The following is a 55,923-nucleotide window of genomic DNA, read 5'->3' on the forward strand; positions in this document are numbered from 1 at the left end:
CGACGATCACCGGGACGCCGCGGTTCCGCAGGACACTCACCGCCTCCCCCGGCCGGTGGAAGGCCTCCGGCCTGACGTTCAGCTACCGCTGGTACCGCGACGGCAAGCCGATCACCGGGAAGGGGAGCACCAAGCGCACCCGAGAGCTGACCCACCTGGACGTGGGCAAGCGACTGAGCGTGCGGGTGACGGCCTCCAAGGCGGGTCACCGGCCGGCAACCGGCCTGATGTCCCAGCGGACCGGCACCGTGCGACACCTGCGCGACCCGCGCCGCACCGTCACGTACAGCGTCGTGAACGACGGCAGCAGGCTGGACATGGCCTCCGTCCGCCGGCAGGTGGCCGCCATCTACGCCGACGCACGGGGATGGCGCAAGGGCGCCGTGAAGTTCCGTCAGGTGAGTCGCGGCGGTGACTTCACCGTCGTGCTGGCCAAGGCCGAGCGGGTGCCGCGGTACTCCAGCGTCTGCAGCGCGAAGTGGAGCTGTCGCGTCGGTCGCCACGTGATCATCAACGAGTCCCGCTGGCGCTCGAGCACCCGCGCCTGGCGCAAGGCCGGCAAGTCCGTCGCGAGCTACCGGCACATGGTCGTCAACCACGAGACCGGTCACTGGCTCGGTTTCGGTCACCAGGACTGCTCGGGTCGCGGTCGGGCCGCTCCGGTCATGCAGCAGCAGTCGAAGGACCTCCAGGGCTGTCGTGCGAACCCGTTCCCCCTCGACTCCGAGGCACGTCGCCTCGTGCGCTGACCCGAGGTCAGCCGGTCTGCGCGAGCAGGTGGCCGCGCTCGGTCGCTGACAGGCCACCCCACACGCCGTACGGCTCACGGACCTCGAGCGCGTGGTCCAGACACTCCTGGACGACGGGGCACCGGGCGCAGAAGGCCTTGGCCGCCGCCTCACGTCGGCGTCGGACCGGTCCGCGCTCGTCCATCGGGGAGTAGAACACGTCGGGATCGGCGCCGCGGCAGGCGGCGCGGTACTGCCACTCGTAGGACTCCTGCAGGGGCTTGGGGAGTCTGCTCGTGTCTGGCATGAATCCTCCTGGGGGTGCGAGCCGCGGCTCGTGAGGGATTCGGTGCCGACCCCGGTCCGGATGGGTCAGGTGCGCTGCATCTGCAGCTGCTCCACGTCGAGGTACCCGACGGCGAACCCTGCCTCGCAGTACGCGAGGTAGAACGTCCACATGCGGCGGAACGTCTCGTCGAACCCGTGCCCCGAGATGTCCTGCCAGTGGTCCTCGAAGCGCTCGCGCCACAGGCGCAGGGTCCGCGCGTAGTGCAGCCCGAGGGAGCGGGTCTCGGTGACGCGCAGACCGCGGGTGTGCGCGGCGAGCGTCTCGTCGATCGCGCGACGCGACGGGATCAACCCGCCCGGGAAGATGTACTTCTGGATCCAGCCGTAGGAGCGACGCGTCGCCTGGTACCGGTGGTGCTGCATCGTGATGGCCTGGATCGCGACGCGCCCGCCTGGTGCGAGCACGGAGTCGATGGTGGCGAAGTACGTGGGCCAGTACTCCTCACCCACGGCCTCGATCATCTCGCAGCTGACGACGGCGTCGTACTGCCCCGTGACGTCGCGGTAGTCCTGCAGGCGCAGCTCGATGCGGTCGTCGACGCCGGCCTCGACGAAGCGGCGGCGGGCGAGCTCGGCCTGCTCGGTGGAGATCGTGATGGTCGTGACGCGGGCACCGCGCTGCGCGGCACGGATCGCCAGGGACCCCCAGCCGCTGCCGATCTCCAGCAGGCGGGTGCCCTCGGTGACGCCCGCCTGGTCGAGCAGTCCGTCGATCTTGCGGTGCTGGGCGCATTCGAGCTCGTCGAAGCCGGGACGAGATCCGAGGTCCTCGAACCACGCCGCCGAGTACGTCATCGACGGGTCCAGGAACCGCAGGAAGAGATCGTTGGACAGGTCGTAGTGACGCTCGATGTTCGACCTCGACCCCGACACGGTGTTGCGCTCCTCCTCCGGCAGATCACGGTCGACCAGACGGCGCAGCTTCTGCAGCGACGGGGGCACGAGGGTCGCCATCTGCGCGGCGAACGGGGAGAGCAGGTCGGCGAGGTCCGTGCCCTCGCCGGTGGTCCAGTCGCCGGCCATGAAGGCCTCGCCGAGCCCGATCTTGGAGTCCTGGCCGAGACGGTTGAAGAAGGCGGCCGGACGACGCACGACCATCTCGGGCGCGTCCGGCCCTCCCGCGCCCCAGTGGCGACCGTCGGGGAAGCTCACGCGCACGGGAGTGCGGGAGACCGCCGGGCGCAGGATCGCTCGGGCGACGCGCGCCTTGAAGGGCGTCCGGGGAGTCTGGTCCAGACCGGACCACGGGGTCGAGAGGACGTCGCTCATCGGGTGCTCTCCTGGGATCGATGGACCGGTCGTGGGACGACCGGGAGGCGGCGCAGCCACAGCCACACGCCGTGGATTCGGATCAGCAGGCTCGTCCGATGGGTCATGAACGGCATGGTGACGAGTAGACGGACCAGGCGCCCCGCGGTGAACGGACGGGGTTCGCCTCGGAAGGTCGCGGTGAAGACGGCCTCCTCGGGTGCCGTCGGCGAGTCCTGGCGCAGCACGACGTCGGTCGAGACGCGGCTCGCGTCGAGGCGGAAGCGCACGTCGTAGCGACCGGCGACGGTGAAGAAGGGAGAGACGTAGAACGCCTTGTCCATGCCCGTCCGCCCCGCGTCGTCGGGACGCAGGAGGTAGGCGTGACGCTCGCCGTAGGTGTTGTGCACCTCCGCGACGATCGCCTCGACCCGCTCGCCGTCGAGCACCCAGAACACGCTCAAGGGATCGAAGACGTATCCGAAGGTCCGTGCGTTGGCGAGCATGAGGATCCGTCGATCCGACACGTCGAGGCCCTCGGCGGCGCAGAACGCCTCGATGTTGGCCCGGATGGTGGCGTCGGCCGCACCGATGTGGTCGGCCGCCCGGAAGGTGGAGAACGGGCGTAGCCACCACCGGGTCCGCGGGAGGTCGTCGAGGTCGACCAGCCACTGGTAGACCCGGTAGGAGAAGCGGTGACGCAGCGGCGTGCGCCGGGTGTGGGCGACGCTGCCGACGACGAGCGCAGGGACCGCGGGCAGGCTCACCAGGGCACCCCGAGGCTGCGGGCTGCCTCGACCCCGGAGCGGCAGCCGTCCTCGTGGAAGCCCCAGCCGTGGTAAGCCCCGGCGAACGCGGTCCGCCCGTCGTTGAGACCGGCCAGCTCGGCCTGGGCAGCGACGGAGTCCGGGGTGTACACCGGGTGGGTGTAGTGCATGGTGGCGAGCACCGTCTCCGGGTCGATGCGGTCCGTGGAGTTGAGACTGACGACGTACGGCCGGGGACTGTCGATCCCCTGGAGCCGGTTCATCCAGTACGTGACCGCGGTCGACTCCTCGCGACGACCGCACGCGTCCATCCGGTAGTTCCACGACGCCCGTGCCCCGGGAGCGTCGGGCAGCAGGGAGGCGTCGGTGTGCAGGACGGTCTCGTTGGCGGAGTAGTCGAACGACGCCAGCACCCGCTTCTCGTCGCCGCTCGGGTCCTCCAGCAGTCCCAGGGCGTCGTCGGCATGGGTGGCGATCACGACCTTGTCGCGATGGTGCTCGGTCCCGTCGGTGTCGGTCAGGACGACGCCGGAGGGTGTGCGCCGCAGCGAACGGATCCCCGTCCCGCTGCGGACGTCGCCGATCCGCTCGACCACCTTCGCGACGTACGTGCCCGACCCGCCCTGGACGGTGAACCACTGGGGCGACCCGGAGATCGACAGGAAGCCGTGGTGGCGCAGGAACGTGAACAGGTACCGCGCGGGGTACTGCAGGGCGACGTCGTGGCCCGAGGACCAGACGCACGAGACGACCGGGATGGCGTAGTGGGAGACGAAGTGCTCCTCGAAGCCGTGGCGTCGCAGGAAGTCACCGTAGGTCTGGGGCTCGGCGGCATCGGGCTCGGCCTCGAGCAGGGCGAGCGCGAGCCGCTGGAACCGCTTCACGCCGAGCAGCAGCCTCAGGTACCGCGGGTCGAGCAGGCGCCGCTTCTGCGCGAAGAGGCCGGGCAGCCTGCGCCCACCGGCGTACTCCAGGCCGCACCCGTCGCAGTGGATGCTCATCGACATCTCGGTCGGGTGCACCGCGACGTCGAGCTCGGCGAAGAGCCGGCGCAGCAGGGGATAGGTGCGGTCGTTGTGCACGATGAACCCGCTGTCGACGCGGTGGGTCACGCCGTCCTGCTCCAGGGTGTGGGTGTGGGCGTGGCCGCCGAAGCGGTCGTCGGCCTCGAACAGCGTGACGTCGTGGGTCTCGCGCAGGACGTACGCCGCCGTGAGTCCGGAGATGCCGGACCCGACGACGGCGACGGACGGTCGCTCGCTGGTCGAGGGGGAATCGGTCATGGAAGGGGTTCGCGTTCGAGGGGGTCGAGGATGGGTCAAACGGACCGATCGCCCGCGACGAGGTCGCGGGCGATCGGGCCGAGCGGTGGCGGGCACGGCCGCCACCGCCCCGGTCGGTCGATGCCATTCAACCCCACCGTCCGGGTGCCGGGGGCCAGGACCGCGCGATCGCGGACCGGCGGGCAGGGCTCAGGCGTCGACCGGCTGCCTCGCTGCCTCGGCCTGTGCAGCCTCTCGGCGCGCCCGACGCAGTGCCTTCGACTCCGGGCTCTTGCCCTGCAGGTACGGGTCGTCGGGCTTCGCCGAGTAGGCCGCGAGCTGACGGGCGACGCTCGCGAGCTGGCGCGACAGGCGACCGGAGTTGTACTGCAGGCCGTGGCGTCGGCAGATCTCGCGGATCTCCGTGGCGATCTCGGGGTAGCGGCGCGCCGGGATGTCCGGGAACAGGTGGTGCTCGATCTGGTGGCTCAGGTTGCCGGACATGACGTGGAACCACGGCCGGCCGCTGATGTTCGCCGAACCGAGCAGCTGGCGCAGGTACCACTGCCCGCGGGTCTCGTTCTCCGCGTCCTCCTCGGCGAACGACTGCACCTCGGCGGGGAAGTGACCGCAGAAGATGATGAGGAAGGTCCAGATGTTGCGGATGAGGTTGGCGGCGAAGTTCGCGCCGAGGACCGCCAGGGGTGCCCACCAACCGACGAACGGCACGAGGGCGAGGCCGAGCAGCGGGTACGCGACGTAGTCCTTGAGCACCTGGCGGCGGGCCTTGCGAGCGGCGCGGCTCTTGCGGTCGCGGAACTCCTTCTTGCTCATCTTGCCGCCGAGGTACTCATCGAGCTCGAGGCCGTGGTACATCACGCCCCACTCGAAGAACAGCATCAGGAAGAACGCGGCCGGCAGGTTGAACCGGTGGCTGGGGTACCAGGGCTGGTCGGTGTCGATGCGCAGCAGCCCGTAGCCGATGTCGCGGTCCTTGCCGTGGATGTTGGTGTAGGTGTGGTGGATGAAGTTGTGCCCGTGCTTCCAGTCCTGGGCGGGGGCGACGTTGTCCCACTCGTAGCGCTTGCCGTCGACGAGCGGATCGTTCATCCAGTCGTACTGACCGTGCATGACGTTGTGCCCGATCTCCATGTTCTCGAGGATCTTGGAGACGCCGAGCAGCACGATGCCTGCGACGAAGGCGGGCCAGAAGAACGGCATGAGGACGCCGACGCGGCCGGCGACCTCGCACGCGCGCTGGACCTTGATGACCCGGCGGATGTAGTCGGCGTCGGCCTGACCCAGGGAGTCGAGGGTGCGCTGGCGCAGGGCGTCGAGCTCCTCGCCGAAGGACTCGAGCTCCTCGTAGGACATGTACTCCAGACCGATGGTCGACCGCTTCGAGCGGTCGGCACCGACCAGGGGCTCGGGCGCGGCGTCGTGGCCGGAGGCGTCGAAGGTCTCGATCGGGGGACGCTTGCGGGACATGGGGGCTCCCTCTCTCACAGGGCGACGGCGACGTCGCCGACGGGGACGGTGACGCAGACCTTCACGGTCTCGTCGGTGCTGGCGTTGATCTCGCCGGAGACGACGTGTCGCACGGCGCCTCCGAGCTTCTTGACGGCGCAGGTGTTGCACACACCCATGCGGCAGCCGTACTCCGGCGTCAGGCCGGCGGCCTCGGCCTGCTCGAGGATCGTCGCGCCGCTGTTGTCGGCGCTCGTGCCCGAGGCGTCGAAGGTCAGGGTCCCGGTGGCCGCGGCGGCGTTCTGCTCCAGCAGCGCCGGGTCCACGGTCGGGACCTTGAAGTACTCCGAGTGCAGCTGGTCGTCGGCGCCGAGGCCGGCGTAGACGTCGCGGACCGTCGCGATGAGCCCGGCCGGGCCGCAGACCCAGGTCGGGGTGGAGGCGGCGTCGACGCCGAGGGTGCGCAGGTGGTCGGCGCGGAACCGGCCCTCGAGGCGGGCGCCCGGCTGGGGCTCGCGCGTGTAGACGCGCTCGACGGTCGCCTGGGGCAGCTCCGCGGCCAGCCGGTCGAGCTCGGGGGTGAACATCTCGTCCTCGCGGGAGCGGGCGTAGTGCACGAACGTCACCCGGCCGTGGTGTCCGCGGTCGCGCAGCGTGCGTGCCATCGACATCACCGGGGTGATCCCGGAGCCGCCGCTGAGCAGCAGGACGTGGTCGGGGACGGTCTCCGGCAGGACGAACTCGCCCTGGGCCTGGGAGAGGTGCACGAGGGTGCCGGGCTGCAGCTCGCGGTGCAGGAACTGCGAGACGTAGCCGTCGGGATGTGCCTTGACGGAGACGGTGAAGCGACGGTCACCGGTGGCGGCGGAGCTGGAGACGGAGAACACGCGCACCTTGCGGGTGCCGTCGACCTCGATGCCGAACTGGACGTGCTGGCCCGGGGCGAAGCCCTTCCAGGCGCCGTTGGGACGCAGCACGACGGTGCTCGCGGCACCGGTCTCGCGGCGGACCTCCACGACGCGGGCGCGGACCGCCTCGACCGTGAGCATCGGGTGGATCTGGTCGAGGTAGTCGTCGACCGTGCGCGGGGAGGTCAGGGCGCGGACCGGCCGCGACCCGAGTGCCGTGCGGACCAGACCCATGGCGCCTCCCTTCGGAGTTCGGTGAACGTTTGTACACCGAAAGTCTGCCTCGTTCCCCTCCGCGACGCAAGGGCCGGCATCCGTGAGCCCGTTCACGTGGTGAATGGGTGTTCACCGAAAGAGTGCCCCGTGCGGCCGAGAACCGCCTCATCGTCACGACCGGCGGCTAGGCTGCTGGCGTGACGGAGGTCGTCGGCATGACCCGACAGGAGCAGAAGGAGCGGACGCGGCAGGCCATCTTGGACGCCGCGCTCGCGCTGAGCGGCGAGCACGGGTTCGCCCAGTTGAGCCTGCGCCAGGTGGCCCGCGAGGCGGGCATCGTCCCCACCGCGTTCTACCGCCACTTCGCCTCGATGGACGACGTCGGCCTCGCCCTCGTCGAGCAGTCGTTCCAGACCTTGCGTCGGATGATCCGCGACGCCCAGCGCGACCCCGACACCTTCGCCGACATCATCGATGCCTCGGCGGAGATCCTGGTGCGGGTGGTCAAGCAGCACAAGGCGCACTTCGGCTTCGTGGCCCGGGAGCGCGCGAGCGGTTCCGACGCCGTGCGCGCAGCCATCCAGCGCGAGCTGGAGCTGTTCATCTCCGAGCTCTCGGTGGTGCTGGCGCGCCTGCCGCACCTGGAGCGCTGGTCGGCCGAGGACGTCAAGCTCGCCGCCGGCATCTTCGTGCGCAACATGGTCTACCGCGCCGAGCAGGTGGTGCACACGCCCGACGGTCGGCCCGACCTGGAGGAGGACATCAAGCGCAAGGCGCGCCGCGAGATGCGCCTGATCGTCCTCGGGTTCGAGAAGTGGGTCAGCGACTGAGCACGCGAGCCGCGTGCTCGTCCTGGGCCGCCGAGGCGAGCCGGTCGAGGGCGAGCTTGAAGACGTCGTCGCCGAGCTGGTCCTCGAGGAGCTGCATGATGCCCGGATCGGTCTCGAACTCCGCGCTCCACTCGGCGTAGCACGTGGTGTCGGTGTCCTCGCTCACGCGCACGGTGGCCCGGTGGTCGGTGATCGGGAAGGGCGGCTCGGGCATCGTGTAGGCCAGCCGACGCTCGGCGTCGTCCTGCTCGAGGACGGTCACGACGAGCTCGGGGGAGGACTCGGGCCCGCCGCTGTAGATGTTCAGGCGGGGGTGCCACCGGGCGAAGTCCTGGGCGAGCTCCCAGACGAGGGAGGCGGGAGCGGCGACGAAGGTGCGACGAACGATGCTGGGCATGATCTTCCGGGGTCGGGGACGAACGATCCGCCCATGAAACCGCGTCGACGGGGTCGGCGTCATCTTTCGGACGTGAGGCATATCTCACGTCCGTCCCGCGGTCCGTCCGGGGCCGGGCGTAGCGTGAGGTCATGCCCCGAGCCGCGCATCCCCTCGTCGCCTACAAGGACCTCTGCATCGACGTGAACGACCTCGGTGCAGGCCTCGACTTCTGGGCGCCGGTCCTCGGGTTGGACGTCGTCCCCGACGAGGACGACCCGACCGGGGTCCACCTGGAGGGGCCCACGCCTCGCCACACGGTGTGGCCGTGCGCGGTCCCCGAGCCCAGGACGGTCAAGAATCGCGTGCACCTCGACGTCCACGCGGCCGACGCCGTCCCGGAGGGCACGGAGCCGCTCAGCGCACCGGGTCAGTTCCCGTGGCAGGTCGTGGCAGGTCCCGAGGGCGACGAGCTCTGCGTCTTCGTCCGCGAGGAGGTGCCGACGTACCGCCTCTACGAGGTGGTCGTCGACTGCGCCGACCACGCCGGGACGAGCGCCTGGTGGCAGGCGCTGTGGGGTGGGCGGCTCGAGCACGACGCGAGGGGCTTCAGCTGGATCGACGACGCCCCGGGGATGCCCTTCGACGCCTTCTCCTTCGTGCCGGTCCCCGAGCCCAAGACCGTCAAGAACCGGGTCCACTGGGACGTCACCCTGGTCCCCGGCGCGACGGTGGCCGACCTCGAGGCCGTCGGTGCGCGCGTCCTTCGGGCTCCGGACGACGAGATCTCCTGGACCGTCATGGCCGACCCCGAGGACAACGAGTTCTGCGTCTTCGAGGAGCCGTGAGCGTGCTGCGCGTCGTCGATCCCGGCGACGCCGAGATCCTCTCCCGCCTGCAGAAGGAGAACCGCGCCCACCTCGCCCCCTGGAGCCCCCTGCGCGACGAGCACTGGCTCTCGGCCGAGGGTCAGCTCGAGCTCATCGAGCGCAGGCTGGTGCAGATGGTCGAGGGGTGCGCGGCCGTGTTCGTGGTCCTCGACGACGGTGAGGTTGTCGGCGAGATCACGCTCGACGGCATCGTGCGGGGTCCGTTCCAGAACGGCCACGTCGGCTACTGGCTGGCCGAGCACGCGACCGGACGCGGGCTGATGACCCGGGCGGTCGAGGAGCTCGCCGCGCACGCCTTCGACGTCATGGGTCTGCACCGGCTGCAGGCCGGCACGCTGGTCCACAACGCCGCGTCCCGGGCGGTGCTGCGCCGGTGCGGGTTCAGCCCGTACGGCACCGCGCCGCGCTACCTGCGGATCCAGGGTCGCTGGCAGGACCACGTCCTGTTCCAACGACTAGCCCACGACGAGTCGCTCGATCCCTGACCCTGCTGGCTCCGCGGTGCCGGTCAGCCGGTCCGGCGGGCCACGCCGAGGACGAAGGCGGCCTGGCCGGCGTGCTGCCAGGCGTCCCCGAGGACGCTGACCAGCCGCATGCCCACCGTCACCGGCGGGTCCCAGTCCTCGTCGACCACGCGCGACAGCTCGGTGGAGTCGAGCGACTCGACGTAGGTCCGCGTGAGGGCGTCGACGTCACGGTGGTAGTCGTCGAGCAGCCGTCCGGACGCGCGTACCTGGCGCACCTGCTCGACGCCGTGGCCGTACCCGATGTCGCGGTGGTCGAACGGCAGACCGAACCGGTCGGCCCACGCGTCCCACGCCTGGTCGACGCCGGCGAGAGCGGCGACGTGGTCGTCCTGCACGCGGGTCAGGTGCCACAACAGCCATGCCGGGGTGTTCGCGCCACGGTCGACCTGGAGGGTCGCCGTCCTGTCGTCCAGCTCGTCGGCGATCTCCTCCACGAGCTCGCGGATCCGGCCGAAGCCGTCGAGGAGCACGTCGATGGTGGTTCGCGCGTCGCTCATCGGACGACCAGTCCTTCCCTGCGGTCCCACGCGACCTCCGTCGCGGAGTCGTCCCGGACGGCATCGAGCACGGCAGCGACCACCTCGGACGCCGCGAGCGGCTCGGGCAGGCGAGGAGGCTCGCCCGCCAGCGCGTGGGCGGCCAGGTCGGTGTCCAGGTGCGGTGGTCGGACGTCGACGATCCTGGTCCGGCGTCGGCTCTCCCGTCGGACCGCCGTCAACCACGCGGTGAGCGCGGCCTTGGCCGCGGAGTAGTCGGCCATGCCGGCCGTGGGCAGGTCGGCCAGGATGGCCGACAGGACCACCGCGACACCGCCGTCGAGGTGTGGCAACGCGGCCCGCACGACGCCGGCCGCACCGAGCGCGTTGACGGCGAAGACCTCCTCGGTGACGGCCGGGTCGGCCTCGACCGCCGGTCCGAAGGCCGGGACTCCCGTGGCCACCACGAGCAGGTCGAGACCGCCCAGGACCTCGACCGCCTCGGCCACGCGCTGGGCCGTCCGCTCGAGGTCGACGACGTCGAGCTCGAAGGTCGGCGCGTCCAGCTCGGCGCCGACGGCAGTCAACCGGTCGGCGTCGCGGCCGGTGACCGCGACGCGCGCCCCGGCGTCGTGCACGGTCCGGGCGATGGCCCCGCCGAGGGCGCCGGTGGCACCGACGACGAGCACCCGTGCCCCGGAGATCTCCATGCGAGGACGGTACCGACGCCGGTCGGCGCCGCAAGGCGAGCGAGCCACCCTAGAGTGGGCCCATGGCCGTCCTGGACCCCACGCGCGACGTCGTCCGGCTCACCGCCGACCTCGTCGACATCGCCTCGGAGAGCTTCCAGGAAGCGGAGATCGCCGACGCGGTGGAGGCGGCGCTGCGCGAGCGGCCGCACCTCGAGGTCACCCGCGTCGGGCACACGATCGTCGCGAGGACCACTCTCGGTCGACCCGAGCGCGTCGTCATCGCCGGCCACCTCGACACCGTGCCGGCGAACGACAACTTCCCGTCGCGGCTGGAGGGTGACACGCTGTGGGGCCTCGGGACCTGCGACATGAAGGGCGGGGTCGCCGTCGCCCTGGCGCTCGCCGCGACCGTGCCCGAGCCCGTGCGCGACGTCACCTACGTCTTCTACGAGGCGGAGGAGGTCGCGGCCGTCCACAACGGTCTCGGCCGGCTCGCGCGGGAGCGCCCCGAGCTCCTCGCCGCGGACTTCGCGATCCTGATGGAGCCGTCCGACGCGGGGGTCGAGGCGGGCTGCCAGGGCACCGTCCGCGTCGACGTCGTGACGCGGGGCGAGCGCGCGCACTCGGCGCGGTCGTGGCGCGGGCACAACGCGATCCACGATGCGGCGCCGATCCTGCAGGTCCTCGCCGACTACGTGCCGCGCCGTGTCGTCATCGACTCCCTGGAGTACCGCGAGGGCCTGAACGCCGTCGGGATCAGCGGGGGCGTGGCCGGCAACGTCGTCCCCGACGAGGCACGGGTCAGCATCAACTACCGCTTCGCTCCCGATCGCTCGGTCGCGCAGGCGCTCGACCACCTCCGCGGACTGTTCGACGGGTTCGAGATCGAGGTCACCGACGAGGCGCCGGGCGCCATGCCCGGGCTCGACCGCCCCGCAGCCGCCGCCTTCGTGGAGGCGATCGGCGCCCCGCCCCGGCCGAAGTTCGGGTGGACCGACGTCGCCCAGTTCACCCAGCTCGGGATCCCCGCCGTCAACTACGGACCGGGTGACCCCGTGTACGCCCACAAGCAGGACGAGCACGTCCCGGTCGCCCAGCTGGTGGCGGTCGAGGACGCTTTGAGGAGATGGCTGAGCCCATGACGTCGTACGACAAGGGACCGGTGCGCCTGCGACGCGGCCGCATCCCGTCCAGCACCACCGACCAGCGGCTGCTGGACTCCCGGGGGCCGACCGACTGGGTGCACACCGACCCGTGGCGGGTCCTGCGGATCCAGTCGGAGTTCGTCGAGGGCTTCGGCGCGCTCTCCGAGCTCGGACCAGCGGTCTCCGTCTTCGGCTCCGCGCGAACCTCGCCCGACGACCCGCTCTACGAGACGGCGCGCGAGATCGCCGCTCGTCTGTGCGACCGCGGCTACGCGGTGATCACGGGGGGAGGCCCGGGTGCGATGGAGGCGGCGAACCGCGGGGCGAGCGAGTGCGGGGGCGTCTCGGTGGGACTCGGCATCGAGCTGCCGCACGAGCAGGGCCTGAACGAGTGGGTCGACCTCGGCATCAACTTCCGCTACTTCTTCGTGCGCAAGACGATGTTCGTCAAGTACTCCCAGGGATTCGTCGTGATGCCCGGCGGGTTCGGGACCCTCGACGAGCTGTTCGAGGCGCTCACGCTGTCCCAGACCGGGAAGGTCACGACCTTCCCGATCGTGCTGTTCGGGACGGACTACTGGCGGGGTCTGGTCGACTGGCTGCGGACGACCATGCTGCCGGACGGCAAGATCGGTCAGGGCGACCTCGACCTGCTGCTGCTGACCGACGACGTCGACGAGGCGGTCGGCTACTTCGACGCCGTCGCCTCGTCCTGAACCTCGGTCCGACCCGCGATCTTTCCCTGTCGTTCGTGGTGTGGCTCCGTCGATGTCACCGCCGCGCGACCTAGAATCAGCGCATGGCTTCCCCCCGTCGCAGCTCCTCCTCCGCCCGTCGCACGGCGCCTCCTTCGGGACGCCGTCGCCTCGCCCTCGGCCTGCTCGTCCTCGCCCTTCCGATCGCCGTCGCGGCGGTGTGGATCGGCTCGCTCGTCGGGCTGCTCGGGATCGCGCTCGCCGTCGTGCTCGTCGCCTCCGGTGCCGGCCTGCTCGTCGAGGAGACGGTCGCGCTGCGACGCGCCGCTGCGCGCGAACGAGCCCGCCTCGCACGCGAGCAGACGCGTGCCGCCACGGCCAAGGCCCGTGAGCACATCGCCTTCGCCGACCACATGGCCTCGCGGGTCAAGGCGGGCCGGGTCGAGATCGAGCGGCTGCTGGGGGACCTCGCCACGTCCGCTGCGGCCCTGGCCGAGGCCGAGCGCGCCTGCGCCGAGGCGGTGCGTCGCGAGCGCGACCTCGCCGCCGAGCTGTCCGAGACCAAGCGGGTCCTCGAGCGCACGCGGCGCGAGCTGCGCCACACCCATGACGCGCTCACCGCGAGTCAGGCAGCCGAGCTGCAGACCCGCGCGGAGCTGCTCGCCGCGCAGGAGAGTGACGCGTCGAGGCGCCTGGCGTGACCGGTCCCCGGGGGTACCCGTGAAACGCGTCACGGGATGGGAGATAATGATCTGCGCGTGTCCCGAGCGGGACGCGAAGGACGGAAGGGGAACCCCATGGCGGCGATGAAGCCTCGCACCGGTGACGGACCGATGGAGGTCACCAAGGAGGGTCGGTGCATCGTCATGCGGGTACCGCTCGAGGGCGGCGGCCGGCTGGTCGTGGAGCTCAACAACGACGAGGCCGCCACGCTCGGCGACGCCCTGAAGGCCGTCTGAGCCACTCGATGCACGGGCTCACCATCCGGTGGTCCCTCGCCGATGCCCCGGACGGAGCACTCGAGGCACTGGCGACGTACGTCGAGGACGTCTCGTTCTCGCGGTTCGCGGGTCTGGAGGGGTTGCGCTACAAGGCGTGGCACGCGCGACCCGGGGAGTGGTTCGAGGGCAGCTACGTCTTCGTCAGCGACGAGGCGCGGGCCCGGTTCCAGGAAGCGTTCGAGCAAACCGCCGCCGAGGCGCCCGGTTCGCTGATGATCGGGTCGCCACCGGTCCTCGTGGAGGCCCACGAGGTGCTGGCCGTCGTCCGAGGCCCGTCGGGCTTCCGGTCCGCGCCACGCTTCCACGGGTGAGCGCCGCCCCGCGGCAGGGGCGAGCGCCAGGACCGCTCAGTCGCGGCGAGTGGCCACCAGCAGGCCGTCGCCCACCGGCAGCAGAGCCGGCACCAACCGCTCGTCCGCACCGACCTGCTCGAGCAGGTCGCGGATCGCCTGGGTCTCGGGATCGGTGGCGGCCGGGTCGGCCACCCGGTCGTGCCACAGGCTGTTGTCGACCACGATCGCCCCGCCGGGACGGACGAGACGCAGCGCCTGCTCGAGGTACTCGGTGTACTCCACCTTGTCGGCGTCGATCAGCACGAGGTCGTAGCCCCGGTCGGTGAGTCTCGGCAGCACGTCCAGCGCGGCCCCGGCGATCAACCGGAAGCGGCGGGCGGCGATCCCCGCGGCGGAGAAGACCTCGCGTGCGTGTCTCTGGTGCTCGGCCTCGAGGTCGACGGAGGTGAGGACGCCGTCGTCGACCATGCCTCGCTGCAGCCATAGTCCCGAGACGCCGGTCCCGGTGCCGATCTCGACGACCGCGCGGGCCTCGAGCAGGGAGGCGAGGAGCCGCAGGACGGCTCCGGTGCCGGGACCGACCGGACTGATCCCCACCTGCTCGGCGCGACGACGCGCATCCTGGAGGTGCTCGTCCTCGGTGAGGTAGCGCTCCGCGAACTGGAGGCTGGCTGCGGTGGTGATGGGAGTTCCCTTCTCGCGTGGTGTCCCCAGCATAGTGAGCGGCCGTGCCGCGCGGCCGCACCGACGCGACACGCCGTGCCGGTCCGCCGGGCGACGCGGGCGGCGACGTCTCGCGGGGAACCCCCAGGCTGCTCTGGGCGTTCTCTCAGGCAGGAGCAGCACGATACGGACATGACGAACCAGGACGTGGCGATGCAGACGCAGGCGTGGGAGGACATCGTGGCCGAGCACTCCGGCCGCGTCTACCGCCTCGCCTACCGTCTGACGGGCAACCGGCACGACGCCGAGGACCTCACGCAGGACGTGTTCATCCGCGTCTTCCGCTCACTGGACTCCTACGAGGCGGGCAACTTCAACGGGTGGATCCACCGCATCACCACCAACCTCTTCCTCGACCGGGTGCGTCGCGGCGCGCGGATCCGGATGGACGGGTTCGCCGAGGGAGCCGAGGATCGCCTCGCGAGCGGTGAGGCGGGCCCGGCGGCGATGCTGCACGACACGGAGTTCGACTCCGACATCGAGTCCGCCCTGGCCTCGCTGAGCGAGGAGTTCCGGGTCGCCGTCGTGCTGTGCGACGTCGAGGGACTCTCCTACGAGGAGATCTCCGACGTCCTGGGCGTCAAGATCGGCACCGTGCGCTCACGCATCCACCGAGGCCGCACCCAGCTGCGCGCCGCCCTCTCCCACCGGACGCCCTCGCTGGGTCGCACCCGCGTCCTCGGACCGTCGACGACCTGATGGCACACCTCGACCGGGACGTCGCGGCGTACGTGGACGGGCAGCTCTCGCCCGTGGCCACGGCGGCCGCCGACGCCCACGTCGCGGTCTGTCCGCGCTGCTCGGCCGCGTGTGCACAACAGCGGTTGGTCAAGTCCCGGGTGAGCGTGGGCGGCGTGCCCGCACCGCCGGCGACGCTCCTGGCGAGCCTGAGCTCGCTGCCCGTGACCGTCGGCGAGGAGACTCGTCTCGAGCGCCTGCGTCGTTCACCGATGATCGGTGCAGGAGCGGCGCTGATGGGGGCTTCGCTGCTCGTCGCGGTGCTCGCCTTCGTCGCCGGATCCGCCGAGGACCGGCTGGCGGACCCCGTCGACCCGGCCTTCGCGTCCTACGTCGACGACTTCCACTACGGGTACGGCACGACCGAGGGGACCATGACGATGGCGTCCCTGACCGAGCTGAGGGACCAGGGGTGGTCGTGCCTCGAGAGCCTGGGTGCCGATCTCCGGCTGGTCGACGGCCGTTGGCTCGATCGTGCCGCCGGGGTCGTGTCGTTGACCTACACCGACGGTCGCGAGCGTCTGCGTCTCTACGAGAAGGTCGGGACGTTGGACGAGGCCGACCTGGTGGGCTTCGAGCGGGGGACGGTCGGGGACCGGACGGTGTGGATCCGCGCCGGCGAGCCGACCGTCGCGACGTGGGACGCCCGCGGCAAGGTCTTCGTCGCCGTCACTGACGTCGACGTCTCACGGCTCGCGGCGGCCCTCGCGAGGCTGCCGGAGCCTCGTGAACCCCGGGGCACGGCCGGACGGATGAGCGACGGTCTGGAGCGGATGACCTCGTGGGCGACGCCCTGAGAAACGGTCCGACCGGCCGGTACACCATCCGCCATGACCAGGACCATGGCCCATCCGGGCCATGAACATGGCCCGTAACAGGGCGACGGTGGCCGCGTTGTGACGGGTGCCACTGCGAGCATCCCCGTCAGGAGACCCCGTGCCGTCATCCCCGCAGCCCCGTCCGGACCACTCGTCGGGCAGGAGGTGGAGCTGGGTGCTGCCCGGGGCGCTCGGTCTGGTCCTGCTCGTCGCCGGTGTGCTGGTGGCCAGTCCCGCCTCTGCCGCGATCACCGCCCCGGCGCCCGGGGCGACCGTCTCGGGCTCGGTCACGATCTCCGAGAACCGCGGCTCGACGAACACGTGCCGGTTGCGGGACAACAGCCGGTCCCGCATCGAGGTGCTGTCCTCCACCGGCACCCGCGTCCACGAGGCGACGCGCGACTCCTCCGGAGGGTGGTCGACGACCTGGTCCAGCCTCGGTCGTCCCAACGGTGACTACCGGATCCGCACCTTCGCGCGCGACAGTGTGCGTTCGGGGACGTTGGGGACGGGGTGCACGACGCGTGCGGAGACCCTGATCGACGAACGCGTCGTGACCCTCGACAACCGAGCCGCCGTGACCGTGACGTCACCGGCCACCGTCGTCACCGGCGAGGAGCTGACCGTGCAGGTCAGCACGCGGGTCGACGCCTCGGGCGTCAGCGGTGTCGCCGCCGCGGACCGTGACGTCGTCGTGACCGTCCCCGACGTGGGCGAGCGGACCGTGCGGACCGACGCGGCCGGCAACGGCTCCGTGGTCGTCGACCTCCCGGACCTGCCGGTCGGGATGCTGGAGATCCGTGCTGAGGTGGTGAGTGACGCCCTCCTGCGCGGTCTCTCCTCGACGACGAGCACCCGGCTGCTGCACCGCACGACCACGACCGTCTACGTGGGCGACACGCGGGCCCAGCCAGGGGCACAGGCCGAGCTCTCCGCCCGTCTGGTGGACTCCACCCCGGGCAGCGACCGCGCGGGCGACCCCGTCGCCGGGCAGGACGTGAGCCTGCGCTTCGAGGACAGCGCCGCGACCGCCACCACCGCGCAGGACGGCGTCGCGCGTCGCGACGTGATCGTTCGTGGCGCGAGCCGCACGGCTCCCGTCACGGCGACGTTCGCCGGCACCGAGGTCCACGGTCCCAGCGAGGACGAGATCGTCTTCTACGTCGGCGACGCGGCCGCGGAGCCGGCCGCGAACGAGCACGACCTCCTCGGCGGTGTCGTCCGAGGCCTCAACGGGCTGCTCGGCTCGCTGCTCGCACCCGTGACCGGCCTGCTCGACCAAGCCGCCGCTCAGCAACCGGTGCACTCCCTCCTCCTCGACCCGCTCGACCGCCTCGTGGAGCTGCTCGGCCTGCCGCCGCGCACGGGGTCCGTGTGGGACCTCGCCGACGTGACGGCCATCCTCGACCTCACCCTTGCCACCGTCGCCGACACGCTGGTCGTCCTGGCCGACGACGCCGACGGGCACGTCGAGGACCTGCTGCAGAACGCCAGCCTCGGCCCCGACCTCGACGCACTGGTGGACGTCACGCGGTTCCGCTGGCGCGCGGTGCTCGACCAGGAGGGCCTGCCACGGGCGCGGGAGTTCCGCGCGACCATCGGTGTGCCGCAGCCCCTCGACGTGACCGGCGACGGTCACCCGGACGTGCTGGCCAACCTCACGCTCGCCAGCGACTTCCTGTCCTTGCAGACCGCGGGCGTCGACGGGGCGCTGCGCCTGGACCTCGACACCGGTGCCGACCCTCGCTCCATCGTCCCGCGCCTGGAGGTCGCACGGCTCCCTGGAGCCCCCGACGACCTGCCGCTCAGCCTGCAGGCACTCGTGCAGCTCCCCGGGTCCGGGGACGAGTTCCGCTTCGGCTACGACGCCCGCGACGGATCGGCACCCGCCGGTTTCCTCGCCGACCTGGTCCTCGGTGAGGACGAGGTCGGCGTCGAGCTCGCCACCCGCAGCGACACGGCCCTCACCGTCTCCGGGGCGATCGTGCCGGAGGGTGCGAGCGGCGAGTCGGCGACCCCGGCTCCACGCGAGCAGCGGTTCGCCATCGGCTTCGACACCGCGCCTCCGGCCGCCCGCCTGGGCCTTCGCCTGGACGGCAGCAGCGACGTGGCCGCCGACCTGCAGACCTCGGTGCCGACCGGCGTGGACGTCTCGTTCGTCGACGACTCCGGCGCCGAGCGGGTCACGACCGCCGACGTCGCCCTCGACAGCGTGGACGGTCGTGCCTCGATCGCCGTGAGCGGTGACAGTGCGGAGGGCGCGGGCGTCGGTGCCACCATCGAGAGCGTCACGGGAATGGATCGCGTGGTCGTCGACGGACGACAGCTCGAGTCCGGGCGCATCGACACCGAGGTCCGGCTCGCGCTCACGGACGTACCGACGAGCGTTCGCTTCGGTCTCGGGGCCGACGGCGCCGGCACCCTCGAGGCGAGTGCACCGATCGGCGTCTTCGAGGCGGGCTTCGCCACGGCGGGCCGCATCCTCGACCTGGAGGACGAGGCGTTCCTGCGTCTGTTGCAGGCCGGCGAGCGCAGCTCCCTGTCCGTGCGGCTGCCCGAGTTCGAGCGCATGGATCTCGGCCTCGGAGACGACCTCGGCATCGACCTGACGAAGAAGGCGGGCCCGCTGGCCGTCCGCGCCGACCTCGAGGACCTCGCGGTCGAGGGCCGCGTCGAGGACGCGCCGCGCACGGTCGCCCTGGCGATCGAGTCCTCCGGCGGGGTGACCATCGAGGGCTCCGACGCCATCGAGTCCGTCGACCTGACGGCCTCGACCTCCGATCCGGAGGGGATCTTCCAGGGAGCGAGCCAGGTCGACGTCCGGCTGCGGGACCTGCCGCGGCGCCTCGAGGTGGCTGTCGGCGACGACGGCGTCACCTTCGGCACCGACGACGAGCCCATCGGGCTGCTGGAGCTCGACGCACACTCCGGCACCCCGCTGACGATCCCCGGTGGAGGCGACGGCCTCGTCCTCGACCTCGACGGCGACAGCAGTGCCGTCGCCGCGAGGATCAGCGGCCTGCGGGCGATCGAGGCCGAGCTCGGCGACGCGCCCGAGCTGTTCCTCGACACCGTCGCCCGCCAGGTGTTCTCCGTAGTGCTGACCGGGGACACCCCGGCCGACGACATCACCGCCACCCTCGACCGGCTGGTGCCGCAGACGCGGCTCGCCCTCGTCGACGGTGTCGGCGGGGAGACGTCGCTGACGTACCGCGCATCGGAGTCGACCGAGCGGCTGAGCTTCGGCCTGGCCGGGCTGACCGGGTCCATCGGCGGTCCGCTGCCGGACGCCCTCGACATCTGCATCGCCGACGACGAGGCGTGCCTGCCGGGTGCGGGGATCGCCAACCCGTCCCTGGGCTCGATGAGCCTCGAGGGCAGCGAGTACACGACCCTGAACCTGAGCGACGCGAGCGGCGAGCTGTCCGCGGAGAACCTGCGGCTGCGCCGGATGGACCTCACCGGAAGCATCAGCGACGACGGTGGGCCGCTCTACCTCAACACGACCTCCTTCGACGAGGAGTGCGGGTTCGCCGGATGCGAGTACCCCCTGCGTGGCGGGCGGATCGTCTCCGACCTCGGCAACGCTGAGCTGACCTTCACCCCGGGCGACGGGTTCTCCGCCGTCGACGCGGTGACGGTGCTGGAGACGACGTCGGTCCTGGGGGTCCCGACGGGCTTGCGGGGTCGCAGCGGCACCGGCATCGTGCGGTGCGTGCCGGCCACGGCACTCCGGGCTCGGGTCGAGATCCTCGGCATCCCGCTGACGCTGAACCTGCGGGACGCGATCTGCAACGTCTCGCGTCCGCCACGGACCCCCTGAGCGCGGGCCACGGGCACGGCGGTCCCACGGAGCGAGCACGCTCCGTGGGACCGCCGCGCGGAGTGGTCTCGCTCAGGTGGCCTCGACGTCGAACGGCGGGCGCTCACCGGGGCGCAGCAGCCGGTCCGTCGGCGCCGGCGCCGCGGGGGCCTGTGCCGGGCCGGGGGAGTCGAGGAGGTTGCGCCGGACGATCTCGCGCGGGTCGAGGCTGCGCAGGTCGACGTCGGAGAAGTCCTGACCCATCTCGCGTCCCAGGTCGTTCTTGGCGTTCTCGGCCATCTGCTTCACGGTCCGCACGAACTGACCGGCCTGCTTGGCCATGCCGGGGAGCTTGTCGGGCCCGAACACCAGCATGCCGACGACGCCGATCACGAGGATCTCGGCCCACCCCATGCCGAACACGAACGGGCCTCAGAGACGTCCGGCAGGGGACAGCCCCAGCTGCATGCCCGCGAGCCCGCGCGAACGACCCGAGAGCTCGTCGGCGACCTGCTGCAGCGCCTTGGCGGACTCTGCGTCAGGGTTCGCAGCCACGATCGGCCGGCCGGAATCGCCGCTCTCGCGCAGCCCCTCCTCCAGGGGCACCTGCGCCAGCAGGCGGACGTCGTGACCCAGGCGCTTGCTCAAGGTCTCGGCCACCGCAGCACCGCCGCCGGAGCCGAAGACCTCCATGCGCTCGCCGGCGGGGGTCTGCAGCCACGACATGTTCTCGATGACGCCGACGACGCGCTGGTGCATCATCGAGGCCATCGTGCCGGCGCGCTCGGCCACCTGCGCGGCAGCCTGCTGCGGGGTGGTCACGACCACCACCTCGGCGTTGGCCAGGTGCTGCCCGAGGCTGATCGCCATGTCACCGGTGCCGGGCGGGAGGTCGAGCAGGAGGGCGTCGAGGTCGCCCCAGAAGACGTCGCTGAGCATCTGCACGAGGGCACGGTCGAGCATGGGACCGCGCCACGCGACGACCTGGTCCTTCTTGGGCTTGAGCATGCCGATGCTCATCACCTTGACGTCGGGGTAGCGGCGCTCGTGCTCGGGGACGGATGCGTCCTCCACGGGGGCGGGCACCGGCATGATCATGTCCTCGACCTGTGTGGGTCGACGGTCGCCGACGCCCATCATGTCGGGGATGGAGTGGCCGTAGATGTCGGCGTCGACGATGCCGACCTTCAAGCCGCGTCGTGCCATCGCGACGGCCAGGTTGACGGTGACCGACGACTTGCCGACGCCGCCCTTGCCGGAGGCGATCGCGTAGACCTTCGTCAGCGAGCCGGGCTGGGCGAAGGGGATCTCCTTCTCCGCGCGGCCGCCACGCAGCATCTCCTGCATGCTCTTGCGCTGGTCGTCGCTCATCACGCCCATCTCGACGGTCACCGCGTGCTGGGGGGCGACCTCGGCGACCGCGGCCTTGATGTCGCGATCGAGGGTGTCCTTCAGCGGGCAGCCAGCCACGGTGAGCAGCAGACGCACGGCGATCGTCCCCTCGGCGACGGTGATCGTGTCGACCATCCCGAGCTCGGTGATGGGTCGCTTGATCTCGGGGTCGTTGACGCTCGAGAGCGCCTCGCGGACGGTGTCCTCACTGACGGAAGCCATGGGTTCCATGGTACGGGGGAGCTGCTGGGCCGGTGAGCCAGTGTGACCTCACCGCTGGTGGCGGCTGCCGGACCGAGGTGCCGATCCGACGCGGCGGGACTACCGTGAGCCGGTGCCGTCCCTGCCGATCCACCCGAGCGTCGTGCTCGCCCGCGGTCGCGAGACCGTGGACGCCCTCGCCGGACTCGTGCCGCGCGGCCTCGCGCTCCTGGAGGCCGCCGAGCAGCTGCTGGAGCGTGCCGACGGGCTGATCGCCCGGATCGAGCAGACCCGCAGCGACGCCGACGACGTCGTCCGTCGGACCGACGAGGTGGCGACCTCGGCGAACGCACTCATCGTGCGGACCGCCGGCACGGTCGCCAGCGCCGAACCGACGCTGGAGCAGGCGCAGCAGATGCTCACCGGCCTGGCGCCCGTGCTCGAGCAGCTGCAGCCGACCCTCGAGACCATCGCGTCGACGACCTCACCCGACGAGGTGCAGGCCCTCGTCACCCTCGTCGACCAGCTGCCCGTCGCGGTCGACGCGGTCAAGAACGACGTCATGCCGATCCTCGAGAGCCTCGGCACCATGTCGCCGGACATCCACGAGCTGCTCGAGATCACGCGTGACCTCAACGCGATGGTCTCCCGCGTGCCCGGGATGGGGCTCGTGCGCCGGCGCGCCGAGGAGTCCGACGGCGACCCCGACTTGTCCTGACGAGTTCCCTGCCGGGCCCCGGCGCCGCCGCCTCGGGTCCGGGAGCTGTCAGTCCTGCTCGTCGGCCGTCGCCTGCCGCAGGTCCTGGGTCAGGTCGCGGAGCTCTGAGCGGATGAAGTCGCGGGTCGCGACCTCGCCGAGCCCCAGCCGCAGGCTGGCGACCTCACGGGCGAGGAACTCCATGTCGGCGTGCGACTGCGCGTCCGCCCTGCGGTCCTGCTCCTGCTGCACCCGGTCGCGGGCCTCCTGGCGGTTCTGCGCGAGAAGGATCAGGGGCGCCGCGTAGGAGGCCTGCAACGACAGCATCAAGGTCAAGAAGATGAACGGGTACTCGTCCCAGCGGGGACGGTCCGGCCCGTACGGCACGTTCCACACGACCCACACGATGATGAAGCCCGTCATCCAGGCGAGGAACCGCGCCGTTCCCATGTAGCGCGCGAAGGTCTCGGCGAAGCGCCCGAAGCGGTCGGAGTCGTACCCGACCCGGCGCACCGGCCGCAGGGCACGGCGGGGGTCGCGGGGCTGGTCGAGCCGGTCGCGACGCTCGGTGGGGGAGTCAGCCACGGCTCATCGCCTCCGTCGGGGTGTCGCGCTCTCGCCAACCCTCGGGCAGCAGGTGGTCGAGCACGTCGTCGATCGTGACGACGCCGAGGAGGTGGGCGTTCTCGTCGACCACCGGCAGCGCCACCATGTCGTAGGAGGCGAGCAGCCCCGAGACCGCCTCGAGGGACGCCTCCGCGCGCGGCCACTCGATGTCGTTGAGCACCAGGTGACCGACCTGCGTCGACGGCGGTTCGCGCAGCAGTGCCTGGAAGTGCACGATGCCCATGAAGCGGCCCGTGGGGGTCTCCAGGGGCGGGCGACAGACGTAGACCGTCGCGGCGAGCGCCGGGGGCAGCTCCTGCTCGCGGATGCGGGCGAGGGCCTCGGCGACCGTCGCGTCGGCAGGCAGGATGACGGGCTCGGTGGTCATCATGCCGCCGGCGGTGCGGTCCTCGTAGACCAGGAGCCGGCGCACGTCCTCGGCGTCGTCGGGCTCCATGAGAGCGAGGAGCTCGTCCGACGTGCTGGTCGGGAGCTCCCCGAGCAGGTCGGCCGCGTCGTCGGGATCCATCTCCTCGAGGACGTCCGCGGCGCGGTCGGGGTCGAGGACGCCGAGCACCTCGACCTGCACGGCGTCGGGGAGCTCCTCGAGGACGTCGGCCAGGCGGTCGTCGGTCAGCTCGCCGACGACCTCGCTGCGCCGCTTGGGCGGCAGGTCGACGATGGCGTTCGCGAGGTCGGCCGGACGCATGTCGTCCATCGTGGCGATGAGGTGCGTGGCACCCTGGCCCGCCTCAGGCTCGGTGAGGCCGGTGACCTCGTCCCAGTGCAGGACGTGGCGCGGTCCGCGCCGGCCGAACCGCTTGGAGACCTCCTGCACGGCCACCGAGTCCAGGTACCAGTCACGTCGCGCGTCCTGCTCCATGGAGAGGTCGTACACCGTGGCCGCGCGGGCGTCGGCGAGGGTCACCGTCCGGTCGAACAGCTCGTGCAGCGCGAGCGTCTCGCTCGCGCGCTTCTCGAAGCGGCGCACGTTGAGCACGCCGGTGGTGATGATCTGACCGGCGTCGAGCGAGGTGACCCGACCGATGGGCAGGAAGACCCGACGCCGACCGAGGACCTCGACGACCAGCCCGACGACCCGTGGGCGCTGCCGACCGCGACGCATGGCCACCACGACGTCGCGCAGCTTGCCCACCTGGTCGCCCGCGGGGTCGAAGACCTCCTGCCCGACGATGCGGGACAAGAAGATGCGGCTCGAGCTCGTGGTCACGAGGCGACCCTACCGCCGTGCTCGAGGCCCTCTGCCGGTTCGGAGGCCGCGGTCCGCTCGGCGAGCACCCCTGCCCGAGCGGACCTACGCTGGTCCGAGCCTCGGTCACGGGGGTGGGATCGACCACGGAGGACCGCATGTCGGTGTTGTCACTGCTGGATCGTGAACGGACGATCGCCACGCCGGGCTTCAACCGCTGGCTCATCCCTCCGGCCGCGCTCGCGGTGCACCTGTGCATCGGCCAGGTCTACGCCACGAGCGTCTACAAGACCTCGCTGGTGGAGCACTTCGACTCCAGCCTCACGGCCGTCGGTCTGATCTTCTCCATCGCGATCGTCGTGCTCGGCCTGTCGGCGGCGACCTTCGGCACGTGGGTGGACACCGGTGGTCCTCGTCGCGCCATGGTGGCCTCGGCGGTGTGCTGGTCGACGGGCTTCTTCGTCGGGGCGGCCGGCATCTTCACCGACCAGCTCTGGCTGGTCTACCTCGGATACGGCGTCATCGGCGGCATCGGACTCGGGATCGGGTACATCTCGCCCGTCTCCACGCTCATCAAGTGGTTCCCGGACCGGCCCGGCCTCGCGACGGGGATGGCCATCATGGGCTTCGGTGGCGGCGCGATGGTGGCCAGTCCGCTGTCGACGCGGCTCCTGCAGGTCTTCGACCCGCGCGACGGGAACGAGGCCGCCTCGGGCGACGCGGTCGGCCAGCTCTTCCTCACCTTCGGTGTCGTCTACCTCGTCGTCATGCTCTTCGGGGCCTGGCTCGTGCGGGTCCCGGCCGACGACTGGCGTCCCGCGGGGTTCGACCCCAGCACCGTGAAGCAGAAGGCGATGGTCACGACGGAGAGCGTCTCGGCCAACAACGCCGTGCGCACCCCTCAGTTCTGGCTGTTGTGGATCGTGCTGTTCTGCAACGTGACCGCCGGCATCGGCATCCTCGAGCAGGCCGGCCCGATGATCACCGACTTCTTCCGCGAGGGCGAGACCACCGCCGTGGCGGGGTCGGCGGCGGCGGGCTTCGTCGGTCTGCTGTCGCTGTGCAACATGGCGGGCCGCTTCGTCTGGAGCTCCGCCTCGGACCGCATCGGCCGCAAGAACATCTACGTCCTCTACCTCGGCCTCGGTGCGCTGCTCTACGCCACGCTCGCGCTCGGCGGCTCCGGCTCCGTCGTGCTCTTCGTGGTGCTGGCCGGTGCCATCCTGAGCTTCTACGGCGGCGGCTTCGCCACCATCCCCGCGTACCTGCGGGACCTCTTCGGCACCTACCAGGTCGGCGCGATCCACGGTCGCCTGCTGATGGCCTGGTCGGCCGCCGGTGTGGCCGGCCCGCTGATCATCAACGGGTTCCTCGACGCTCGTGGCGAACCCGGCGCACTGACCGCGGCGGACTACCGGCCGGCGTTGCTGACGATGGTCGGCGTACTCGTCGTCGGCTTCGTGGCGAACCTGCTGGTCCGGCCCGTCTCCGAGCGGTTCCACGAGCCGCACGGGAACGTCAAGGGTGAGCCGACCGCTCATGACTCCCCGGCCGTCGAGCAACCCGCGACCGACGGGGACTCTGCGGACGTGACGGCGGGCTCCTCGGTGCTGCTCGTGGTCGCGTGGCTGGTCGTCAGCGTCCCGTTGCTGTACGGCGTCGTCCAGACCGTGCGGACGGCTTCCGCACTGTTCTGATCCGGCGCGCTGTGGTGATCCGGCGCAGCGTCGTGCGTGCTCGAACCGCACGACCCGTTCTCAGGAGAGCTGGCTCGGCTCCGGGTGCGCCTTGTGGGAGTCGTCGGATCCGGTGCGGTCCTGGCTGCCATCGGCACCCTCGGCGGTGTCCGGCACCGCGTCGGAGGGGACGAGCCGCACGATGACGGCCTTCGACGTCGGCGTGTTGCTGTGCTCGGCGGTCGAGTCGAGCGGGACCAGCGGGTTGGTCTCCGGGTAGTAGGCGGCAGCCGTGCCCAGGGGAGTGTCGTAGTCGACGACCCGGAAGCGGGGAGCGATCCGCTCGACGTCGTCGTCCGGCCAGTACCCGACCAGGTCCACGATCTGATCGGGCCGAAGACCGAGGCGCTTGATGTCACGCCGGTGCACCATGACCACGCGCCGACCGTCCTCGATGCCGCGGTACCGGTCGCTGAGACCGTAGATCGTCGTGTTGAACTGGTCGTGGCTGCGCAAGGACTGCAGGAGCAGGTGGCCCTCGGGCACCTCGATCACCTCCAGCGGCGAGACCGCGATCTCGGCCTTGCCGCTGTCGGTGGTGAACGTGCGCGAGTCGCGCGGCGGGTGCGGCAGCACGAACCCACCGGGTCGATCGACCTTGGCGGTGTAGTCCTCACACCCGGGGACGACGCGCGAGATGTGCTCGCGGATGCGGTCGTAGTCCTCACGCATGCCGGCCCAGTCGATGCCGTGACGTCCCTGCAGGGTCGCCTCGGCGATGCCGGTGACGATCGCGACCTCCGAGCGCAGGTGCGTGCTCGCGGGCTCCAACGGTCCGCGGGAGGCGTGCACGGCCGACATGGAGTCCTCGACGGAGATGAACTGCTCACCGGAGGCCTGCCGATCCTTCTCGGTCCGTCCCAGGGTGGGCAGGATGAGCGCGGTCTCGCCGGTGACGAGGTGGGATCGGTTCAGCTTCGTGGAGATCTGCACCGTCATCGCCGTGCGACGCATCGCGTCGGCCGTCACGGAGGTGTCGGGCGCCGCGTGCAGGAAGTTGCCGCCCAGGCCCATGAAGAAGGAGGCCTTGCCGTCGCGCATCGCACGGATGGAGTCGACGGTGTCGAGGCCGTGCTCGCGGGGGACCTCGAACCCGAACTCGCGCTCCATGTTGTCGAGGAACCAGTCCGGGGAGCGCTCCCAGATGCCCATCGTCCGGTCGCCCTGGACGTTGGAGTGCCCTCGCACGGGACACAGGCCGGCGCCACGCTTGCCGATGTCGCCGCGCACGAGAGCGAGGTTGGCGATCTCCTTGATGGTCGCGACGCCGTTGCGATGCTGGGTGATGCCCATGGCCCAGCACCAGATGGTCGCCGAGGAGTCGCGGATGAGCTCCGCGGCACGCACGATGAGCTCGCGCTCGAGGCCGGTGGCGTGCTCGACGACGGACCAGTCGACGGCGCTCACGTGCTCGGCCCACGCCTCGAACCCGTTCGTGTGCTCGGTGACGAACGCGTGGTCGATCGCGTCCCACTCCACCAGGAGCGAGCCGATGGCCTGGAACAGGGCGAGGTCGCCGTTGATGCGGACGGGCAGGTGCAGGTCGGTGAGGTCGGTGCCCCCGCCGATGACGCCGCGCGGCTTCTGCGGGTTGCGGAAGTTGACGAGGCCGGCCTCGCGCAGCGGGTTGACGTCGATGATGGTGGCGCCGCGACGCTTGGCGGTCTCCAGCGCCGACAGCATGCGGGGGTGGTTGGTGCCGGGGTTCTGTCCGGCGATGATGATGAGGTCGGCGTCGTACATGTCGCGCAGGCTGACGCTGCCCTTGCCGATCCCGATCGACTCCGCCAGGGCCACGCTCGTGGACTCGTGGCACATGTTCGAGCAGTCCGGCAGGTTGTTCGTGCCGAAGGCGCGGATGAAGGTCTGGTAGGTGAAGGCGGCCTCGTTGGAGGCGCGACCGGAGGTGTAGAAGATGGCCTCGTCGGGCGAGTCGAGGGAGCGCAGCTGGTCGCCGATCATCGCGAAGGCGTCGTCCCAGTCGATCGGTTCGTAGTGCGAGGCACCGGGACGCTTGACCATGGGATGGGTGATGCGTCCCTGCTGCCCGAGCCACAGCTCGTCGTGCGCGTCGAGCTCGGCGATCGAGTGATCGGCGAAGAATGCCGGTGTCGCCCGGGCCTTGGTGGCCTCCTCGGCGACCGCCTTGGCACCGTTCTCGCAGAACTCCGCGGTGTGGCGGTTCTCCGGGTCCGGGTCGGGCCACGCGCAGCTCATGCAGTCGAAGCCGTCGGCCTGGTTGAGCTTGAGCAGCGTCTGGGCCGTGCGCTTGGGTCCCATGTGGGACAGGGACCGCTGCATTGCGACCCGCACGCCCGTGATCCCCGCGGCAGCGTCCTTCGGCTCGCCGATGCTGAGATCGGACTCGTCCTGGCGTCCGAAGTCCTCGACCACCGGGTTCTGCTCGTCCATGTCCTACCTCCTGCCTCGACCGTACGCGAGAGGTGGCAGGTGCGCCGTCCGGCGAGGTCAGACGCTGCTGACGGCTCCGTCGGTCGTGGCGACGGCGGGAGCCGAGGAGCGTCGGCGGGACGTGGAGGCGGTGTCGGACCCGGTGCCGACCGTCGACCGCGAGGCAGCAGGTGCGGCGGCGAGCGCGTCCATGAACACGCCGATCTCCTCGATGGCGGCGCGTGCCTCCGGGACCCACGATGCCGCCGCCTGGAAGACGTGCACCTGGCGTTCCCAGACCTGGAGCTCGCACGGCACGCCGGCGGAGACGAGGCGGTTGGCCATCACCTCGGCGTCGGCCATGAGGATCTCCCGCGAACCGATCTGGATGAGGGCCGGCGGGAGGTCGGCGACCGGCATGTTCACCGGACAGACGCGACGTCCGGAGATGCCGCGTCGGGTGTCCATCCGCAGGGTGAGGTCGGTGAAGCGCTCGAGTGCCTCGATCGGGAAGACCTGGCAGCGGTTCGCGTTGCGGTGGGCCCGCTTGGCGGTGGTGTCGACGTCGAGCAGCGGTGAGATGGCGACGACCCCGGCCGGGCGTCCGTGCCCGGCGTCGATGACGGCGCGGGCGACGCTGAAGGCCAGGTAACCGCCGGCGGAGTCGCCGGCGATGGTGATGTTCTCGGCCGCGTAGCCCTGCTCGACGAGCCAGGCGAACGAGGCGACCCCGTCCGCGACGGACTCGGTGATCGGCTCGTAGGGCATCTGGCGGTAGCCGACGTTGAGGACCGGCTGCCCGGACGCGCCGGAGATGCGGGCGACGAGGCGGCGGTGGGTGTTGAGGCCACAGGTCAGGAAGGCGCCTCCATGGAAGTACAGGACCACTCGGTCGTTGCCACCGTGCAGGTCGCTCACACCCGGTGCCCTCACCATCTCGGCACCGCACGGGCCGAGGTCGATCGTGCGCCAGCTGGTGCCCTCGGGCACCGGCAGCAGGCGGGCGACGTGGTCGATCAGGTTCGGGGGGAAGACGTCGAAGGGGAGGCGGGACCAGGCGCCGAGGACGGGCCGGACGGTGTGGCGCAGGGTCGTGCCCAGCACCTTGGACGGCAGGCTCTGGCCGCGGAAGTAGCGGGGCTCGACCGCCAGGGTCAGACGTGGACTCATGGTGCCCCGTCCTTTCGACGTGATCTGGTGTTCACGAATATGTCACATGACGTGACGCATGCCACACGGGACGCTAGCGTACTGCGAGTACGTGTCGGTCGATCGTGTTTCGCGAGAGGATCCCCTCCATGCCGTTCATGCCCCCGACCGACTCGATGTTCCTGCTCGCCGAGACGCGGGAGCACCCGATGCACGTCGGCGGTCTGCAGCTGTTCGAGCTCCCGGAGGGCGCCGGACCGGAGTGGACGCGCGAGACGATCGAGCAGTTCCGGTCCGGCGGGGTGTCCGACCTCTTCCGACGACGACCCAAGGAGCCGGTCGGAGTCCTCGGCAACGCCTGGTGGACCACCGAGGGCTCGGTCGACATGGACTACCACATCCGACACTCCGCAGTGCCCCAGCCGGGGCGGATCCGCGAGCTCCTGCAGCTGACCTCGCGGTGGCACGGCTCGCTGCTGGACCGTCATCGCCCGTTGTGGGAGACGCACCTCGTGGAGGGTCTGCAGGACGGTCGGATCGCCGTCTACAGCAAGGTCCACCACTCGATGGTCGACGGTGTCTCCGCGATCCGCCTGATGCGTCGTTCGCTGTCCGAGGACCCCGACGACCGCGACTGCGTGCCCCCGTGGGCGCTCGCACCGCGGCCCCGCTCGACGGACGTCGAGCGCTCCGGGGGGCTCGACCCGTTGTCCCTGGTGCGCGGTGGAGCGGCCGTCGCCGGTGACGTCGCAGGGCTGCTGCCGGTCTCGCTGAAGATCGCGCGCGACGTCGTGCGCGACGGCGACATCACGCTCCCGCGTGCGCCCAAGACGATCCTCAACGGGCCTGTGGGCGGAGCACGCCGGTTCGCCGCGCAGTCGTGGGAGATCGAGCGGATCAAGCGGGTCGCGAAGTCGTCGGCCACGACGGTCAACGACGTCGTCCTGGCGATGGTCTCGGGAGCGCTGCGCACCTACCTGCTCGAGCAGCACGCCCTGCCGGAGGACCCGATGACGGCGATGGTGCCCGTCTCGCTGTCCCTGCGCGCCGGCGACGACACCAAGACCGGCAACGCGACCGGTGCGATCGTGGTGAACCTGGCCACGGACCGCGAGAGCGGACCCACCCGTCTGGAGGAGATCGCCTACTCCTCGCGCAAGGCCAAGAAGATCCTGCGCGACCTGAGCCCGACGCAGATCCTCGCGCTCTCGGCGCTGCAGATGCTCCCGCTCGCGGCCTCGCCGGTGCCGGGGTTCGTCCGGTACACGCACCCGCCCTTCAACGTCGTCGTCTCCAACGTGCCCGGCCCGGACCGCCAGATGTACTTCAACGGGGCCCGTCTGGACGGGATGTACCCGACGTCGATCGTCCTGGACGGCCAGGCCGTCAACATCACGCTGTGCAGCCGCGACCAGTACCTGGACTTCGGCATCATCGGCTGCCGGCGCTCCGTCCCTCACCTGCAACGACTGCTGTTGCACCTCGAGACCTCGCTGGGTGAGCTCGAGCAGGCGTGGGGCTGATCGTTGCAGCTCGCTCCAACGACTGCTGTTGCACCTCGAGACGTCGCTGGGTGAGCTCGAGCAGGCGTGGGGTCGACGTGACCGTCCGCGTCGATCCTGTTGGCAGGTGTGGCACCGTGCGCGGGTGAATGCTGTCCTGGCGGTCGTGGCGATCCTGGCCGTGAGCGCCTCCGGCCCACTGATGGCTGCCATCGCGGCACCCGCGCTCGCGATCGCGTTCTGGCGCAACGCCGCCGCGACCGCCCTGCTCTCGCCGTGGGTCGCGGTCCGCTGCCGAGCCGAGCTGGGTGCGCTGGGCGCCCGCCACTGGGCGCTGACCCTCGCCGCCGGGGTCCTGCTCGCGGGTCACTTCGCGGCATGGGTGACGTCGCTGCAGCTGACGTCGGTGGCAGCGGCGACGGCGCTCGTCTCGACGCAGGTCGTCTGGGTCGTGGTGCTCGACCGGCTGCTCGGACAACGGGTCCCGCGCGCGGTGCTCCTCGGGTGCGGGCTCGCCCTCGCGGGGGTGCTGGTCGTGACCGGGGTCGATCTGCGCGTGTCGACGGAAGCGGTGGTCGGTGACCTGCTGGCCGTCGTCGGTGGTGCCTGTGCAGCGGGCTACCTGGTGTGCGGTCGTGAGGTCCGCACCCGGCTGTCGACGACGGCCTACACCTTCGTCTGCTACGGCTCCTGCGCCCTGGTCCTGGCCGTCGCGGCGCTCGTGACCGGTGCCCCGCTCACCGGCTTCGACACGCGCGTGTGGGTGCTCCTCGCTGCCGTGACGGTCAGCGCCCAACTGCTCGGGCACTCCCTGCTCAACCACCTGCTGGCCGTCATGAGTCCGACTGTCATCTCCTTGCTGCTCCTGCTCGAGGTGCCCGGTGCCGCGCTGCTCGCCGCCGTCTTCCTCGGCCAGGCCCCCGGGTGGGGCGTCTACGCCGGACTGGTGCTGATCCTCGCGGGTCTGGCGGTCGTCGTCCGGTCGCGCCGCAGCGCGGTGGAGGCGGTCGTCGACCCGCCCGGATGAGGTCCAGGTCACGAGGGTCAGCCCCGCGCACCGCGTTACCGGCCGGTAAAGTCAGCGCGGACCCACCGGACAGAGGAGCACGCTCATGGGACGACTCGCCAGCACCGAAGGCCTCACCGAGGAGCAGACCGCGATCCTCGAGACGATCCGCGACTTCGTCGACGAGAAGATCATCCCGGTCGCCCAGGAGCTCGAGCACGCCGACGAGTACCCCACGGAGATCATCGAGGGTCTGAAGGAGATCGGCGTCTTCGGTCTCATGATCCCCGAGGAGCACGGCGGACTCGGTGAGTCGCTGCTGACCTACGCGCTGGTCGTCGAGGAGATCGCCCGCGGGTGGATGAGCGTCTCCGGCGTCATCAACACCCACTTCATCGTCGCCTACCTGCTGCTGCAGCACGGCACGGAGGAGCAGAAGCAGAAGTACCTGCCGAAGATGGCCACCGGCGAGGTGCGGGGCGCGTTCAGCATGTCCGAGCCGGGCCTGGGCTCGGACGTCTCGGCGGTCTCCACCAAGGCCACCAAGGCCGACGACGGCTCCTACTCGATCACCGGCCAGAAGATGTGGCTCACCAACGGCGGCACCTCGACGCTCGTCGCGGTCCTGTGCAAGACCGACGAGGGCGCCGATTCCGTCTACAAGAACATGACGACCTTCCTCGTCGAGAAGGAGCCGGGCTTCGGCGAGACCGCCCAGGGCGTCACCGTGCCCGGCAAGCTCGAGAAGATGGGCTACAAGGGGGTCGAAACCACCGAGCTGATCCTCGAGGACCACAAGATCGGCGCCGACCAGATCCTCGGCGGCGAGCCGGGCAAGGGCTTCTTCCAGATGATGGACGGCGTCGAGGTCGGTCGCGTGAACGTCGCCGCCCGCGCCTGTGGACTGGCCATCCGTGGCTTCGAGCTCGCCATCGCCTATGCCCAGCAGCGCAAGACCTTCGGCAAGCAGATCGCCGACCACCAAGCCGTGCTCTTCCGCCTCGCCGACATGGCCACCAAGGTCGAGACCGCCCACGCGATGATGGTCCGCTCCGCGCGCCTGAAGGACACCGGCAAGCGGCTCGACGTCGAGGCCGGCATGGCCAAGATGCTCGCCAGCGAGTACGCCAACGAGGTCGTCGAGGACTCCTTCCGGATCCACGGCGGCTACGGCTACTCCAAGGAGTACGAGATCGAGCGCCTCATGCGCGAGGTCAAGTTCATGCTCATCGGCGAGGGCACGTCCGACATCCAGAAGATGATCATCGGCCGTGCCCTGCTGAAGGACTACAAGCTCTGACGTGAGCCCTGTCCGCTGAATCACACGGGTCCGGGTTCGCCCGGCGGGGAGCGGCGTCCTACCGTGAGGGCATGGCCCCACGACCGCACGGCATCTTCGAGCTCGACTACCCCAAGTCCCTCGGCGTCTTCGACGACTACGCGGATGCGCAGGCCGCCGTCGACCACCTCTCCGACCACGAGTTCCCGGTGCAGAAGATCCTCATCGTCGGCACGGACCTGCGGCTCGTCGAGCGGGTGACCGGCCGCCTGACGACGGGTCGGGTCGCCGCGATGGGCGCGGCGTCGGGCGCCTGGCTCGGACTGCTGATCGGTCTGCTCGTGGGGATCTTCGCCGAGCCCGGCCAGTGGGTCGGCTCGGTCCTGACCGGCCTCGCGCTGGGTGTCGTCTTCGGCCTCGTGTGGGCCCTCATCGGCTACGCCGGCACCCGTGGTCAGCGTGACTTCAGCTCCGTGTCCTCGACGGTAGCCACCCGCTACGAGGTGCTCGTGGAGCACTCCCTGCTGGCGCAGGGGCAGGAGCTGCTCGCGCAGCGTCCCGGTCGGCCCGTCGACCTCTGAGCCGAGCCGGACGACCGAGAACCGAGCGGCTCAGCCGGTCGGCTCGAGCGGGCGCTCGCGCGACTCCAGCTGGGGCGCGGTGTGCAGCAGGCGCCCGCGCTGCCACATGGCGTGGATGACCACGGCGGCCACCACGGCACCGAGCGCTCCGAGGCCCATGTCGCCGAGCGTGTCGCGGTAGGCGCCGGTCCGCTCGGAGTGGCTGCTCAAGAAGGCGTAGTACTCGGCGATCTCCCACGCGAGCGCCGCGGTGACGCCGAACGAGAGTGAGCGCTCGAGCGTCGCACCGAACGTGGCGGTGCGGGGCAGGGTCAGCAGGACGAAGGCAGCGGTGAGCAGGCCCGTGTTCATGAAGTGCATCCAGTCGTCGAACCAGACGATGGTGTCGTAGAGGTCCATCCGGTTGCCGAGGATGTCGGTGAAGCAGGTGATGGTGACGAACAGGTCGGCCAGCCACGGGAACGACGACCGGTGTCGCCAGAACAGGAACCAGACGATCGGGATCGTGAACGACAGCAGGGGGTAGGCGACCGCTCGCAGTCCTGCGGCCTTGTCGCGCATGTTCCCGAGGTCGGGGTGGGTGATCGCCAGGGCCAGCAGCAGCAGGAGGCCGACCTTGGCGCCGATGTCCAGGGTGCGGATGATCGGGGGCGTCTCGTGGCGGACGACGACCGGCTGCGGTGGCATCGCGACATCGTAGTCGCTGGCGGGTCCGAGCCCGCCGCGCCGACTCCGGAGGCGGTTGGGATGATGGGCGGGCCCGTCGACCCGAGGAGACCCATGAGCAAGACGAACCCCGGCAACTTCTTCGAGGACTTCTCGGTCGGCCAGGTGATCGAGCACGCGACGCCGCGCACGGTCACCGAGGGTGACCGGGCGCTGTACGGCGCCATCTACCCGACCCGGTTCGCGATCCCGTCGTCGGCGCAGTTCGCGGCGTCCGTCGGGCTCGACCCCCACCCGGTGGAGGACCTCGTGGCCTTCCACGTCGCCTTCGGCAAGACCGTCCCGGACGTCTCGCTCAACGCCGTCGCGAACCTCGGGTACGCCGAGTGCCGCTTCCACCGGCCGGTCGTCCCGGGGGACACGCTGCGGACGCGGTCGGAGGTGATCGGGCTCAAGCAGAACTCGAACGGCCGCACGGGTGTCGTGTACGTGCGGTCGACGGCGACCAACCAGCGCGACGAGGTGGCGCTCGACTGGGTGCGGTGGGTCATGGTCCACAAGGCCGACCCTGACGCGCCGGCGCCGGAAACCGTCGTGCCGGAGGTCGCCGACGCCGTGGCAGCAGCGGACCTCGTCGTACCGGCGGGTCTCGACTTCTCCGCCTACGACGACGTCGCCGCAGGCTCGCCCTACCGGCTCGGCGACTACGCGGTGGGGGAGAGGATCGATCACGTCGACGGCGTGACGATCAGCGAGGCCGAGCACATGATGGCCACCCGGCTGTGGCAGAACACCGCGAAGGTGCACTTCAACACCGAGGCGCGCCCCGACGGCCGACGGCTGGTCTACGGCGGTCACGTCATCTCCCTCGCGCGGGCCCTGTCCTTCAACGGCCTGGCCAACGCCCAGCTCGTCGCGGCGATCAACGCCGGCTCCCACGTGGCCCCGGCCTTCGCCGATGACACGGTCTACGCCTGGTCGGAGGTGCTGGAGACCGCCGAGCTCGACGCTCCCGGGGTGGGAGCCCTGCGCCTGCGCCTCGTGGCCACGAAGGGGCGCGACGAGTCGATGACGCTGCGCGGCGACGACGGGAAGTACGCCCCGGGCGTGCTGCTCGACCTCGACCTGTGGGTCCTGGTCCCGCGCTGACGTGGTCACCTCGACGCTGTACCTCGTCCGGCACGGTGAGACCGAGTGGAGCCGGGCGGGCAAGCACACCGGCACCACCGACCTCCCCCTGACCGACGACGGCGAGGCCACTGCCGCGCGGCTCGCGCCGGTGCTCGCCGAGCTCCGCCCCTCGACCGTCCTGACCAGTCCCCGCCTGCGGGCCCGACGGACGGCCGAGCTGGCGGGGTTCGGGATCGCGGAGGTCGAGCCGGACCTCGCGGAGTGGGACTACGGGGACTACGAGGGGCTCACGACGCCCGAGATCCGCGAGTCGGTGCCGGACTGGTCCATCTGGACCCACCCGGTGCCCGGCGGCGAGAGCGCCGGCGACGTCGCGGAGCGGCTCGACCGCGTCGTGCGGCGCGCGCGGGCGGCCGACGGGGCGACGCTGGTCTTCGCCCACGGTCACTCCCTGCGGGTCCTGGCGGCACGCTGGCTCGACCTCCCGGTCGCCGAGGGTCGCCACCTGTACCTCGACACCGCCACCTTCTCCGTCCTCGGTGACGACCGCGGCCAGAGTGTTGTCGTGCGGTGGAACGTGTCGGCCTAGGCGCCGGCCTGGGGTGGGCGTCCGGTCAGCGGCCCTCGATAGCCTGGCGTCGTGCGCATCGACCTCCACACCCACTCCACGCGCTCGGACGGCACCGACACCCCGGGCGAGCTCGTGCGCAACGCCGCGCAGGTGGCCCGGCTCGACGTCGTCGCCATCACCGACCACGACTCGACGGCCGGCTGGGACGAGGCGCAGGAGGCCGCGGACGAGGTGGGCATCGTGCTGGTACGGGGGATCGAGATCTCCACGACGTACGAGGGCGAGAGCGTCCACCTGCTCGGCTACGGCTTCGACCCCACGCACGGGCCGCTCGTCGCCGAGCTCGAGCGGGTGCTCGGCGGCCGCAACGACCGGTTGCCGCGCATCCTGGCCAAGCTCGCCGAGCACGGCATCGACATCACCGCCGACGACGTCGCCCGCGAGTCGGGCGACGCGGCCGCCTCCGGCCGTCCGCACATCGCCGACGCGATGGTCACCAAGGGGTACATCGCCCACCGTGACGAAGCCTTCGACGGATGGCTCAACTCCCGCGGCCGGGCCCACGTCGAGCGATACTCCGCGCCGCTGCTGGAGGCGGTGGGTCTGGTCAAGGCCGCCGGTGGCAAGGCGGTCGTGGCGCACCCGTGGTCGCGCGGCAGCGACCGCGTGCTGACGTCGGAGGCGTTCGAGCGGCTGGTCGAGGTCGGCCTCGACGGGATCGAGGTCGACCACGTCGACCACACCCCGGCCACGCGCGAGACGCTGCGCCACATCGCCGGCGAGCTGGACCTCGTCGTCACGGGGTCGAGCGACTACCACGGTACCGGCAAGTCCGAGGCGTTCCACCTCGGTGCCAACCTCACCGACCCCGAGCAGTACGTGCGCCTGCTGGGCTGAGCGCGGGGCCGGCCGGTCGGTGGTCCGGGCGGACGAGCGGGGTCGGTCAGCCCGTCACGCCGAACTGCTCCACCCGGATCGTGCTCTCGGGGACCCCCTGCTCGCGCAGCGTGCGCGTGGCCCAGGCGACGAACCCGGTCGAGCCGCACACGAACGCCTGGACGTCGTTCCCCAGGGCGTCGAGCAGGGGCGCGACCTCGTCGGGGTAGGGCGGAGCGGCCACCCGACCGTCGAGGTTCTCCCGGGTCAGGGCGACGAACGCCCCGGCGTCGAGCAGCTCGTCGGCGTAGGGCAGCGCCTCCCACGTCCTGGCGACCGCGACGACGCGCAGGGCGTCGCTCGTCCCGCGGTCGCGCGCGTGTCGCAGCATCGAGACCGCCGGGACCACCCCGGTCCCACCGACGACCGCGATGGCAGGGCTCTCGCCGTCCCACACGAACCAGCGGCCCACGGGTCCGTTCACCTCGACGACGTCGCCGACGCGTGCCTCGTCGTGCAGGTGACCCGAGACCTCGCCGTCGGGCAGCCGCTCTACCAGCATCTCGACCGCAGGCTCGGACGGTGCCGAGGCGATCGAGTACGAGCGCTGCGCGGTGTAGCCGTCCTCGGCGCGCAGGCGGACGACGACGTGCTGTCCGGGACTGTGCCCGGGCCAGTCGTCGACGTCGAGACGGAGCCGGACCAGACCGGTGGAGGGGTGCTCCTGCGACGCGATGCGTGCCGTGCGCCACCGGCTCACGGGTCGCCCTGGTAGCGCTGCTCACGCCACGGGTCGCCGCGGTCGTGGTAGCCGCCGCGCTCCCAGAACCCCGGATCGTCGTGGTCCATCAGCTCGAGACGCGACACCCACTTGACCGACTTCCAGAGGTACAGGTGCGGCACGAGCAGGCGAGCCGGGCCACCGTGCTCCGGCGTCAGGGGTGCGCCCTGCGCCTCCCACACGACCCAGGCGGGGTGGTCCAGGACGTCGGCCAGCGGCAGGTTGGCCGTGTACCCGGTGCTGCTGTGTGCGAGCACGTGGGTGGCGTCGGGGAGCGGACCCGCCTCCGCCAGCAGGTCGGCCACCCGGACCCCGGTGAACCCGGTGTCGAGGCGGCTCCACGCGGTGACGCAGTGCAGGTCGACGGTGAGACGCTCGTGCGGCTCCGCGCGCAGCCCGGCCCAGTCCCAGGTGCGCTCGTGCTCGACCAGCCCGTCGACCGTCAGGCTCCAGCGGTCGGTCGCGACGAGCGGCGTGGGCTCGGCGGCGAGGACCGGCCACTGCTCCCCGGCGTCGTACTGGCCGGGTGGCAGGCGGTCCGGGCGGGCGGGTCGGCGACGTCCGACGAACCCTCGCGTCACGGGCGGCTCGGTCACGGCGCCTCCTCCTCGGCGTCGGCGAGGAACGGCAGCCACGCGTCGACGAGCCCCTCCGGATTCTCCACGGCGGGGGAGTGGGCGGCTCCGGGCACGACGTGCACCCGGGTGCCGAGCCGGGCCGCCATCGCGTCCTGGAGCTCGTGCGGCCACGCGTCGTCGTCGAGCCCGCGCCCCACCCACACAGGGACGCCGGTGGCCGCGACGTCGTCGACGCGGTCAGGGGCGGTGAGCAGGTGCACCGTGATGGCCCGCAGCGACGCGGCGGCGTTGCTCGTGAAGCGGCGACGCACGAACTCGGCGACCTCCGGCGGCGTCGGGACGGCGCGCTCCCGCTCACGCAGCTCGTGGACCTGCTCGAGCGGGAGGTCGTCGATCGCCTCCACCATGCGCGTGAGACCGCGGTCGCCGGCCTCGCCCAGCGCGGCCGGACCGGTGCACAGCAGGCTCAGCGTCCGCCACGCGGCCGGCCCCTCGGCGACCGCGACCTGGGCGACGAGACCGCCGAACGAGTGCCCGAGCAGGTGGGAGGCGGTGCCGTGCACGCTCGAGGCCACCGCGAGGGCGTCCTCGGCGAACGCCTCCAGCGAGTAGTCGTCGTCGGGACGGCCGGGCGTCTCGTGCTGGCCACGCTGGTCGTAGGCGGTCGCGGCGAGACCCGCGTCGCCGAGCAGCGCCACCAAGGGCGTGAAGTCCTCCTTGCTCCCGGTCCACCCGGGCACCAGCAGGACGTGCCCGGTGGGGTCGTGCGGACGGGCGACGTGCGCGGCGAAGGCACCGCGTGGCGTCTCGACCCGCTGCGCGTCGACGCCGGCCGGGAGGTCGAGGGAACGGGGCGTGCTCATCGGCCGCGCTTGGCCACCTTGGCCACAACGCCCGCCGGCACCACGCGCGTCAACGCGGTGAGCACCTTGTAGCGCAGGCTCGGGATCGAGACGGCCTTGCCACGGTCGAGGTCCTTCAGGGAGGCCCTCACCACCGCCGGCGCCTTGAGCCACATCCACCGCGGCACGGTGCCCGGGTCGACGCCCATGCGTTGGTGGAACTCGGTCCGGACGAAGCCGGGACACAGGGCCTGGACCCGCACCCCGACGTCGGCGTAGTGCAGGTGCGCCCACCGGGAGAGGTTGACGATCCACGCCTTGTGGGCGGAGTAGGTGCCGCGCGGGGTGAACGCCGCGACGCTCGCGACGTTGATGACGGCGCCCCCGCGTCGTCCGCTCATCGCCTTCAGCGCGGCGTCCATGAGGTGCATCGGCGCCCGCACCAGCAGGTCCAGCTGCTTCTCCTCGTCGGCGATGTCGGTCGTGCCGAACCACTGCGCCAGCGACGAGCCGGCGTTGTTGACCAGCAGGTCCACCGGGGCGGACGTGCTGGTCAGCGCCTGGGTGACCCGCTGCAGGTCGGCGTCGTCGGTGAGGTCGGCGCGCAGGACCTCGACCTGCACGCCGTCACGACCCCGCAGCGTCTCCGCGACGGAGGAGAGGCGCTGCTCGTCGCGGGCCACCAGCACGAGGTCGTGGCCGCTGGCGGCGAGGGCGTCGGCGAAGGCGTGTCCGATGCCGGCGGTGGCACCGGTGACGAGGGCGCGGGGCATGCTCGCCAGCATGCCACGCCCGACCATGCGCCCACGGCCGGACTCCCGGTGGCATGATGTCGCCTGTGACGACGACGATCTCCGTGGTGAACCAGAAGGGCGGCGTCGGCAAGACGACCACCGTGGCCTCGCTCGGGGCGGCGCTGCTCGAGCGCGACCTGCGCGTCCTGCTCGTCGACCTCGACGCCCAGGGAGGTCTGACGTTCTCCCTCGGCATCGACCCCGAGGACGTCGACGTCACCGTCGGGGAGGTGCTGCTCGGCAAGGCCAAGCCCGCGGACGCGATCGTCGTCACCGAGGACGGCCTGCACGTGCTGCCGTCGAACATCACCGTGACGCAGGCCGAGGAGTCCCTCGTCAGCCGCACGGGGCGCGAGCAGCGCCTGCGCGTCGCCCTCGACAAGGTGGCCGACGACTACGACTGGATCCTCATCGACTGTCCGCCCACCCTCGGTGTCCTCACCGTGGGCGCGCTGTCGGCCTCCCAGGGCGTCCTGATCCCGCTGCAGGCCGAGACGCTGTCGCACCGGGGCGTCGGCCAGCTGCTCGACACGATCCACGACGTCCGCCAGTTCATCAACACCGAGCTCGAGATCATCGGCGTGCTGCCGACGATGTTCGACGGACGCACCAACCACGCCCGTGCGGTCATCTCCTCCATCGAGGAGACCCACGGCCTGCCCGTCGTGAACCCGCCCATCCCCAAGTCGATCCGGTTCGCCGAGGCCCCCGCCATCGGCCGGTCCATCCTCGCGACCCACCACAGCCACAAGGGAGCCGAGGCCTACCGCGAGGTGGCGCGGTTCCTGGTCGAGCGCTGAGACCGCAGCGGTCCGTTCGATGCGGCGATACGATCCCCCCGTGAGTGCCCGTCGAGCCCGTCACCGTGCCGTCCGTGCACGGCGTCTGCGGCACGGCCGGATCGGGGCGGTCGTCGCCGCGCTGTCCCTCACCCTCGTCATCGGTGGGGCCGGCGTCGTGACCCAGCTCCGCTCGGGCCCGGCGGTCGCCGACACCGTCGTGGCCGACGGGCGCGCCCCGGCCCTGTTCTCCGCGGTCGTGCCGGACGTCACCGTCCCCACGCCCACGCCGGAGCAGGGCGCGGCCACGGAGCAGACCGTCGACGCGGTCGCCCCCACCGACCCGCCACCGCCGGCCACGTCGGGAGAAGGTCGACGCGTCGTGTTCTCCCAGGGACAGCAGCGCGTGTGGATCATCGGTGAGTCCGGCGAGGTCGAGCGCACCTACCTTGTCTCCGGCAGCAAGCACGACAACCTCTCGCCGGGCACGTACGAGGTCACGTCCCGCTCGCGCCACGCGACCTCCTACGACTACTCCGGGACGATGGAGTTCTTCGTCGACTTCGCCACCGGCCGGACCGCGCCCATCGGCTTCCACAGCGTCCCGGTCGACAACGACGGCCGCCTCGTGCAGACGAAGGACGAGCTGGGCACCGCGCTGTCGGCCGGCTGCGTGCGACAGTGGCGCGACGACGCCGTCGCGCTGTGGACGTTCGCCGACCTCGGCACTACCGTCGTCGTCACCGCCGACTGAGCACCTTCGGGTCAGCCCCGTCTCACCAGCCCCGTCCTGCCACGGCCGCGGACGACGAACGCCCCCGCTCCCGGGAGGGAGCGAGGGCATGGGACGTCGGTGCGCCTCAGTCGGAGGAGGTCTTGGCCACCGTCTCGCCGCTGCGCGTGCGACGACGCTGACGACGCCGACGATTGCGCTCGGCGTTGGGGCCGGGCTGGTTGTCGCCCTGGGAGCGCGAGGCGCCGTCGCCGCCACCCTGGCCGCGCTGACCGTTCTGGCCACTGCCACCGGAGCGCCGACCGCCCTGGCCGCCGCGACCCTGGCCGCCGCGTCCGCCCTGCTCGCGCGGCTCCTTCGGCGACGGGGGCTTGAGGCGCCCCTTGACGTCGCGCGCGATGCCGAGGTCGTGGAACAGGTGGTCGGACGTGGAGTACGTCTCCTGCGGCTCGTCGAACGGCAGGCCCAGCTCGGCGTTGATGAGCTTCCAGCGCGTGAGGTCGGCCCAGTCGACGAACGTGACCGCGATGCCCGAGGCACCCGCTCGACCGGTGCGACCGATGCGGTGCACGTAGGTCTTGTGGTCCTCGGGGCAGTTGTAGTTGATGACGTGGGTGATGCCGGCGACGTCGATGCCGCGGGCGGCGACGTCGGTGGCGACCAGGGTGTTGATCTTGCCGTCACGGAAGCGCTGCAGCGCCTTCTCGCGGGCGCCCTGGGCCATGTCGCCGTGCAGCGGCGAGGCCGGGAAGCCTCGGTCAGCGAGGTCGTCGGCGACCCGCTGGGCAGTGCGCTTGGTGCGCGTGAAGATGATGACGCGGCCGACGTCGTCGGCCTGCAGGACGCGGGCGAGCACCTCGGCCTTGTCGAGCTCGTGCGCCTGCCAGACGAACTGCGCCGTGGTGGGCACCATCTGGGTGTCCTCGGCGCTCTCGGCGCGGATGTTCATCGGGTGACGCATGTGCTTGCGCGCCAGGCCGACGATGGCGCCCGGCATGGTGGCCGAGAACAGCATCGTCTGACGGGTCTCGGGCGTCTTGGCCAGGATCGACTCGACGTCGGGCAGGAACCCGAGGTCCAGCATCTCGTCGGCCTCGTCGAGGACGAGCGCCTTGACGTGCGAGAGGTCGAGGGCGCGACGGTTGGCGAGGTCGAGGATGCGACCGGGCGTGCCGACGACGATGTCGACACCGGCCTCCAGCGCCTCGAGCTGCGGTTCGTAGGGCACGCCACCGTAGATGGTGATGTTGCGCGTGCCGCGGATCTTCGATGCCGTGGCGACGTCGCCCGCGACCTGGATCGCCAGCTCGCGGGTGGGGCACACGATGAGCGCCTGCGGCTTGCCGGGCGCGGCCAGCTGGTCGTAGTCGGTGTCGTGCGGCGCGACGGTGCGCTGGATGACGGGGATGGAGAACGCGAGCGTCTTGCCGGTGCCCGTGCGGGCCTGGCCGATCAGGTCGGTGCCCATGAGGGCCACCGAGAGCGTCATCTCCTGGATGGGGAACGGGGAGCTGATGCCGACCGCGTCGAGCGCGTCGGCGATCTCGGGCATGACGCCCAGATCTCTGAAGGTAGTCAGGGGTCTCTCGAATCGTCGGGACTCTTCTGTTTCCCGCCCATCGTAACGCGCCGCGAGAGGTGTCCCGGTAGCGCCGTGGGACCGGTACGCTCCACGACATGGCCAGCAAGAGGAGTCGCGCCCGGGAGAAGTCCGAGCAGGAGCGTCCCGACGACAGCCCCGGTGGCGACCGCCCCGGCTCCTCCGCCTTCGACGACGAGGGCTACCGCCGTGGCGTCGTCGAGCTGCTCGGCCTGCTCGCCTACGGCGAGATCAGCGCCTGCGAGCGACTGGTGGCCGACGCCCAGATGGCGCCGGACCTGCGCTCGCAGGTCGCCGTCGCGACGATGGCGGCCTCGGAGTTCCGCCACTTCGAGCAGCTGCGGGGGCGCCTCGAGGAGCTCGGCGAGGACCCGTTCGAGGCGATGGCGCCGTTCGAGGCCACCTTCACCGCCTTCCACGCCAAGACGCGCCCGTCGGACTTCCTCGAAGGTCTCGTGAAGGCCTACGTCGGCGACGGGCTCGCCTCGGACTTCTACCGCGAGGTCGCCGCGTACCTCGACGGCGAGACCCGCGAGATCGTGGTGGAGACGATGAGCGGCACCGGCAGCTCGGAGTTCGTCGTCGACCACGTGCGCGCCGCCATCGAGGCCGACCGACGCGTCGCGGGCCGGCTCGCCCTGTGGGGCCGGCGGCTCATGGGCGAGGCGCTCAGCCAGGCGCAGCGGGTCGTCGCCGAGCGCGACGCGCTCAGCGCCGTGCTCGTGGGCGGGGACGACACCCCGGGCCTCGACCTGGCCGCCATCGGCCGCATGCTCACCCGGATCACCGAGGCGCACACGCAACGCATGGAGAGTCTCGGCCTCTCGGCCTGAGGCTCAGGCGTTGAAGCCGACCTTGCGCTTCGCGTCGTCGGTGAAGTACAGGTAGGCGACCTTCTCGGCCGGCACCGCGACGGTGCGGCCCTTGTCGTCGGTGAGGCTGAAGACCGACTCGTCCTTCAGCGACGCCTCGAGCTGCTGCAGCACGGCGTCGGGGCTGTCCTCGGTCTCGACGGACAGCTCACGGGCGGCGTTCTGCACGCCGATCTTGACCTCCATGGTCACTCTTCTCCTTCGTTGCGGTCTCGGGGGAAGCCGCCGATGCCCCGCCAGGCGAGCTGGCCGAGGAGCTGGACGGCGTCGTCCTTGTCCAGTGTGGACTCGGTGGACAACCAGGTGCGCGCGGCCACGTGGCCCATGCCGACGAGGCTCAGGGCGAGCAGCTTCGCGGCGTCCTCGGGCAACGAGGTGTCCTCGCCGATGACGTCGGCGACCGCCTCGGCCGACTCGATCATCACGCGGTCGACGAGGGAGCGGACGTCGGGATCGTTCGTGAGGTCGGACTCGAAGACGAGCCGGAACGCGGCGCCCTCGTCGGCGACGTAGGTGAACCACAGCTCCATCACCGCCCGCACCCGCTTGCGGTTGTCGCTCGTGGAGGCGAGCGCGTCGCGGACGCCGGCGATCACGGTGTCGCGGGAGGACTCGAGCAGTGCGAGGTAGAGGTCGAGCTTGCCGGGGAAGTGCTGGTAGACGACGGGCTTGGAGACGCCGGCTCGTTCGGCGATCTCGTCCATCGACGCGGCGTGGTAGCCCTGCTCGACGAAGACCTGCAGCGCGACCTCGAGGAGCTGGGCTCGTCGGGCGCTGCGCGGGAGACGTCCGGCGCGGGTGCCGTCGGGGATCTGCTGGGTCACCGGGCCAGCGTAGTGGTCGCGGCCCGATCCGCCGGGAGCGCGTCCGCCGCTTCGGCACGGGACTGCGGCGGTGTCCACCTGGTGGGCAGCAGCGCTCACGTCGTGGGACGGCCAGGAACAATGGGCCGCGAGCCGCTGTTGTGGCCTGTGTCCGGACCTAGCCCCCGTCCGGGCTCCCGTCCCCCGAAGGAGTCACCGTGGTCGCGCCGATCGTGGAACCCGCCGACGAGCTCACCATCGACGAGGTGCGTCGGTACAGCCGTCACCTGATCATCCCCGACGTCGGGATGGATGGCCAGAAGCGGATGAAGAACGCCAAGGTGCTGGTCATCGGCGCCGGCGGTCTCGGCAGCCCGGCGCTGCTGTACCTCGCCGCGGCAGGCGTCGGCACCCTCGGCATCATCGACGACGACGTCGTCGACGAGTCGAACCTGCAGCGCCAGGTCATCCACGGGCAGTCCGACATCGACCGGCCGAAGGCGGTCTCGGCGGCGGAGTCCGTGGCCGAGGTCAACCCCTACGTGCGCACCATCGTGCACCAGGAGCGCCTCGACAACGACAACGTGCTCGACATCTTCTCCCAGTACGACCTCATCGTCGACGGGACCGACAACTTCGCCACGCGCTACCTCGTCAACGACGCCGCCGTGATCCTCGGCAAGCCGTACGTGTGGGGCTCGATCTACCGGTTCGAGGGTCAGGTCTCGGTGTTCTGGGCCCAGGAGGGTCCGCAGTACCGCGACCTCTACCCCGAGCCGCCTCCGCCGGGCATGGTGCCGTCGTGCGCCGAGGGCGGCGTGCTGGGTGTCCTGTGCGCCTCGATCGGCTCGATCATGGTCACCGAGGCGATCAAGCTCATCACCGGCGTCGGCGACCCGCTGATCGGCCGGCTGATGGTCTACGACGCGCTGGAGATGCGGTACACGACGTTGAAGATCCGCCGCGACCCCAACGGCACCCTGCCGACACAGCTGATGGACGACTACGAGGCGTTCTGCGGGGCGATCTCCGACGAGGCCGCCGATGCCGCCGCCGACTCGACGATCTCGGTCGGCACGCTGGACGGCTGGCTGAAGGAGCGCACCGATGGTGGCCGCGACTTCGTCCTGGTCGACGTGCGCGAGTCCGTCGAGCGCGACATCAACCAGATCCCGGGCGCGGTGCACATCCCCAAGGGCGACTTCCTCAACGGCACGGCCCTGGAGCAGCTGCCGAGCGACAAGCAGGTCGTGCTGCACTGCAAGTCCGGCGTCCGGTCCGCCGAGGCGCTCGCGGTCCTGAAGGGCGCGGGCTACTCCGACGCCGTGCACGTCGGTGGCGGTGTCGTGGCGTGGGTCAACCAGATCGACCCGAGCCAGCCCAGCTACTGACCGTCGAGGCCTCGTCCGGCGGGCTCTGATCGGTGCCTGGGCAACCGAATCGGGCAGGGGGTGCCGTGATCGGTGTGTGGGCAACCGGATGAGTTGCTTTGGGGTTGCTGAGACACCGATCGGGGCGCCTGCGCGCCGGCGTCACCGGCGTCACCGGCCGCCACCCAGGATCGGCGATCGACCACGTCGTGCCGACGTGCGCGATGATGACCGCGTGGACGAGGCGTACGTCGAACGGGTGCTCGCGCTGGTCGAGTCGATCCCGCGCGGACGGGTTCTCACGTACGGCGCCGTCGCCGAGCACCTCGCCGCAGGGTACGGACCGCGCTATGTCGGGCGGATCATGTCCCAGTACGGGCACGCCGTCTGCTGGTGGCGGGTCATCCGTGCCGACGGCACGATGGCCCCGCCGCTGATGATCGAGGCCCAGCAGCACTGGCACGAGGAGGACACCCCGGTCCGTCGCGGCCGTGTCGACCTCGCCCGGGCGCTGTGGCCCGTCGACGAGACACCCGCACCCTGACGGGCTCGGCGCCGACGGCCGGCCCCGGGTGTCCGCCCCGCCTGTCCGAGCCCTCTGGTGGGATGGTCCCGTGTCCGTCGAGTACCGCCTGAGCGCGTCCCGCCCCGTCCCGCGGGTCGACGTCCGGCTGGACCCGTCGCAGGCCGCCGTCCTGGAGCACGTGCGCACCGTCGGTGGTCCGCTGCAGGTGCTCGCGGGGCCGGGGTCGGGCAAGACCACGACGGTCGTCGAGCTCGTCGCGGAACGCGTCGAGAGCGGTGCGCTCGGTCTCGAGCAGATCCTGGTGCTCACCTTCAGCCGCCAGGCCGCCCAGGAGCTGCGCACTCGCATCGCCACCCGGCTCGCGCGCACCACGGCCACCAGCACCGCGATGACCTTCCACGGGTTCTGCTACGCGCTGTTGCGGGCCGAGCAGGACACCGAGCAGTTCGGCCGGCCGGTCCGGCTGCTGAGCGCGCCCGAGCAGGACGCCGTGCTCACCGAGCTGCTGTCCGGTGTCGACGCCGCCGAGTGGCCGGCCGCGCTGCGTCCGGCACTCGGCACCCGGGGCATGGCCACCGAGCTCCAGCGTCTGCTCGCCGGTGCCCGCGCCCAGGGCCTCGACAGCGTCGACCTGCTCGAGATCGCTCGATCCGGTGGGCGAGCGGACTGGGAGGCGGCCGCGGCCTTCTTCGACGACGCCACCGCGGTCGCGGCCTTCCAGAACACGATCGACCACACCGACCTGATCTTCCAGGCGGTGCGCGCCCTCGACGACCCGGGCGCCCGGCGCCGTTGGCGCGAACGCTTCGCCCTGGTCGTGGTCGACGAGTACCAGGACACCGACCCCCTGCAGGTGGCGCTCCTGCAGGCCCTGGCCGGCGACGGACGCGACGTCGTGGTCGTCGGCGACCCCTACCAGTCGATCTACGGCTTCCGCGGCGCCGACGTGGGCGGGATCGTCGAGTTCTGCGAGACCTTCCGGCGCGTCGACGGCGGCCCCGCCGCGAGCATCACCCTGGCGCGGACCAACCGGTACGGCGCCGTCATCGCCGATGCCGTCCGCTCGGTCGTCGACGGACGCGGTGCCCTCGGCGCCGTCGACGGCCGCCGGTTCGCGGCGTTGCGCACCCCCAGCACCGACCCCGCGCGGAGCGGGTCGGTGCAGGTGCGTACCTTCTCCTCGGCGGCCGCCGAGGCCGAGCACGTCGCCCTGCTCCTGCGCGAGGCCCACCTGCTGCAGGAGCCACCCGTGCCCTGGGAGCGCATGGCGGTCCTGGTGCGGTCCTCGGCCCACCTGGACCGCCTGCAGCGAGCCCTGCAGGCGGCCGGGGTGCCCATCGACGTCGCCGGTGACGAGCTGCCCCTCGCGATCGAGCCGGCCGTGCGCACCCTCATCGGCGCCCTGCACGTCGCCCACGCCCTCCACGCCGGCGAGGACGTCGACCCCGCGGCCGCGCAGGCCCTGCTCACCGGGCCGCTCGGCGGGCTCGACGCCGGTGGCCTGCGCCGCCTCGGCCGGTTGCTGCGTCGCCTCGACGCCGAGGAGAACGGACGGCCCCGGCCCTCGAGCCGGCTCCTCGCCGACGCACTGACCGACCCCACCTTCCTGGAGGTCCGGGCCCGGCCCGGTCCCGAGGGCGAGGCCGTCGCAGCGGCGGCCGACGTCGCCCGGCTCCTCGCCCGCGCTGCGGACCAGCTCACCGCCGGCGCCTCGGCAGAGGAGGTGCTCTGGACCCTGTGGGACGGCACCGACTGGCCGCGCCGGTTGCGCCAGGAGGCCGAGTCCGGTGGCGAGGGATCGGCTCGAGCCCACCACGACCTCGACGCGCTGTGCGCGCTCTTCGCCGAGGCGGCGCGGGCGGAGGAGCGCGAGGCGCACCGCTCGGTCATCGAGGTCGTGCGGGCCCTCGAGGCCCAGCAGATCCCCGCCGACACCCTCGCGCAGGGCACGGCGGACACCCGCGCCGTCCGGCTGATGACAGCGCACCGTTCCAAGGGCCTGGAGTGGGATCTCGTCGTCGTCGCCGGCGTCCAGGAAGGACAGTGGCCCGACACCCGGCTGCGCAGCAGCCTCCTGCAGCCCGAACGGCTCACCCCCGCCGGCCCCGGACCCGCGCCCACGACTGCCGCGGCGGTGGCCGAGGAGCGTCGGCTCTTCTACGTCGCGTGCAGCCGAGCCCGTGAACGGCTCGTCGTCACCGCCGTGGCCAGCGGGTCCGACGACGGCGACCAGCCGTCTCGCCTGGTCGGTGAGCTGCACGCCCACCTCGGTGGCACCGAGCACCCGTCCAGGCGCAGCCTGCCCGAGACCGAGCACCGTCCACGCCGCGCGCTCTCGCTGCGCTCTGCCGTCGCCGAGCTGCGACGCATCGGCGAGAACACCGGTGACGACACGGTGCGCCGGCGCGTGGCCGAGCAGCTCGCCCGCCTCGCCGACCACCCGGCGGCCCGCGCGGCCGACCCCGACCGCTGGTGGGGACTGCGCGCGCCCACGTCGTCCTCGACCCCGCTGCGACCGGCGACCGAACCCCTGCGGCTGTCCGGCAGCCAGCTCTCCGCCCTCATGACCTGTCCCCTGCAGTGGTTCCTCGACCACGAGGCCAAGGGCGAGCGTGCCACCACCGGGGCGCAGGGCTTCGGGTCAGTGGTCCACGCCATCGCCGCCGAGGTCGTGCGCACGGGTGCGGCGCCGGAGCTGGCCGAGCTCTCCAGCCACCTCGACGACGTCTGGGACCAGCTCGACTACCCGGCGTGGGTCGGCCGACGCGAGAAGCAGGCCGCGGTCGAGGCGCTGGGTCGGTTCCTGACGTGGCACGCCGAGAACCCCCGCCGAGTGGTCGCCGCGGAGCACCCCTTCGACGTCGTGGTCGACGTCGACGGTCGCGACGTGCGGCTCACCGGCTCGATGGACCGCGTGGAGGTCGATGACGACGGGGTCCACGTCGTCGACCTCAAGACCTCCAAGTCCAAGCCCACGGCGGCACAGCTCGCCGAGCATCCCCAGCTGGGCGTCTACCAGGTGGCCGTCGCCCACGGCGCCGCGTCGGACGTCGCCGGCGACGCCCCGTGCGCCGGGGCCGAGCTGGTGCAGCTGCGCGCCGGCGGTGAGCGCCCCACGGTGCAGGCGCAGGCTCCGGCCGGTCCCGACGAGCCGTTCTTCGCCCTCGAGCAGCTGCGCCGCAGCGTCCGGCTCGTCGACTCCGAACAGCTCGTGGCGGTCGAGGCCACCGGGGCGTGCGGCTGGTGCCAGTTCCGTCGCGTCTGCCCGGCGCACGACGAGGGCACGAGTGTCGTCGTGCGGCAGCGCGAGCGGGCCCGGCCGCCGGAGGAGAAGGATCCGTCGTCACCGGGAGCGGGAGCATGAGACAGGTTCGCGACGTCGAGCACCTCGTCGAGCTCACGGGCATCCCCTACTCCCCGGCACAGGTCGAGGCCATCACCGCCGACCTCGACCGTCCCGGCGCGATCATCGCCGGCGCAGGATCGGGCAAGACCACCGTCATGGCCGCGCGCGTGCTGTGGCTGGTCGGGCACCTCGGCGTCGCCCCCGAGCGCATCCTCGGTCTCACCTTCACCACCAAGGCCGCCGCCGAGCTCGGACAGCGGATCCGTGCTGGGCTCGAGCTGCTGCCCACCGACCCCGACCGTCCCTGGGGGGAGTCCACGGCCTCCACCTACCACGCCTTCGCCGGGTCCCTCATCGCCGAGCACGGCCTGCGCCTGGGCATCGAGCCGGACCTGCGCGTCGTCACCGACGCGTCCCGGTTCCAGCGCGTGGCGCGGGTGGTGGAGTCCTACGACGGTCCGCTGGAGCACATCGGCACCCACGTGCCCACCCTCGTCGGTCAGGTGGTCGCCCTCGACGGTCAGCTGTCCGAGCACCTGGTCACCCCCGATCAGCTGCGCGAGGAGGACGCCGCGGTCGTCGCCGAGTTCGCCTCGCTCGGCAAGCCGGCCCTGCTCCGGGACGCCGCCGCCACCGCGCGGCGTCGCACGGAGCTGAGTCTGCTGGTGCAGCGGTACCGCGAGGTCAAGGAGCGCGACGGCGTCATGGACTTCTCCGACCAGATGGCCGGGGGAGCGCGCCTGGCGGCCTTGCCGGAGGTGCGGGCGGCGACGCGCGAGCGGTACGACGTCGTGCTGCTGGACGAGTACCAGGACACCTCCGTCGCCCAGCGGGACCTCCTCGTCCAGCTGTTCGGCGGGCTGCCCGTGACCGCCGTCGGCGACCCCGCACAAGGCATCTACGGCTGGCGTGGAGCGGCGACCGGCAACCTCGAGGACTTCCTCGACGACTTCACCGCCCCCGACGGCACGCGCGGTCGAGGCTTCTCCCTCGTCCAGACCCGCCGGTGCGCCCCGACGGTCATCGATGCCGCGAACCACGTCGCCGCCCCGTTCTACGCCACCTCGTCGGTCGTCCGGCCCCTGGAGTCGGCGCGCACCGACGCCGCGGGCCGCGTCGACGTGAGCCTGCACCGCACGGTCGACGACGAGATCTCCGCGCTGGTCGCCGAGATCGTCGCCGAGCACGAGCGCGGACGTCCATGGTCGGACATGGCGGTGCTGGTGCGGATCGCGCGGGAGAACGGCGAGATCGTCAAGGCGATGCGCGACGCGCACGTCCCCTTCCAGATCGTCGGCCTGAGTGGCCTGCTCGCCCAGCCGGAAGTGGTCGACGCCCTCTCGCTGCTGGAGGTCGTCGAGGACGTCGCCGCCAACCCGGCCGTCCTGCGGCTGCTCACCGGCCCCCGGTGGAACGTCGGCCCTCGTGACCTCGCCCTGCTCGGCCGCCGTGCCGCCCGGCTCAGTGGACGCGGCGCCCCGGCAGAGGCATCGACGCTCGCCGACGAGCTGGCGCGCGCCGTCGAGGGCACGGACCCCACCGAGGTCGTCTCCCTCGCTGAGGCTCTCGACGACCCCGGCCCTGGAGAATCCGGCACCGACGACCCTGCCACCGACGGCTACGACCCGGAGGCGCTCGAGCGCTTCTCCGAGCTCTCCCGGGTCATCCACGCCATGCGACGCCACGCCGGGGAGCCGCTGCTGGAGCTCGCCCGCCGTGCCGTCCGGATGCTCGACCTCGACATCGAGCTCGAGGCGGGGGAGGTCGAGGGTGCGTCGGACAACCTCGCCACGTTCCTCGACGCCGTGGCCGACTACGCCGCGAGCGACCGCTATGCCTCGCTGGGAGGTCTCGTGGCCTACCTGCGGGCCGAGCAGGACTTCAACGAGGGCATGGAGGTCACGACGCCTGCCGAGTCCGACGCCGTCACGCTGCTGACCATCCACCGGGCCAAGGGCCTGGAGTGGCCGTGCGTGTTCGTGCCGTTCGTCGCCGAGACGGTCTTCCCCTCCTCCCGAGGGCGCGCGAGCTGGCTCGGCAACGCGAGCGCCCTGCCCAGCTCGCTGCGCGGTGACGCCGCCAGCCTTCCCGAGCTCTCGCAGTGGTCCCCGACGGCGGGCAAGGAGTACAGGGCGGCCTGCCGGGAGCAGGACCAGCTGGAGGAGGTCCGCCTGGCCTACGTCGCCTACACGAGGGCTGAGGAGCGCGTGGTCGTGAGTGGCCACTGGTGGGGACGCACCCAGCTCAAGCCACGCGGGCCGTCGAGCTTCCTGCTGCGCACCCGGGAGTGGCTCGCCGAGCGCGGGGTGGAGCCCGTGCACTGGACCGAGCCGCCGACCGAGGACGAGACCAATCCGCACCTCGTCGACCTCGAGGGCATCGCGTGGCCGGCCCCAGCGCCACGGCTGACGGGTCGCGAGCTCCTTGCCGAGCAGGTGCGTCGGGCCCGCACGGGGACCGGTCGTGGACGGCCCCCCGCGGCCGAGCTGCCGGTGCCGGGGGACCGTGTCGCGGAGATCTCCCAGGAGATCGACCTGCTGCTCGCCGAGGAGGACCGACGCGCGGGACGGATCCGCGCCGTCGAGCTGCCCTCCACGCTCTCGACGACGCAGGTGGTCGACCTCAGCGCCGACGAGGCGACCTTCGCCCGGTCACAGGCCCGCCCCATGCCGCGGCGACCCTCCGGCGCGGCGCGCTTCGGCACGCGGTTCCACGCCTGGGTCGAGGACCACTACGGGCAGCGGCCCCTGCTGGACCCCACCGACCTGCCGGGTCAGGGCGACGTCGACCTCGCGGACGACGCCGAGCTGGAGGAGGCGATCGCGATGTTCGAGGCCGGTCCCTACGGAGCTGCCGTCCCGCACGCGATCGAGGCCCCGTTCTCCCTGCTGCTGGGCGGGCGGCAGGTCGTCGGTCGCATCGACGCCGTCTTCAGCACCGGCACCCCGGACGACCCGCGGTTCGAGGTCGTCGACTGGAAGACGGGTCGTCGCGCCGACGCCGACCCGCTGCAGCTGAGCATCTACCGGCTGGCGTGGGCCGAGCTCAACGAGCTCGACCCGGCCCGCGTCAGCGCGGCCTTCTCCTACGTCCGCCTCGGCGAGGTCCACCGGTTCGCACCCGAGGAGCTGCTCGACCGTCCGGCGCTCGAGGCCGTCGTGCTCTCGACCCGCCGGACGCCGACCGTAGGCTGATCGGGTGCCACCCTTCGCGTTCGACCGCGCCCGCCACGACCGTCAAGCCCACGAGCGCCGCGACGACCGCTGGCGCGAGAACGATCCGCGGGTGCTCGTCATCGGCGGGGAGCACGTCGCCACCGCCGACGGCCCCGCCCTCGGGTGGATCGCGATGAGCGAGGCTCCCGACGGCGAGTGGATCCATCTCGGGGAGGCCTCCGGTCGGCACCACGCGGCCGTCATCGTCGAGCGGGTCCCCCAGGAGCTGAACCCGGCCAGCGTGCGCGTCCTTGCTCCGCTGCTCGACCCCGAGCAGCTCTCCCTCGCCGTGCACGCCGTGGCGATGGCGCGCTGGTTGGGCAGCACGCCCTTCTGCCCGCAGTGCGGCGCCCTCACCGAGATCCGGTCCGCCGGTCACCTTCGGGTGTGCCCGCAGTGCGGCAAGCACCACTTCCCTCGGACGGACCCGGCCGTCATCATGCTGGTCACCGATGACGCCGACCGTGCGCTCGTGGGTCGTCAGCGGTCGTGGCCGGCGGAGCGCTTCTCGACGCTCGCGGGCTTCGTCGAGCCGGGGGAGACGTTGGAGGACGCCGTGCGTCGAGAGGTGATCGAGGAGTCCGGCGTCCTCGTCGGCGACGTCACGTACGCCGGCAGCCAGCCGTGGCCGTTCCCGGCGAGCCTCATGCTGGGCTTCTTCGCCCAGGCGAGCAGTACCGACATCTCGACCGAGGACGACGAGCTGGCGGAGGCCCGCTGGATCACCCGCGACGAGCTCGCCGCCGGGGCGGCTGCCGGCACGCTGCTGCTTCCGCCGCGAGGGGTCTCGATCTCGAGCTGGTTGATCGAGCAGTGGTTCGGTGGGCCCCTGCCCGGTGGCTGGTCCTGACCTCAGGCGTCGAGCTTGGCCTTCACCTGTGCGACGGAGGGGTTGGTGAGGGCGGAGCCGTCGGCGAAGACCAGGGTGGGGACGGTCTGGTTGCCGTCGTTGGCCTTCTCGACGATCGTGGCCGAGGCCGGGTCCTGCTCGATGTCGACCTCGTCGAACTCGATGCCCTCACGCTTCAGCTGGCTCTTCAGGCGGTGGCAGTAGCCGCACCAGGGAGTGGAGTAGAGGGTGAACTGGCCGCTCATGAAGTGTCTCCTCAGACGTCTAGGCTTGTCCCGGTCAACCACCGGGACACCCCCACAGATTCCCACGCCGTGCCCAACCAGGAGGACGATGACCGACGCCGAGGCCCTGCTGACGCCTCTCGATCCCGAGCAGCGGGCCGCCGCGGAGGCCCTGCGTGGGCCCGTCTGCATCGTCGCGGGTGCGGGCACGGGCAAGACGCGAGCCATCACGCACCGCATGGCCTACGGCGTCGCGACGGGCCTGTACGAGCCCACCGAGGTCCTCGCGCTGTCGTTCACCACGAAGGCCGCGGGCGAGATGCGCGAGCGGCTTCGACGTCTCGGCGCCGGGGGCGTGCAGGCACGGACCTTCCACTCCGCGGCCCTGCGGCAGGCCCGCTACTTCTGGCCCACGGTCTACGGCACCGAGTTTCCCGAGATCAGCGCGTCGAAGTTCGGCCTCGTACAGACCGCGGCGAGCCGCAACGGCCTTCGCGGCCTCGACCGTGCCGTCGTGCGGGACGTGGCCGCGGAGATCGAGTGGGCCAAGGTGAGCAACATCGCGCCCGCGGACTACGCACGCGTCGCTCCGCGACGTCAGCGTGAGGTCGCCGACCTCACCGCGTCGCAGATCAGCGGGCTGATGGTCTCCTACGAGGACATCAAGCGCGAGGCCAACCGGATCGACATGGAGGACATCCTCCTCGTCACCGCCGCGATCCTCGCCGACGACGACCGCATCGCCGCGCGGGTGCGCAGCCAGTACCGCTGGTTCGTCGTCGACGAGTTCCAGGACGTCAACCCGCTCCAGTCGATGCTGCTGGACCTCTGGCTCGGCGGCCGCGACGACGTCTGCGTCGTCGGCGACCCCCGGCAGACGATCTACTCCTTCGCCGGTGCCTCGCCGATGATCCTCGGTGACTTCACCGACCGGCATCCCGAGGCCACCAGGATCGAGCTCGTCCGCAACTACCGCTCCACGCCGCAGGTCGTGGCGGTCGCCAACGCCGTCTTCGGCCGTCGCGGCACGCCGGGGCGGGCCCTGGAGGCGCAGAACCCCAGTGGCGAGCCCGTGCGCTACCTCGGCCACCCCGACGAGCCCGCTGAGGCCGCATCGGTCGCCGACGACATCGCCGCACTCCACCGGGAGGGGACCCCCTACCGCGAGATGGCGATCCTGTTCCGCATCAACGCGCAGTCGGAGTCCTTCGAGGAGGCTCTCGGCGAGCGCGGCATCCCCTACACCCTGCGTGGCGTCACGGGGTTCTTCGAGCGGAGCGAGGTCCGACAGGCTGTCACCCTGCTGCGTGGAGCGGCGCGCGGCGGCCTGCAGGAGCACGACGGCTCGGTCGTCGCGGAGACCCGGGCGGTGCTCTCGGGCATCGGCTACACCGACACCCCGCCCTCCGGGGCGGGCGAGACGCGCAACCGTTGGGAGTCCCTGCACGCGATCGTCTCGATGGCCTCCGACCTCGCCGATGAGGACTCTGCCGCGGGTCTCACCGAGCTCGTCGCCGACCTCGACCGACGCGCCGCTACTGCGCACGCCCCGACGGCCGACGGCGTCACGCTGGCCACCCTCCACTCGGCCAAGGGCCTGGAGTGGGACGCGGTCTTCTGCGTCGGCATGCACGAGGGGATGGTTCCGAGCGTGCACGCGGACACC

Annotated in this window: 55 protein-coding genes (2 of these 55 only partly in view); 30 read left to right on the forward strand and 25 right to left on the reverse strand. The window is 71.6% G+C overall.

Going from position 1 to position 55,923, the window contains the following annotated elements:
- Positions 1-749 carry the 3' portion of a DUF3152 domain-containing protein gene (locus ABD213_RS07895; protein WP_344326647.1) on the forward strand. 169 nt of this gene lie to the left of the window's left edge, so the window shows 749 of its 918 coding nt (coding positions 170-918); its start codon lies beyond the left edge, outside the window; it ends in the stop codon at positions 747-749.
- A gap of 7 nt (positions 750-756) precedes the next feature.
- Here ABD213_RS07895 and ABD213_RS07900 read toward each other — a convergent pair whose 3' ends face one another.
- The 6 genes from ABD213_RS07900 to ABD213_RS07925 form a co-directional block, all read right to left on the reverse strand.
- On the reverse strand, positions 757-1,035 hold the full coding sequence (locus ABD213_RS07900) for a WhiB family transcriptional regulator (protein WP_344326649.1): 279 nt from the start codon (positions 1,033-1,035) through the stop codon (positions 757-759).
- Between the two features lie 65 nt (positions 1,036-1,100).
- On the reverse strand, positions 1,101-2,345 hold the full coding sequence (locus tag ABD213_RS07905) for a class I SAM-dependent methyltransferase (protein ID WP_344326652.1): 1,245 nt from the start codon (positions 2,343-2,345) through the stop codon (positions 1,101-1,103).
- The gene (locus ABD213_RS07910; protein WP_344326654.1) at positions 2,342-3,091 is read right to left on the reverse strand and encodes a DUF1365 domain-containing protein; all 750 of its coding nucleotides are present in this window, start codon (positions 3,089-3,091) and stop codon (positions 2,342-2,344) included. Before ABD213_RS07910 ends, ABD213_RS07905 begins: the two co-directional genes overlap by 4 nt.
- Positions 3,088-4,374 carry an NAD(P)/FAD-dependent oxidoreductase gene (locus ABD213_RS07915; RefSeq protein WP_344326656.1) on the reverse strand — a complete coding sequence of 429 codons (1,287 nt, stop codon included), beginning with the start codon at positions 4,372-4,374 and terminating at the stop codon, positions 3,088-3,090. The genes ABD213_RS07910 and ABD213_RS07915 overlap by 4 nt, the downstream gene beginning before the upstream one ends.
- A gap of 189 nt (positions 4,375-4,563) precedes the next feature.
- Positions 4,564-5,841: a fatty acid desaturase family protein gene (locus tag ABD213_RS07920; protein ID WP_344326659.1), complete on the reverse strand. Its 1,278-nt coding sequence runs from the start codon at positions 5,839-5,841 to the stop codon at positions 4,564-4,566.
- Positions 5,842-5,855: 14 nt separating this feature from the next.
- Complete coding sequence (locus ABD213_RS07925; RefSeq protein ID WP_344326661.1) at positions 5,856-6,962, reverse strand: ferredoxin reductase; 1,107 nt, start codon at positions 6,960-6,962, stop codon at positions 5,856-5,858.
- 179 nt (positions 6,963-7,141) lie between these two features.
- Between ABD213_RS07925 and ABD213_RS07930 the strand changes: the two genes are divergently transcribed.
- The gene (locus ABD213_RS07930; RefSeq protein ID WP_344326664.1) at positions 7,142-7,774 is read left to right on the forward strand and encodes a TetR family transcriptional regulator; all 633 of its coding nucleotides are present in this window, start codon (positions 7,142-7,144) and stop codon (positions 7,772-7,774) included.
- Here ABD213_RS07930 and ABD213_RS07935 read toward each other — a convergent pair.
- Positions 7,764-8,171, reverse strand: coding sequence for an SRPBCC family protein (locus tag ABD213_RS07935; RefSeq protein ID WP_344326666.1), 408 nt, complete (start codon positions 8,169-8,171; stop codon positions 7,764-7,766). The genes ABD213_RS07930 and ABD213_RS07935 overlap by 11 nt on opposite strands.
- Positions 8,172-8,302: 131 nt before the next feature.
- Here ABD213_RS07935 and ABD213_RS07940 point away from each other — a divergent pair, with 131 nt between their 5' ends.
- A complete protein-coding gene (locus ABD213_RS07940) occupies positions 8,303-8,998 on the forward strand; it encodes a VOC family protein (protein ID WP_344326668.1) in 696 nt (231 codons plus the stop codon).
- Positions 8,995-9,525, forward strand: coding sequence for a GNAT family N-acetyltransferase (locus tag ABD213_RS07945; protein WP_344326670.1), 531 nt, complete (start codon positions 8,995-8,997; stop codon positions 9,523-9,525). The genes ABD213_RS07940 and ABD213_RS07945 overlap by 4 nt, the downstream gene beginning before the upstream one ends.
- Positions 9,526-9,548: 23 nt before the next feature.
- Here ABD213_RS07945 and ABD213_RS07950 read toward each other — a convergent pair whose 3' ends face one another.
- Complete coding sequence (locus ABD213_RS07950; RefSeq protein WP_344326672.1) at positions 9,549-10,064, reverse strand: mycothiol transferase; 516 nt, start codon at positions 10,062-10,064, stop codon at positions 9,549-9,551.
- On the reverse strand, positions 10,061-10,753 hold the full coding sequence (locus ABD213_RS07955; RefSeq protein ID WP_344326675.1) for an SDR family NAD(P)-dependent oxidoreductase: 693 nt from the start codon (positions 10,751-10,753) through the stop codon (positions 10,061-10,063). The genes ABD213_RS07950 and ABD213_RS07955 overlap by 4 nt, the downstream gene beginning before the upstream one ends.
- A 62-nt stretch (positions 10,754-10,815) precedes the next feature.
- On the opposite strand from ABD213_RS07955, the gene dapE reads away from it, so the two are divergent.
- From dapE to ABD213_RS07980, 5 genes are all read left to right on the forward strand, one after another.
- The gene (dapE, locus tag ABD213_RS07960; protein ID WP_344326677.1) at positions 10,816-11,877 is read left to right on the forward strand and encodes a succinyl-diaminopimelate desuccinylase; all 1,062 of its coding nucleotides are present in this window, start codon (positions 10,816-10,818) and stop codon (positions 11,875-11,877) included.
- Positions 11,862-12,596: an LOG family protein gene (locus tag ABD213_RS07965; protein WP_344326679.1), complete on the forward strand. Its 735-nt coding sequence runs from the start codon at positions 11,862-11,864 to the stop codon at positions 12,594-12,596. Before dapE ends, ABD213_RS07965 begins: the two co-directional genes overlap by 16 nt.
- 83 nt (positions 12,597-12,679) lie before the next feature.
- Entirely contained in the window at positions 12,680-13,276 is a 597-nt protein-coding gene (locus ABD213_RS07970) for a hypothetical protein (protein ID WP_344326681.1), read from the forward strand.
- Positions 13,277-13,372: 96 nt separating this feature from the next.
- A complete protein-coding gene (locus tag ABD213_RS07975) occupies positions 13,373-13,534 on the forward strand; it encodes a DUF3117 domain-containing protein (RefSeq protein ID WP_078700305.1) in 162 nt (53 codons plus the stop codon).
- An 8-nt stretch (positions 13,535-13,542) separates the two neighbouring features.
- On the forward strand, positions 13,543-13,887 hold the full coding sequence (locus tag ABD213_RS07980; protein WP_344326683.1) for a hypothetical protein: 345 nt from the start codon (positions 13,543-13,545) through the stop codon (positions 13,885-13,887).
- A 36-nt stretch (positions 13,888-13,923) separates the two neighbouring features.
- Here the strand turns inward: ABD213_RS07980 and ABD213_RS07985 are convergent, their stop codons facing one another.
- Positions 13,924-14,586, reverse strand: a complete 663-nt coding sequence (locus ABD213_RS07985) for an O-methyltransferase (protein WP_344326686.1) — start codon at positions 14,584-14,586, stop codon at positions 13,924-13,926.
- Positions 14,587-14,724: 138 nt separating this feature from the next.
- Between ABD213_RS07985 and sigE the strand changes: the two genes are divergently transcribed.
- The 3 genes from sigE (at position 14,725) to ABD213_RS08000 (ending at position 19,971) form a co-directional block, all read left to right on the forward strand.
- Positions 14,725-15,291 (forward strand): RNA polymerase sigma factor SigE, encoded by a 567-nt coding sequence (gene sigE, locus ABD213_RS07990; RefSeq protein WP_344326688.1) that lies wholly within the window; start codon positions 14,725-14,727, stop codon positions 15,289-15,291.
- Entirely contained in the window at positions 15,291-16,127 is an 837-nt protein-coding gene (locus ABD213_RS07995; protein WP_344326690.1) for a zf-HC2 domain-containing protein, read from the forward strand. Before sigE ends, ABD213_RS07995 begins: the two co-directional genes overlap by 1 nt.
- A 139-nt stretch (positions 16,128-16,266) precedes the next feature.
- Complete coding sequence (locus tag ABD213_RS08000; protein WP_344326692.1) at positions 16,267-19,971, forward strand: hypothetical protein; 3,705 nt, start codon at positions 16,267-16,269, stop codon at positions 19,969-19,971.
- A gap of 72 nt (positions 19,972-20,043) precedes the next feature.
- Here the strand turns inward: ABD213_RS08000 and ABD213_RS08005 are convergent, their stop codons facing one another.
- Positions 20,044-20,364 carry a sec-independent translocase gene (locus ABD213_RS08005; protein ID WP_344326870.1) on the reverse strand — a complete coding sequence of 107 codons (321 nt, stop codon included), beginning with the start codon at positions 20,362-20,364 and terminating at the stop codon, positions 20,044-20,046.
- A gap of 18 nt (positions 20,365-20,382) precedes the next feature.
- A complete protein-coding gene (locus ABD213_RS08010; RefSeq protein WP_344326695.1) occupies positions 20,383-21,564 on the reverse strand; it encodes an Mrp/NBP35 family ATP-binding protein in 1,182 nt (393 codons plus the stop codon).
- 112 nt (positions 21,565-21,676) lie between these two features.
- Between ABD213_RS08010 and ABD213_RS08015 the strand changes: the two genes are divergently transcribed.
- Entirely contained in the window at positions 21,677-22,261 is a 585-nt protein-coding gene (locus ABD213_RS08015) for a hypothetical protein (RefSeq protein ID WP_344326698.1), read from the forward strand.
- 48 nt (positions 22,262-22,309) lie between these two features.
- On the opposite strand, the gene ABD213_RS08020 is transcribed toward ABD213_RS08015, so the two are convergent.
- Both ABD213_RS08020 and ABD213_RS08025 read right to left on the reverse strand, forming a co-directional pair.
- A complete protein-coding gene (locus tag ABD213_RS08020) occupies positions 22,310-22,825 on the reverse strand; it encodes a DUF1003 domain-containing protein (protein ID WP_344326700.1) in 516 nt (171 codons plus the stop codon).
- Positions 22,818-24,077: a magnesium transporter MgtE N-terminal domain-containing protein gene (locus tag ABD213_RS08025; protein WP_344326702.1), complete on the reverse strand. Its 1,260-nt coding sequence runs from the start codon at positions 24,075-24,077 to the stop codon at positions 22,818-22,820. The genes ABD213_RS08020 and ABD213_RS08025 overlap by 8 nt, the downstream gene beginning before the upstream one ends.
- A 137-nt stretch (positions 24,078-24,214) precedes the next feature.
- On the opposite strand from ABD213_RS08025, the gene ABD213_RS08030 reads away from it, so the two are divergent.
- Positions 24,215-25,753 (forward strand): OFA family MFS transporter, encoded by a 1,539-nt coding sequence (locus tag ABD213_RS08030; protein WP_344326704.1) that lies wholly within the window; start codon positions 24,215-24,217, stop codon positions 25,751-25,753.
- Positions 25,754-25,813: 60 nt separating this feature from the next.
- On the opposite strand, the gene ABD213_RS08035 is transcribed toward ABD213_RS08030, so the two are convergent.
- Both ABD213_RS08035 and ABD213_RS08040 read right to left on the reverse strand, forming a co-directional pair.
- Positions 25,814-28,204, reverse strand: coding sequence for an FdhF/YdeP family oxidoreductase (locus ABD213_RS08035; RefSeq protein WP_344326707.1), 2,391 nt, complete (start codon positions 28,202-28,204; stop codon positions 25,814-25,816).
- A gap of 57 nt (positions 28,205-28,261) precedes the next feature.
- Complete coding sequence (locus ABD213_RS08040; RefSeq protein WP_344326710.1) at positions 28,262-29,353, reverse strand: alpha/beta hydrolase; 1,092 nt, start codon at positions 29,351-29,353, stop codon at positions 28,262-28,264.
- A gap of 128 nt (positions 29,354-29,481) precedes the next feature.
- On the opposite strand from ABD213_RS08040, the gene ABD213_RS08045 reads away from it, so the two are divergent.
- The 4 genes from ABD213_RS08045 to ABD213_RS08060 all read left to right on the forward strand — a co-directional run bounded on the left by ABD213_RS08045 (position 29,482) and on the right by ABD213_RS08060 (position 33,700).
- Entirely contained in the window at positions 29,482-30,855 is a 1,374-nt protein-coding gene (locus ABD213_RS08045) for a WS/DGAT/MGAT family O-acyltransferase (protein WP_344326713.1), read from the forward strand.
- Between the two features lie 124 nt (positions 30,856-30,979).
- Positions 30,980-31,861 carry a DMT family transporter gene (locus tag ABD213_RS08050; protein ID WP_344326716.1) on the forward strand — a complete coding sequence of 294 codons (882 nt, stop codon included), beginning with the start codon at positions 30,980-30,982 and terminating at the stop codon, positions 31,859-31,861.
- Positions 31,862-31,946: 85 nt separating this feature from the next.
- Positions 31,947-33,140 carry an acyl-CoA dehydrogenase family protein gene (locus ABD213_RS08055; RefSeq protein WP_344326719.1) on the forward strand — a complete coding sequence of 398 codons (1,194 nt, stop codon included), beginning with the start codon at positions 31,947-31,949 and terminating at the stop codon, positions 33,138-33,140.
- Positions 33,141-33,211: 71 nt separating this feature from the next.
- Positions 33,212-33,700 carry a YflT domain-containing protein gene (locus tag ABD213_RS08060; protein ID WP_344326722.1) on the forward strand — a complete coding sequence of 163 codons (489 nt, stop codon included), beginning with the start codon at positions 33,212-33,214 and terminating at the stop codon, positions 33,698-33,700.
- 30 nt (positions 33,701-33,730) lie between these two features.
- On the opposite strand, the gene ABD213_RS08065 is transcribed toward ABD213_RS08060, so the two are convergent.
- Complete coding sequence (locus ABD213_RS08065) at positions 33,731-34,387, reverse strand: DUF2238 domain-containing protein (protein WP_344326725.1); 657 nt, start codon at positions 34,385-34,387, stop codon at positions 33,731-33,733.
- A gap of 93 nt (positions 34,388-34,480) precedes the next feature.
- Between ABD213_RS08065 and ABD213_RS08070 the strand changes: the two genes are divergently transcribed.
- Genes ABD213_RS08070 through ABD213_RS08080 form a run of 3 tightly spaced genes read left to right on the forward strand, consistent with a single transcriptional unit; the run spans position 34,481 to position 36,965 of the window.
- Positions 34,481-35,515 (forward strand): MaoC family dehydratase, encoded by a 1,035-nt coding sequence (locus tag ABD213_RS08070; RefSeq protein ID WP_344326728.1) that lies wholly within the window; start codon positions 34,481-34,483, stop codon positions 35,513-35,515.
- A 1-nt stretch (position 35,516) separates the two neighbouring features.
- Positions 35,517-36,086 carry a histidine phosphatase family protein gene (locus tag ABD213_RS08075; RefSeq protein ID WP_344326731.1) on the forward strand — a complete coding sequence of 190 codons (570 nt, stop codon included), beginning with the start codon at positions 35,517-35,519 and terminating at the stop codon, positions 36,084-36,086.
- A gap of 51 nt (positions 36,087-36,137) precedes the next feature.
- Positions 36,138-36,965, forward strand: coding sequence for a PHP domain-containing protein (locus ABD213_RS08080; RefSeq protein WP_344326734.1), 828 nt, complete (start codon positions 36,138-36,140; stop codon positions 36,963-36,965).
- 46 nt (positions 36,966-37,011) lie between these two features.
- Here ABD213_RS08080 and ABD213_RS08085 read toward each other — a convergent pair whose 3' ends face one another.
- Genes ABD213_RS08085 through ABD213_RS08100 form a run of 4 tightly spaced genes read right to left on the reverse strand, consistent with a single transcriptional unit; the run spans position 37,012 to position 39,918 of the window.
- Entirely contained in the window at positions 37,012-37,704 is a 693-nt protein-coding gene (locus ABD213_RS08085; RefSeq protein ID WP_344326737.1) for an FAD-binding oxidoreductase, read from the reverse strand.
- Entirely contained in the window at positions 37,701-38,321 is a 621-nt protein-coding gene (locus ABD213_RS08090; RefSeq protein ID WP_344326740.1) for a molybdopterin-dependent oxidoreductase, read from the reverse strand. Before ABD213_RS08090 ends, ABD213_RS08085 begins: the two co-directional genes overlap by 4 nt.
- Entirely contained in the window at positions 38,318-39,166 is an 849-nt protein-coding gene (locus ABD213_RS08095; protein ID WP_344326743.1) for an alpha/beta fold hydrolase, read from the reverse strand. Before ABD213_RS08095 ends, ABD213_RS08090 begins: the two co-directional genes overlap by 4 nt.
- Complete coding sequence (locus tag ABD213_RS08100) at positions 39,163-39,918, reverse strand: SDR family NAD(P)-dependent oxidoreductase (protein ID WP_344326746.1); 756 nt, start codon at positions 39,916-39,918, stop codon at positions 39,163-39,165. Before ABD213_RS08100 ends, ABD213_RS08095 begins: the two co-directional genes overlap by 4 nt.
- A 56-nt stretch (positions 39,919-39,974) precedes the next feature.
- Here ABD213_RS08100 and ABD213_RS08105 point away from each other — a divergent pair, with 56 nt between their 5' ends.
- The gene (locus ABD213_RS08105; protein ID WP_344326873.1) at positions 39,975-40,739 is read left to right on the forward strand and encodes a ParA family protein; all 765 of its coding nucleotides are present in this window, start codon (positions 39,975-39,977) and stop codon (positions 40,737-40,739) included.
- Positions 40,740-40,779: 40 nt separating this feature from the next.
- Positions 40,780-41,472 (forward strand): L,D-transpeptidase, encoded by a 693-nt coding sequence (locus ABD213_RS08110; RefSeq protein WP_344326749.1) that lies wholly within the window; start codon positions 40,780-40,782, stop codon positions 41,470-41,472.
- A 106-nt stretch (positions 41,473-41,578) separates the two neighbouring features.
- On the opposite strand, the gene ABD213_RS08115 is transcribed toward ABD213_RS08110, so the two are convergent.
- Complete coding sequence (locus ABD213_RS08115) at positions 41,579-43,003, reverse strand: DEAD/DEAH box helicase (RefSeq protein WP_344326752.1); 1,425 nt, start codon at positions 43,001-43,003, stop codon at positions 41,579-41,581.
- A gap of 125 nt (positions 43,004-43,128) precedes the next feature.
- On the opposite strand from ABD213_RS08115, the gene ABD213_RS08120 reads away from it, so the two are divergent.
- Positions 43,129-43,884: a ferritin-like fold-containing protein gene (locus tag ABD213_RS08120; protein ID WP_344326755.1), complete on the forward strand. Its 756-nt coding sequence runs from the start codon at positions 43,129-43,131 to the stop codon at positions 43,882-43,884.
- 3 nt (positions 43,885-43,887) lie between these two features.
- Here the strand turns inward: ABD213_RS08120 and ABD213_RS08125 are convergent, their stop codons facing one another.
- Together ABD213_RS08125 and ABD213_RS08130 are read right to left on the reverse strand one after the other, a co-directional pair.
- Positions 43,888-44,109: a DUF3107 domain-containing protein gene (locus tag ABD213_RS08125; protein WP_344326758.1), complete on the reverse strand. Its 222-nt coding sequence runs from the start codon at positions 44,107-44,109 to the stop codon at positions 43,888-43,890.
- Positions 44,110-44,111: 2 nt separating this feature from the next.
- Positions 44,112-44,747, reverse strand: coding sequence for a TetR/AcrR family transcriptional regulator (locus ABD213_RS08130; RefSeq protein WP_344326761.1), 636 nt, complete (start codon positions 44,745-44,747; stop codon positions 44,112-44,114).
- Positions 44,748-44,944: 197 nt separating this feature from the next.
- Between ABD213_RS08130 and moeZ the strand changes: the two genes are divergently transcribed.
- The 5 genes from moeZ (at position 44,945) to nudC (ending at position 54,033) form a co-directional block, all read left to right on the forward strand.
- The gene (gene moeZ / locus ABD213_RS08135; protein WP_425546031.1) at positions 44,945-46,117 is read left to right on the forward strand and encodes an adenylyltransferase/sulfurtransferase MoeZ; all 1,173 of its coding nucleotides are present in this window, start codon (positions 44,945-44,947) and stop codon (positions 46,115-46,117) included.
- Positions 46,118-46,331: 214 nt separating this feature from the next.
- Complete coding sequence (locus ABD213_RS08140) at positions 46,332-46,640, forward strand: MGMT family protein (protein WP_344326763.1); 309 nt, start codon at positions 46,332-46,334, stop codon at positions 46,638-46,640.
- A gap of 70 nt (positions 46,641-46,710) precedes the next feature.
- Positions 46,711-49,986, forward strand: coding sequence for an ATP-dependent helicase (locus ABD213_RS08145; RefSeq protein WP_344326766.1), 3,276 nt, complete (start codon positions 46,711-46,713; stop codon positions 49,984-49,986).
- Positions 49,983-53,162 carry an ATP-dependent helicase gene (locus tag ABD213_RS08150; protein WP_344326769.1) on the forward strand — a complete coding sequence of 1,060 codons (3,180 nt, stop codon included), beginning with the start codon at positions 49,983-49,985 and terminating at the stop codon, positions 53,160-53,162. Before ABD213_RS08145 ends, ABD213_RS08150 begins: the two co-directional genes overlap by 4 nt.
- 4 nt (positions 53,163-53,166) lie before the next feature.
- The gene (nudC, locus tag ABD213_RS08155) at positions 53,167-54,033 is read left to right on the forward strand and encodes an NAD(+) diphosphatase (protein ID WP_344326771.1); all 867 of its coding nucleotides are present in this window, start codon (positions 53,167-53,169) and stop codon (positions 54,031-54,033) included.
- 2 nt (positions 54,034-54,035) lie between these two features.
- Here the strand turns inward: nudC and ABD213_RS08160 are convergent, their stop codons facing one another.
- A complete protein-coding gene (locus ABD213_RS08160) occupies positions 54,036-54,278 on the reverse strand; it encodes a mycoredoxin (protein ID WP_344326773.1) in 243 nt (80 codons plus the stop codon).
- 88 nt (positions 54,279-54,366) lie between these two features.
- On the opposite strand from ABD213_RS08160, the gene ABD213_RS08165 reads away from it, so the two are divergent.
- Positions 54,367-55,923, forward strand: partial view of an ATP-dependent helicase gene (locus ABD213_RS08165; RefSeq protein ID WP_344326775.1) — the 5' portion only. Its footprint extends 450 nt past the window's final position; only the first 1,557 of its 2,007 coding nucleotides appear in the window; the start codon lies at positions 54,367-54,369; its stop codon lies off the right edge, out of view.

This window comes from Aeromicrobium halocynthiae (genome assembly GCF_039531385.1).
Taxonomy (GTDB): domain Bacteria; phylum Actinomycetota; class Actinomycetes; order Propionibacteriales; family Nocardioidaceae; genus Aeromicrobium; species Aeromicrobium halocynthiae.

Bases quoted from the DNA above. Each gene is read 5' to 3' on its own strand.
- ABD213_RS08115 (WP_344326752.1), bottom strand. From the start codon at position 43,003: ATGCCCGAGATCGCCGACGCGCTCGACGCGGTCGGCATCAGCTCCCCG.
- ABD213_RS07995 (WP_344326690.1), top strand. From the start codon at position 15,291: ATGGCACACCTCGACCGGGACGTCGCGGCGTACGTGGACGGGCAGCTC.
- ABD213_RS08070 (WP_344326728.1), top strand. From the start codon at position 34,481: ATGAGCAAGACGAACCCCGGCAACTTCTTCGAGGACTTCTCGGTCGGC.
- ABD213_RS08010 (WP_344326695.1), bottom strand. From the start codon at position 21,564: ATGGCTTCCGTCAGTGAGGACACCGTCCGCGAGGCGCTCTCGAGCGTC.
- ABD213_RS07955 (WP_344326675.1), bottom strand. From the start codon at position 10,753: ATGGAGATCTCCGGGGCACGGGTGCTCGTCGTCGGTGCCACCGGCGCC.
- ABD213_RS08060 (WP_344326722.1), top strand. From the start codon at position 33,212: ATGGCCCCACGACCGCACGGCATCTTCGAGCTCGACTACCCCAAGTCC.
- ABD213_RS08120 (WP_344326755.1), top strand. From the start codon at position 43,129: ATGGCCAGCAAGAGGAGTCGCGCCCGGGAGAAGTCCGAGCAGGAGCGT.
- ABD213_RS07965 (WP_344326679.1), top strand. From the start codon at position 11,862: ATGGCTGAGCCCATGACGTCGTACGACAAGGGACCGGTGCGCCTGCGA.
- ABD213_RS08065 (WP_344326725.1), bottom strand. From the start codon at position 34,387: ATGCCACCGCAGCCGGTCGTCGTCCGCCACGAGACGCCCCCGATCATC.
- ABD213_RS07920 (WP_344326659.1), bottom strand. From the start codon at position 5,841: ATGTCCCGCAAGCGTCCCCCGATCGAGACCTTCGACGCCTCCGGCCAC.
- ABD213_RS07905 (WP_344326652.1), bottom strand. From the start codon at position 2,345: ATGAGCGACGTCCTCTCGACCCCGTGGTCCGGTCTGGACCAGACTCCC.
- ABD213_RS07975 (WP_078700305.1), top strand. From the start codon at position 13,373: ATGGCGGCGATGAAGCCTCGCACCGGTGACGGACCGATGGAGGTCACC.
- ABD213_RS08055 (WP_344326719.1), top strand. From the start codon at position 31,947: ATGGGACGACTCGCCAGCACCGAAGGCCTCACCGAGGAGCAGACCGCG.
- ABD213_RS08035 (WP_344326707.1), bottom strand. From the start codon at position 28,204: ATGGACGAGCAGAACCCGGTGGTCGAGGACTTCGGACGCCAGGACGAG.
- ABD213_RS07970 (WP_344326681.1), top strand. From the start codon at position 12,680: ATGGCTTCCCCCCGTCGCAGCTCCTCCTCCGCCCGTCGCACGGCGCCT.
- ABD213_RS08100 (WP_344326746.1), bottom strand. From the start codon at position 39,918: ATGCCCCGCGCCCTCGTCACCGGTGCCACCGCCGGCATCGGACACGCC.
- ABD213_RS07935 (WP_344326666.1), bottom strand. From the start codon at position 8,171: ATGCCCAGCATCGTTCGTCGCACCTTCGTCGCCGCTCCCGCCTCCCTC.
- ABD213_RS08160 (WP_344326773.1), bottom strand. From the start codon at position 54,278: ATGAGCGGCCAGTTCACCCTCTACTCCACTCCCTGGTGCGGCTACTGC.
- ABD213_RS07900 (WP_344326649.1), bottom strand. From the start codon at position 1,035: ATGCCAGACACGAGCAGACTCCCCAAGCCCCTGCAGGAGTCCTACGAG.
- ABD213_RS08105 (WP_344326873.1), top strand. From the start codon at position 39,975: ATGTCGCCTGTGACGACGACGATCTCCGTGGTGAACCAGAAGGGCGGC.
- ABD213_RS08125 (WP_344326758.1), bottom strand. From the start codon at position 44,109: ATGGAGGTCAAGATCGGCGTGCAGAACGCCGCCCGTGAGCTGTCCGTC.
- ABD213_RS08005 (WP_344326870.1), bottom strand. From the start codon at position 20,364: ATGGGGTGGGCCGAGATCCTCGTGATCGGCGTCGTCGGCATGCTGGTG.
- ABD213_RS08045 (WP_344326713.1), top strand. From the start codon at position 29,482: ATGCCGTTCATGCCCCCGACCGACTCGATGTTCCTGCTCGCCGAGACG.
- ABD213_RS08095 (WP_344326743.1), bottom strand. From the start codon at position 39,166: ATGAGCACGCCCCGTTCCCTCGACCTCCCGGCCGGCGTCGACGCGCAG.
- ABD213_RS07950 (WP_344326672.1), bottom strand. From the start codon at position 10,064: ATGAGCGACGCGCGAACCACCATCGACGTGCTCCTCGACGGCTTCGGC.
- sigE (WP_344326688.1), top strand. From the start codon at position 14,725: ATGACGAACCAGGACGTGGCGATGCAGACGCAGGCGTGGGAGGACATC.
- ABD213_RS08030 (WP_344326704.1), top strand. From the start codon at position 24,215: ATGTCGGTGTTGTCACTGCTGGATCGTGAACGGACGATCGCCACGCCG.
- ABD213_RS07980 (WP_344326683.1), top strand. From the start codon at position 13,543: ATGCACGGGCTCACCATCCGGTGGTCCCTCGCCGATGCCCCGGACGGA.
- ABD213_RS07925 (WP_344326661.1), bottom strand. From the start codon at position 6,962: ATGGGTCTGGTCCGCACGGCACTCGGGTCGCGGCCGGTCCGCGCCCTG.
- ABD213_RS08150 (WP_344326769.1), top strand. From the start codon at position 49,983: ATGAGACAGGTTCGCGACGTCGAGCACCTCGTCGAGCTCACGGGCATC.
- dapE (WP_344326677.1), top strand. From the start codon at position 10,816: ATGGCCGTCCTGGACCCCACGCGCGACGTCGTCCGGCTCACCGCCGAC.
- ABD213_RS07940 (WP_344326668.1), top strand. From the start codon at position 8,303: ATGCCCCGAGCCGCGCATCCCCTCGTCGCCTACAAGGACCTCTGCATC.
- ABD213_RS07985 (WP_344326686.1), bottom strand. From the start codon at position 14,586: ATGCTGGGGACACCACGCGAGAAGGGAACTCCCATCACCACCGCAGCC.
- ABD213_RS08040 (WP_344326710.1), bottom strand. From the start codon at position 29,353: ATGAGTCCACGTCTGACCCTGGCGGTCGAGCCCCGCTACTTCCGCGGC.
- ABD213_RS07915 (WP_344326656.1), bottom strand. From the start codon at position 4,374: ATGACCGATTCCCCCTCGACCAGCGAGCGACCGTCCGTCGCCGTCGTC.